The sequence below is a fragment of the Streptomyces sp. NPDC033845 genome (genome assembly GCF_055576225.1).
This window is the reverse complement of the sequence record NZ_JBVIRI010000005.1, coordinates 1-43,083: the sequence shown is the minus strand read 5'-3', so window position 1 is coordinate 43,083 and position 43,083 is coordinate 1. Positions and strand designations below refer to the sequence as shown.

34 protein-coding genes are annotated in these 43,083 nt (G+C 73.2%); 18 read left to right on the top strand and 16 right to left on the bottom strand.

Going from position 1 to position 43,083, the window contains the following annotated elements; all coding sequences use genetic code 11:
* Positions 1–49: 49 nt before the first annotated feature.
* Entirely contained in the window at positions 50–415 is a 366-nt protein-coding gene (locus ACZ50K_RS12515; protein WP_468901289.1) for a VOC family protein, read from the bottom strand.
* Between the two features lie 97 nt (positions 416–512).
* Between ACZ50K_RS12515 and ACZ50K_RS12510 the strand changes: the two genes are divergently transcribed.
* The gene (locus ACZ50K_RS12510; protein ID WP_468901287.1) at positions 513–1,046 is read left to right on the top strand and encodes a CGNR zinc finger domain-containing protein; all 534 of its coding nucleotides are present in this window, start codon (positions 513–515) and stop codon (positions 1,044–1,046) included.
* Here ACZ50K_RS12510 and ACZ50K_RS12505 read toward each other — a convergent pair.
* Together ACZ50K_RS12505 and ACZ50K_RS12500 are read right to left on the bottom strand one after the other, a co-directional pair.
* Complete coding sequence (locus tag ACZ50K_RS12505) at positions 1,022–1,741, bottom strand: hypothetical protein (protein ID WP_468901284.1); 720 nt, start codon at positions 1,739–1,741, stop codon at positions 1,022–1,024. The two genes, ACZ50K_RS12510 and ACZ50K_RS12505, sit on opposite strands and share 25 nt — an antisense overlap.
* Positions 1,738–3,087: a UDP-glucose dehydrogenase family protein gene (locus ACZ50K_RS12500; protein ID WP_468901282.1), complete on the bottom strand. Its 1,350-nt coding sequence runs from the start codon at positions 3,085–3,087 to the stop codon at positions 1,738–1,740. The genes ACZ50K_RS12505 and ACZ50K_RS12500 overlap by 4 nt, the downstream gene beginning before the upstream one ends.
* Positions 3,088–3,241: 154 nt before the next feature.
* Between ACZ50K_RS12500 and ACZ50K_RS12495 the strand changes: the two genes are divergently transcribed.
* On the top strand, positions 3,242–4,399 hold the full coding sequence (locus tag ACZ50K_RS12495; RefSeq protein ID WP_468902375.1) for an acyl-CoA dehydrogenase family protein: 1,158 nt from the start codon (positions 3,242–3,244) through the stop codon (positions 4,397–4,399).
* A 154-nt stretch (positions 4,400–4,553) separates the two neighbouring features.
* Entirely contained in the window at positions 4,554–5,636 is a 1,083-nt protein-coding gene (gene manB, locus ACZ50K_RS12490) for a mannose-1-phosphate guanylyltransferase (RefSeq protein WP_468901279.1), read from the top strand.
* Between the two features lie 51 nt (positions 5,637–5,687).
* On the opposite strand, the gene ACZ50K_RS12485 is transcribed toward manB, so the two are convergent.
* Positions 5,688–7,001: an LCP family protein gene (locus tag ACZ50K_RS12485; protein ID WP_468901276.1), complete on the bottom strand. Its 1,314-nt coding sequence runs from the start codon at positions 6,999–7,001 to the stop codon at positions 5,688–5,690.
* 106 nt (positions 7,002–7,107) lie between these two features.
* Here ACZ50K_RS12485 and ACZ50K_RS12480 point away from each other — a divergent pair, with 106 nt between their 5' ends.
* The gene (locus ACZ50K_RS12480) at positions 7,108–7,638 is read left to right on the top strand and encodes an acyl-CoA thioesterase (RefSeq protein WP_468901273.1); all 531 of its coding nucleotides are present in this window, start codon (positions 7,108–7,110) and stop codon (positions 7,636–7,638) included.
* 25 nt (positions 7,639–7,663) lie between these two features.
* Here ACZ50K_RS12480 and ACZ50K_RS12475 read toward each other — a convergent pair whose 3' ends face one another.
* From ACZ50K_RS12475 to ACZ50K_RS12455, 5 genes are all read right to left on the bottom strand, one after another.
* Positions 7,664–9,142 carry an LCP family protein gene (locus ACZ50K_RS12475; RefSeq protein ID WP_468901270.1) on the bottom strand — a complete coding sequence of 493 codons (1,479 nt, stop codon included), beginning with the start codon at positions 9,140–9,142 and terminating at the stop codon, positions 7,664–7,666.
* A 210-nt stretch (positions 9,143–9,352) separates the two neighbouring features.
* Positions 9,353–11,041: an LCP family glycopolymer transferase gene (locus tag ACZ50K_RS12470; protein WP_468901267.1), complete on the bottom strand. Its 1,689-nt coding sequence runs from the start codon at positions 11,039–11,041 to the stop codon at positions 9,353–9,355.
* Positions 11,042–11,226: 185 nt separating this feature from the next.
* The gene (locus ACZ50K_RS12465; RefSeq protein ID WP_468901264.1) at positions 11,227–12,963 is read right to left on the bottom strand and encodes an LCP family protein; all 1,737 of its coding nucleotides are present in this window, start codon (positions 12,961–12,963) and stop codon (positions 11,227–11,229) included.
* Between the two features lie 172 nt (positions 12,964–13,135).
* A complete protein-coding gene (locus tag ACZ50K_RS12460; RefSeq protein WP_468901261.1) occupies positions 13,136–14,209 on the bottom strand; it encodes an LCP family protein in 1,074 nt (357 codons plus the stop codon).
* 1,220 nt (positions 14,210–15,429) lie between these two features.
* Complete coding sequence (locus ACZ50K_RS12455) at positions 15,430–16,182, bottom strand: TIGR03089 family protein (RefSeq protein ID WP_468901258.1); 753 nt, start codon at positions 16,180–16,182, stop codon at positions 15,430–15,432.
* A 141-nt stretch (positions 16,183–16,323) separates the two neighbouring features.
* Here ACZ50K_RS12455 and ACZ50K_RS12450 point away from each other — a divergent pair, with 141 nt between their 5' ends.
* Together ACZ50K_RS12450 and ACZ50K_RS12445 are read left to right on the top strand one after the other, a co-directional pair.
* Entirely contained in the window at positions 16,324–17,712 is a 1,389-nt protein-coding gene (locus ACZ50K_RS12450; protein WP_468901256.1) for a peptidoglycan recognition protein family protein, read from the top strand.
* A 335-nt stretch (positions 17,713–18,047) separates the two neighbouring features.
* Positions 18,048–19,199: a DNA-3-methyladenine glycosylase family protein gene (locus ACZ50K_RS12445; protein ID WP_468901254.1), complete on the top strand. Its 1,152-nt coding sequence runs from the start codon at positions 18,048–18,050 to the stop codon at positions 19,197–19,199.
* 114 nt (positions 19,200–19,313) lie between these two features.
* Here ACZ50K_RS12445 and ACZ50K_RS12440 read toward each other — a convergent pair whose 3' ends face one another.
* The 3 genes from ACZ50K_RS12440 to ACZ50K_RS12430 are packed head-to-tail and all read right to left on the bottom strand — an operon-like array spanning position 19,314 to position 22,133.
* Positions 19,314–20,651 (bottom strand): coenzyme F420-0:L-glutamate ligase, encoded by a 1,338-nt coding sequence (locus ACZ50K_RS12440; RefSeq protein ID WP_468901252.1) that lies wholly within the window; start codon positions 20,649–20,651, stop codon positions 19,314–19,316.
* On the bottom strand, positions 20,648–21,601 hold the full coding sequence (cofD, locus tag ACZ50K_RS12435) for a 2-phospho-L-lactate transferase (protein ID WP_468901250.1): 954 nt from the start codon (positions 21,599–21,601) through the stop codon (positions 20,648–20,650). Before cofD ends, ACZ50K_RS12440 begins: the two co-directional genes overlap by 4 nt.
* Before the next feature lie 13 nt (positions 21,602–21,614).
* Positions 21,615–22,133: a cysteine dioxygenase gene (locus ACZ50K_RS12430; RefSeq protein ID WP_468901248.1), complete on the bottom strand. Its 519-nt coding sequence runs from the start codon at positions 22,131–22,133 to the stop codon at positions 21,615–21,617.
* Between the two features lie 606 nt (positions 22,134–22,739).
* Here ACZ50K_RS12430 and ACZ50K_RS12425 point away from each other — a divergent pair.
* The 3 genes from ACZ50K_RS12425 (at position 22,740) to ACZ50K_RS12415 (ending at position 28,416) form a co-directional block, all read left to right on the top strand.
* Positions 22,740–23,003: a WhiB family transcriptional regulator gene (locus tag ACZ50K_RS12425; RefSeq protein ID WP_003983763.1), complete on the top strand. Its 264-nt coding sequence runs from the start codon at positions 22,740–22,742 to the stop codon at positions 23,001–23,003.
* Between the two features lie 161 nt (positions 23,004–23,164).
* Entirely contained in the window at positions 23,165–26,920 is a 3,756-nt protein-coding gene (locus ACZ50K_RS12420; protein WP_468901246.1) for a glycosyltransferase, read from the top strand.
* The gene (locus tag ACZ50K_RS12415; protein WP_468901244.1) at positions 26,917–28,416 is read left to right on the top strand and encodes a DUF5719 family protein; all 1,500 of its coding nucleotides are present in this window, start codon (positions 26,917–26,919) and stop codon (positions 28,414–28,416) included. The genes ACZ50K_RS12420 and ACZ50K_RS12415 overlap by 4 nt, the downstream gene beginning before the upstream one ends.
* Before the next feature lie 36 nt (positions 28,417–28,452).
* Here the strand turns inward: ACZ50K_RS12415 and ACZ50K_RS12410 are convergent, their stop codons facing one another.
* A complete protein-coding gene (locus ACZ50K_RS12410) occupies positions 28,453–28,944 on the bottom strand; it encodes a metallopeptidase family protein (protein WP_468902372.1) in 492 nt (163 codons plus the stop codon).
* A 144-nt stretch (positions 28,945–29,088) separates the two neighbouring features.
* Between ACZ50K_RS12410 and ACZ50K_RS12405 the strand changes: the two genes are divergently transcribed.
* From ACZ50K_RS12405 to ACZ50K_RS12380, 6 genes are all read left to right on the top strand, one after another.
* Positions 29,089–29,508 (top strand): DUF3499 domain-containing protein, encoded by a 420-nt coding sequence (locus ACZ50K_RS12405; protein WP_468902370.1) that lies wholly within the window; start codon positions 29,089–29,091, stop codon positions 29,506–29,508.
* Positions 29,509–29,611: 103 nt separating this feature from the next.
* Positions 29,612–30,982 carry a phosphomannomutase/phosphoglucomutase gene (locus tag ACZ50K_RS12400; RefSeq protein WP_468901242.1) on the top strand — a complete coding sequence of 457 codons (1,371 nt, stop codon included), beginning with the start codon at positions 29,612–29,614 and terminating at the stop codon, positions 30,980–30,982.
* Positions 30,983–31,739: 757 nt separating this feature from the next.
* A complete protein-coding gene (locus ACZ50K_RS12395) occupies positions 31,740–31,922 on the top strand; it encodes a Trm112 family protein (protein ID WP_468901239.1) in 183 nt (60 codons plus the stop codon).
* Between the two features lie 382 nt (positions 31,923–32,304).
* On the top strand, positions 32,305–33,438 hold the full coding sequence (locus tag ACZ50K_RS12390) for an SIS domain-containing protein (RefSeq protein ID WP_468901237.1): 1,134 nt from the start codon (positions 32,305–32,307) through the stop codon (positions 33,436–33,438).
* A gap of 73 nt (positions 33,439–33,511) precedes the next feature.
* Positions 33,512–34,669 (top strand): mannose-6-phosphate isomerase, class I, encoded by a 1,158-nt coding sequence (gene manA, locus ACZ50K_RS12385; protein ID WP_468901235.1) that lies wholly within the window; start codon positions 33,512–33,514, stop codon positions 34,667–34,669.
* A gap of 86 nt (positions 34,670–34,755) precedes the next feature.
* Entirely contained in the window at positions 34,756–35,700 is a 945-nt protein-coding gene (locus ACZ50K_RS12380) for a cation diffusion facilitator family transporter (protein ID WP_468901233.1), read from the top strand.
* 72 nt (positions 35,701–35,772) lie between these two features.
* On the opposite strand, the gene ACZ50K_RS12375 is transcribed toward ACZ50K_RS12380, so the two are convergent.
* On the bottom strand, positions 35,773–37,839 hold the full coding sequence (locus ACZ50K_RS12375) for a fructose-specific PTS transporter subunit EIIC (protein WP_468901231.1): 2,067 nt from the start codon (positions 37,837–37,839) through the stop codon (positions 35,773–35,775).
* Between the two features lie 367 nt (positions 37,840–38,206).
* Here ACZ50K_RS12375 and ahcY point away from each other — a divergent pair, with 367 nt between their 5' ends.
* Entirely contained in the window at positions 38,207–39,643 is a 1,437-nt protein-coding gene (gene ahcY / locus ACZ50K_RS12370; protein WP_468901229.1) for an adenosylhomocysteinase, read from the top strand.
* Between the two features lie 101 nt (positions 39,644–39,744).
* On the top strand, positions 39,745–40,395 hold the full coding sequence (locus tag ACZ50K_RS12365; RefSeq protein ID WP_468902367.1) for a hypothetical protein: 651 nt from the start codon (positions 39,745–39,747) through the stop codon (positions 40,393–40,395).
* 12 nt (positions 40,396–40,407) lie between these two features.
* Here the strand turns inward: ACZ50K_RS12365 and ACZ50K_RS12360 are convergent, their stop codons facing one another.
* Positions 40,408–41,472 carry an RDD family protein gene (locus ACZ50K_RS12360; RefSeq protein WP_468901226.1) on the bottom strand — a complete coding sequence of 355 codons (1,065 nt, stop codon included), beginning with the start codon at positions 41,470–41,472 and terminating at the stop codon, positions 40,408–40,410.
* Positions 41,473–41,615: 143 nt separating this feature from the next.
* Between ACZ50K_RS12360 and ACZ50K_RS12355 the strand changes: the two genes are divergently transcribed.
* A complete protein-coding gene (locus ACZ50K_RS12355; protein ID WP_468901223.1) occupies positions 41,616–42,623 on the top strand; it encodes a stage II sporulation protein M in 1,008 nt (335 codons plus the stop codon).
* 183 nt (positions 42,624–42,806) lie between these two features.
* Here the strand turns inward: ACZ50K_RS12355 and ACZ50K_RS12350 are convergent.
* Positions 42,807–43,083 (bottom strand): hypothetical protein (locus ACZ50K_RS12350; RefSeq protein ID WP_468901220.1); only part of this gene is annotated, 277 nt, incomplete at its 5' end.

Here is a 43,083-nt window from a genome sequence, read left to right as displayed (position 1 = left end):
ACTCCGTCCGTCGGCCTCCCGGGCTTCGGGGCGTCGTGCCCGTGCCGGGTCAGCAGGCGCAGAGGCAGACCGGGTGGCCGGCCGGGTCGGCGTAGACCCGCCAGGTGCGGGCCGGGTCGGCGGTGTCCAGCGCCTTGGCGCCCAGCGCGAGGATCTGTTCCTCGGCCGCGTCCAGGTCGGTCACCGTCAGGTCCAGGTGGAACTGCTGGGAGGCCTCGGCGGAGGGCCATCGGGGCGCCACGTGCCCCGGGGCCCGCTGGAAGGCGAGGGTGCCGCCCCCGGGGACCTGGAGGTCCACCCAGGAGCCGTCCTCGTCCGAGGCGGGGCTGCCGCCCAGCAGGCCGGCGTAGAAGGTGGCGAGGGCGAGCGGGTCGGGACAGTCGAGGACGACGGCGCCGATCTTGGCGAGAGCCATGGCACTACTCCTTCGTGGTTACCGGTAGGCAGCTCCTTCCGGTAACCGCCACCCTACGCGTTACCGCTTCCCGAAGCCAAGGGGTAACGTCGCCGGTATGAGCGGTGAACGCGCACCGGCCCCCGGGGGTCTCGCGCTGGTGGAGGACCTCGTCAACACGCTGAGCGTGGACACCGGGGACGACCGGCTGGCGGCGGCCTTCGGGCTGTCCGGCCCGGCCCTCGCCGAGGCGGCCGAACTCCGTGAGGCGCTGCGCGCCGCGCTGCTGGCGCACGCCGGCCACGAGGTGCCGGCCGGCGCCCTGGACACCCTGAACCGGCTGCTCGCCGCCGCCCCCCTGACCGTACGGATCGACCCCGACGGCAGTGCCGCGCTGACGGCCGCGGACGGTGACGGCGACGGTGATGGCGACGGGACGGGGTCCGGTGCCGGGCTGACCGCGCGGATCGCCGCGGCCGTCGCCGAGGGGATGGCCGCCGGCACCTGGTCCCGGCTCAAGGCCTGCCAGGCCGAGGACTGCCGGTGGGCCTACTACGACCGCAGCCCGGCCGCCCGCGGCCGCTGGTGCGTGATGTCCGTCTGCGGGGCCCGGGCCAAGATGCGCACCTACCGCGCGGCGGCCCGCGGCTGAGCGGTGGGCGCCGAGGGCGCCCGCAGCAGCCGCCGGTGGAACTCCGCCATGACCGCCTCCGGCACGTCCCCCTGGTAGCGGGTGATGACGCCGCCGGACCGGACGTAGGTGACCAGCCCGCCCGGTCCGGCGAGCGGCCCGGGCGGCGGGGGAGTCGTCTCGGGCTCCAGCCGCCCGGCCGGCGGCCCGAGCACCCGGTAGCCGAAGGACTCGTCCCCGACCCGGGCCCACCGGTCCGCCGGGCGGGTCCCGTAGCGGGAGTAGAGGTCGGCGAAGTAGGAGACGTAGTGCGCGCAGGGGGCCACCGAGGCCCTGAGTTCGTCCATGACGGCGGCCGCGTCCTCGGGGCGGTAGCTGAAGGAGACGACCTGGTGGTCGGGGACGTCCCCGGGGACCGGGATCATCGCCACCGAGGTGGTCGCCACCGGCTGCCGGCCCTCGGCCCACAGCGCGCCGGACACCTTCTCGCAGATGCCCGGGTACTCCGGGGCCAGCGGCCGGTGTTCGGTGAACTGGAGCCGGTAGCCGGGTATGTCCTTGCCGCGCGGCAGCACCGACATCAGCTGCGCCATCGTGGCCGGGCCGGAAGGACCCTTGCCGCCGCGCAGCAGCTGGTAGCCGCCCGCGACGGCCGCGATCAGCAGCAGCGCGCAGACCAGGACCGCCGTCCGGGCCCTCCCCCCGCTCCGGCTCACGCGCGCGGACGGCCCATCGCCCGGTACGTCCAGCCGGCGGCCCGCCAGCGGTCCGCGTCCAGCGCGTTGCGGCCGTCCAGGACCAGCCGGTCGGCGACCTCCTCGCCCAGGACCGCCGGGTCCAGCTCGCGGAACTCGCGCCACTCGGTCAGGTGCAGCACGACCTCGGCGCCCCGCACCGCCTCCCGCGCGGACGGCGCGTACGCCAGGGTCGGGAACACCTGCCGGGCGTTGTCCATGCCCTTGGGGTCGTAGACGGTGACCTGGCCGCCCTGGAGGTGGATCTGGCCGGCCACGTTCAGCGCCGGGGAGTCGCGGACGTCGTCCGAGTCGGGCTTGAACGTCGCGCCCAGCACCGCCACCCGCTTGCCGAGGAAGGAGCCGCCCACCGCGTCCCGGGCCAGCTCCACCATGTGCCCGCGGCGCCGCATGTTGATCGAGTCGACCTCGCGGAGGAAGGTCAGCGCCTGGTCGGCGCCCAGCTCCCCGGCCCGGGCCATGAAGGCCCTGATGTCCTTGGGCAGGCAGCCGCCGCCGAACCCGATGCCGGCCCGCAGGAACTTCGAGCCGATCCGCTCGTCGTGCCCGATGGCCTCGGCCAGCTTCACCACGTCGCCGCCCGCGGCCTCGCAGACCTCGGCCATGGCGTTGATGAAGGAGATCTTGGTGGCCAGGAAGGAGTTCGCGGCCGTCTTGACCAGCTCGGCGGTCGGGAAGTCGGTGACCACCAGCGGGGACCCGCCGGCGATCGGCGTCGCGTACACCTCGCGCAGCACCTTCTCGGCGCTGCCGCCCCGGCCGGGGTCCACGCCGATCACGATCCGGTCCGGGTGCAGGGTGTCCTGCACCGCGAAGCCCTCCCGCAGGAACTCCGGGTTCCAGGCCAGCTCCACGTCCGCGCCGGCCGGGGCCAGCTGGGCGAGCCGGGCGGCCAGCCGGTCCGCGGAGCCCACCGGCACGGTGGACTTGCCCACCACCAGCACCGGCCGGTCCAGGTGCGGGGCCAGCGACTCCACCGCCGCGTCCACATAGGACATGTCGCAGGCGTACTCGCCGTGCTTCTGCGGGGTGTTCACGCACACGAAGTGCACGTCCCCGAAGGCGCCGACCTCGGCCCAGTCCATGGTGAACCGCAGCCGGCCGGAGGATCCGGGCAGCCCGGCCACATGACGGGCCAGGAGCTCCTCGAGACCCGGCTCGTACATCGGGACCCGGCCGGCCGACAGCATCCCGATCTTCTCCGGGACCACGTCCAGCCCCAGCACCTCGAAGCCCAGCTCGGCCATGGCCGCGGCGTGCGTCGCGCCGAGGTAGCCGGTGCCGATCACGGTGATCCTGGGGGCCATGGGGTACTCCATAGGGGTGGCGGTGCGGTGTGCGGCCACCGAGCATAGTCGGGCGGGTTGTCGGCAAGCTCACGCGTGCGGCCCGTATCCCTGGCGGGGGCCCGGGCCCTAGGCTTGGGTTACTTAACGGTAGTTAGCATGGGGAGTGAGCGCTTTGGCCGGATCCGACTTCGACCTCTACCGCCCTGCCGAGGAGCACGACATGCTCCGCGACTCGGTTCGCGCGCTGTGCGAGGCGAAGATCGCCCCGTTCGCGGCGGCAGTCGACGAAGAGGCGCGGTTCCCGCAGGAGGCCCTGGACGCCCTGGTCGCGGGCGACCTGCACGCCGTCCACGTCCCGGAGTCCTACGGCGGCGCGGGCGCCGACGCCCTCGCCACCGTGATCGTCATCGAGGAGGTCGCCCGCGTCTGCGCCTCCTCCTCCCTGATCCCGGCCGTGAACAAGCTGGGCTCGCTCCCGGTGGTCCTCTCCGGATCAGAGGAGCTGAAGAAGAAGTACCTGGGCCCGCTCGCCGCCGGCGCCGGCATGTTCTCCTACTGCCTCTCCGAGCCCGACGCGGGCTCCGACGCGGCCGGCATGAAGACCCGCGCGGTCCGCGACGGGGACTTCTGGGTGCTCAACGGCGTCAAGCGCTGGATCACCAACGCCGGGGTCTCCGAGTACTACACGGTGATGGCCGTCACCGACCCGGAGAAGCGCTCCAAGGGCATCTCCGCCTTCGTGGTCGAGAAGTCCGACGAGGGCGTCTCCTTCGGCGCCCCGGAGAAGAAGCTCGGCATCAAGGGCTCCCCGACCCGCGAGGTCTACCTCGACAACGTCCGGATCCCCGCCGACCGCATGATCGGCGCCGAGGGCACCGGCTTCGCCACCGCGATGAAGACCCTGGACCACACCCGCATCACCATCGCCGCCCAGGCCCTCGGCATCGCCCAGGGCGCCCTCGACTACGCCAAGGGCTACGTCAAGGAGCGCAAGCAGTTCGGCAAGCCCATCGCCGACTTCCAGGGCGTCCAGTTCATGCTCGCCGACATGGCCATGAAGCTGGAGGCCGCCCGCCAGCTCACCTACGCGGCCGCCGCCAAGTCCGAGCGGGTCGACTCCGACCTCACCTTCTTCGGCGCCGCCGCCAAGTGCTTCGCCTCCGACGTGGCCATGGAGGTCACCACGGACGCCGTCCAGCTCCTCGGCGGCTACGGCTACACCCGCGACTACCCGGTCGAGCGCATGATGCGCGACGCCAAGATCACCCAGATCTACGAGGGCACGAACCAGGTCCAGCGCATCGTCATGGCGCGCAACCTGCCCGCGTAGGCGGCCGACGGCAGCGGATCCGTGGGCACCCCCGGTCACGACGGGGGTGCCCACCGGCACGTTCCGGGGCCGGGGCGCGGGAGCGCCCGGGCTTCGAACATAAACTGGCGGCGATCGGACGACCTTCGTCGGTCAGGCCAGCTTGGGGAGAGAGATGAAGGAAGCGATCCTGCTCGTCGGCGGGCAGGGGACGCGGCTGCGCCCGGTCACGGTGAACACGCCCAAGCCGATGGTGCCCGCCGCCGGGGTTCCCTTCCTCGCCCACCAGATAGCCCGGGCCGCGGACGCCGGCGTCGAACACCTCGTGATGGCCACCTGCTACCTGGCCGAGGTCTTCGAACCGTACTTCGGGGACGGCTCCGCCTTCGGGGTGCACCTCGAATACGTGGTCGAGGACGAACCGCTCGGCACCGGCGGAGCCATCCGCAACGCCGCCCAGCGCCTCAAGGGCGGCCCCGAGGACCCGGTCCTCGTCTTCAACGGGGACATCCTCACCGGCCTGGACATCCGCGGCCTGGTCGACTCCCACCAGAGCGCCGGCGCCGACGTCTCCCTGCACCTGGTGCGGGTGGCCGACCCCCGCGCCTTCGGCCTCGTACCGACCGGACCCGACGGCCGGGTGCTGGACTTCACCGAGAAGCCGCAGACCGCCGAGGAGATCATCACCGACCAGATCAACGCCGGCTGCTACGTCTTCCGCCGCTCCGTCATCGACGCCATCCCGGCCGGCCGGCCCGTCTCCGTGGAACGCGAGACCTTCCCCGGCCTGCTCGCCGCCGGCGCCCATCTGCACGGCAAGGTGGAGGACACCTACTGGCTGGACCTCGGCAAGCCCGAGGCCTTCGTCAAGGCCTCCGCCGACCTGGTCCGCGGAGTGGTCCACTCCCCGGCCGTGCCCGGACCGCGCGGGGAGTCCCTGCTGCTCCCCGGGGCACGGGTGGCCGAGGGCGCCCGGGTGCTCGGCGGCAGCGTGGTCGGGGCCGGGGCCCGGATCGAGGCGGGCGCGGTGGTCCGCGGCTCCATCGTGCTCGACGGCGCGACCGTCGGCCCGGACGCGGAGCTCGACGCCGCCCTGATCGGCTCCGGGGCCAGCATCGGACCGCGGACCGTGGTCGACCACGCGGTGGTCGGGGACGGCGCGCGGGTCGGTGCCGACAACGAACTGCGCGCCGGGGCCCGGGTGTGGTGCGCGGCCGTCCTCCCGGACGGCGCGCTCCGCTTCTCCTCCGACCGCTGACCGGCGGGCCGGCCGCGGTCGGAAGGGAACGGCTCCGCCGACCGCGCCGGCCTACTTGGCCGGGGCGGTCACCTTCTCGCCGTTCTGGATCTCCTTCACCAGCTGCTGCACCTTCGCCTTGTCCCAGACCAGGTTGCCGCCGCGGCTGCCGGAGACCGGCATGTTCATCGAGGTGCCGCCGCCCCCGCTGACGCCCTTCATCGCGAAGAACATCTCGCCCAGGTCGAACAGCGACATGTCCTTGTCCACGATCACCGTGTCCAGGCCCGCGCCCATCACCGGGTAGATCTTGAACGGGTTGATGATGGTGGTCGGGGTGGCCGCCTGGTTCGCCAGCGCCGACAGGAACTTCTGCTGGTTCTTGGTGCGGGCCAGGTCGGACTCGGCGAAGGCGTACCGGGTCCGGACGAAGGCCAGGGACTGCTCGCCGTTCAGGGTCTGCTTGCCGGCCTTGAAGTCGGCGCCCGAGTTCTTGTCCTTGAAGCCCTTCTCGATGTCCAGCTCCACCCCGCCGAGCGCGTCCACGACGTTCGCGAACCCGGCGAAGCCGATCTCCGCGTAGTGGTCGATGCGCAGCCCGGTGTTGAACTCCACCGTGCGGACCAGCAGCTGAGGGCCGTCCAGCGAATAGGCGGCGTTCAGCTTGTTCCGGCCCTTGGCGGGGATCTCCCTGCCGGACTCGGAGCCCACGAACTTGGGGATCTGCACGTCCGAGTCACGGGGCAGCGAGATCATCGAGTTCCCGCCGGAGCAGGCCGCGAGGATCATCATCGAGTCGGTCCGCTTGCCGTCGGCCGAGCCGGTGTGGAGACGCTTCTTGTCCTCCTTGGACATGCCCTCCCGGCTGTCCGAGCCCACGATCAGGTAGGTGGTGCAGTCGTCGTCCTCCGGGCGGTCGATGACCTTGGAGAGGTCCACCTCGCGGCGCACCTTGGAGTCCGCCCAGAAGTAGGTGCCGACGGTGGTCACCACCAGCGCCGAGACCAGCACGATCGAACCGATCTTGATGCGCTTGCGCCAGTCCGGGGCCGGGGCGCCGGGCCGGCGGCGCGGGGCCCCCGGGCCGCCGGGTCCACCGGGGCCGGCCGGACCGCCCGGGGCGCCGCCCGCGGGGTTCCCGTAGACCTGTCCGGTGTTGTAGCCGCTGTCGTAGCCGGCGAAGGTGTCGTGGTTGCCGCCCTGCTGCGGCGGGACGCCGGGGGCCGGCGGGGCTGCGGGACGCGGCGGCTGCTGGGGCTGCGGGCGCTGCCGCTGCACGTGGGGCATCCGGCGGGCGCCTTCGGGCTGCGCCTGGGCGCTGCCGTATCCGTACCGCTCGTCGCGGCCGCCGCCGCGACCGTCGTTCCCGCTGGGCCAGTCATTCATGCGGACAAGAATGCCTGGCCCGGCGTGTCGCCCGACAGACCGGGGGCCCCTTCGTACCGGTGCTGTTGCACAGCTGATGCATCCGCCGCCGACTTATGGTTGCCGTATGACAGAAATACCGGCGGGCAAGCCCACCTCCGCCTCGCGGACCACCCTGAGCCACATCATGACCGGCAACGACACCAACCTCCTCGGCACGGTGCACGGCGGGGTCATCATGAAGCTGGTGGACGACGCGGCGGGCGCGGTCGCCGGCCGCCACTCGGGCGGCCCGGCCGTCACCGCCTCCATGGACGAGATGGCCTTCCTGGAGCCCGTCCGGGTCGGCGACCTGGTCCATGTGAAGGCCCAGTGCAACTGGACCGGCCGCTCCTCGATGGAGATCGGGGTCCGGGTGCTCGCCGAACGCTGGAACGAGTCCACCCCGGCCACCCAGGTCGGCAGCGCCTATCTGGTCTTCACCGCCGTGGACGCCGACGGCAAGCCCCGGACGGTGCCCCCGGTGCTGCCGGAGACCGAGCGGGACCGGCGCCGCTACCAGGAGGCCCAGATCCGCCGCACCCACCGGCTGGCCCGCCGCCGCGCGATCATGGAGCTCCGGGAGCAGCGCCTCACCCAGGGCCTCGACGAGGACTGACCGGCACCGCCCGGCGGGCCGGCCCTCAGTCCCCGCAGACCACCTGGTCGCCGGTGACCACCCCGGGCCCGGAGGCCTGGTACGGATCCTCGGCGCGCACCGGCACCACCTTGCGGAAGTCCGCGCCCGCGGTGACCAGCAGGGTGCGGCCCTGGCCCCGTACGGCCCGCAGCTCGCAGCCGGGCAGGGCCGTGGCCAGGGTGCGGGCGGAGCGGTCCCAGCGCGGGTCGTAGGCCACCACGGTCCGCTTGACGTCCCGGCCCGCCCCGTTCCCGGGGGTTCCGGTGGTGTTGAACCCGGTGGCCCGCAGGGCCGCGTCCAGCCGGCTGCCCAGCCCGTCGGTCCGGGTCCCGTTCTCCACCTGCACCCGGATCTGCTGCGGGGCCACGTCCACCGCCACCGCCGCCGGCCGGCCGCCGCCGGCCCCGCCGCGGCGCGGCTGGGCGAGCGGCCGGTCGTCCCGCAGGGCCTCGAAGAGCTTGGCCGCCTTGGCCTCGTCCCACTTCACCGTCGAGCCGATCCCCTTGACCTTGAAGGCGGGGTCGCCCACCGGCACCGAGGCGAACTCCGAGGAGGAGGGGCTGAAGTCCCGCATCGCCTGCCCCAGGGCGATCATCTGCTCCGCCCCGAACCCCTTGTCGGCCCGCACCGAGCCCAGCAGGGTGGAGCTGACCTGCTTGAACTTCACCGGGTTGAGCAGCACCCCGCCGGTGGTGGCCTGCTTGATCAGGGCGGCCACGAACTTCTGCTGCCGCTGCATCCGCCCCAGGTCGGAGGCCCCGTCCACATACCGCGACCGGACGTACTGGAGGGCCTGCCCGCCGCTCAGCCGGTGGGTGCCTGGCATCAGCTCCAGACCGGTGTGCGAGTCCCGCATGGTCTTGGCGGTGCAGATCTCCACCCCGCCCATCGCGTCCACCGTCTTCATGAAGCTGGTGAAGTCGACCTCCAGATAGTGGTCGATCTTGACCCGGGTCATCTGCTCCACGGTCCGGACGGTCAGCTGGGGGCCGCCCTCCGCGTACGCCGCGTTGAGCTTCACCGGGTGCGGCTGATGGGCCTTGCCGGTCACCGGGTCGCGGTGCGCGGGCAGCTCCGCGTAGCTGTCCCGGGGCAGGCTCACCACGCTGGCCCGCTCCCGGTCCGCAGAGATGTGCACCAGCATGATCGTGTCGGTGCAGTGGCAGGGCGCCCCGCCGAGCCGGTACTCCCGGCGCTCCTCCGCGCTGATCCGGTCTCGGCCGTCGGTGCCGACCAGCAGCAGGTTCATCCCGTGCCCGGCCCGCGGCCGGTTCTTCATGTCCTTGAAGGGGTCCACCCGGTCGATCCCGGTGTCCAGCCCGGTCATCACCGCGTGCCCGACGGCCCCGGAGCCCAGCACCGCCACCGACAGCACCCCCGCCAGCCGCAGCCCCCAGCGCGGCCGGTGCGCCGGCCGGGCCCGCCGCGCACCGGCGGGCGGCGGGGGAGGACGGCGGGACGGGCGGTGCGGCGGTCGGGGCACGGGGGACACCTCCGCGGTGCGCGGGCGGGCAGGGCGGCGGGCAGCAGATTCCTCGGAACAGTAGGCCCATACGATCAGCTGCGGCCGGGACGCCCGTCCCGGCACGCGACGGATTCCCCCGTACGCGGTAACGCGCCCGCCCGGGCCGCCCGCCGACCCTACCGCCGTGACCACCGCCCGCCGGCCCCGGTGCGGGGCCGGCGGAAGGTGCTACCAGGTGAAGCCCGGCTGGATCGCCATGCACGCCGAGTCGTCGTCGCCGTTGAGGGCACGCGCCGAGTCCGGGGCCTTGGTGGGGGCCGGCGGGGGAGCGGCGACCGCGTCCCCGCTCCGCCAGTCCTTGCCGACGAACAGGGTGATCCCGGAGACCTCGGTGGAGCGCTGCACGGCGGTCGGCGGGAGTCCGAGGGCGGTGGCCACGGCGAGCGCGTCCCCCGCCTGGTCCAGTCCGGCGTAGCGGATCAGCGTGGTGTCCTCGCCGGCGGTCTGGCTGTCCGCCATCGCCTTGGTGAAGCCCTTGGCCGCCAGCAGCTCGGCCACCTGCCGGGCCCGGTTCTTCACCCGGACCCCGGGCTCGGACTTGCCGCTGGTCGCGTTGCGGACCATGACCGGGATCTTCCCCGGGGCGGCGGCCGGATCGGCCGACGGGGTGCCGGGCGTGCTCGGTGACGGGCCGGGCGCGGGGGACCCGGTGGAGGTCTCGGAGGGGGCCTGGCTGGGCTGCTTGGGGGCCCCGCCGTCCAGCGCGATGTCCTCGCGGACCATCCGGAACAGCTCCTCGGCCTCGACCGGCTTGGGCTCCACCCGGTTCCTGTCCAGCGGGCTGTAGATCCACGGCATGGTGGTCATGGTGATCCGGCCGGTGGGGACCTTCTTCAGCTCCATGCTCAGGTCGTACAGCTTGTCGATCTTGTTGAGGCCGGTGTCCACGACCATCGCGTCGATCGCCGCCTGGGCCAGGCTGTTCAGCTTCACCGGGTTGCTGAGCTTGGCGTTCTTGCGGAACTCACGGGCCAGCGAGTTCATGTACATGTGCTGGGCGTGGGTCCGGCCGATGTCGGTGCCGTCCTCGAACCCGTACCGGGTGCGCAGCCACTGGAGGGCCTGCTCGCCCTGGATCCTGGTGGTGCCCTTGGCCAGCCGCAGACCGGAGCCCTTGCCCTGGCTGTCGCGGGAGAACACGTTCTCCCGGACGCAGACCGGGACCCCGCCGATGGCGTCCGCCATGGACACCACACCCTTGAAGTCGATCATCATGAAGTGATCGATGGGGATCTTGGTGAGTTCCTGCCAGGCGGCGACCGTGCAGCCCGGCCCGCCCCGGCTGAGCGAGGTGTTGGTCTGCACGATGCCCCGGCTGGCCTGGTGGACCGTGCCGTCGGGCTCGGTGCACTTGGGCATCTTCAGCAGGGTGTCGCGCGGCATCGAGACCACCGACATGTTGCTGCGGTCCGCGGACAGGTGCAGCAGCATCTGCACATCGGCCAGCGGCGGTCCGTCGAAGCTGGCCGTCGATCCGCCCAGGGCCTTGTTCTCGTCGCCGTCGCGGGCGTCGGAGCCGATCAGCAGGATGTTCAGCGGGGTCTGCCCGAAGGCGTTCGGCCGGGAGCCGGCCAGCTTGTTGTCCCCGAGGTCCAGCACGTCCGTCTTGATGCTGCCGTTGAGGTGGCGGTAGTACAGGTAGCCCGCACCCGCCGTGCCGAGTATGAGCAGCGCCAGCACCGAGGACACCCAGCGCAGCACCCGGCGGCGCGGCCGCCGGCCGGGCCCGCCCGGATTCCGCCCGGACCCGCCGCGGCGGCGGGACCGGGGCCGGGGTATCGCGGCGGAATCGCCGTCGCCCTCTCCGACGGCCGCCGGAGAGGGCGCACCCTCCCCGCGCACATTGCCGTGCCTCACGCGATACCCCCCGTGGAATGGTCCCCCGGCGCGTCGGGCGCCGGGGGTCTTGCCGGTCCCGCGCCGATGCGGTGGACCGTGGCGGTCCGCTGACGGACCTGGGACCTGGTGGAGCTGGTGGAACGTGACGTGACGCGGGGCGCGCGGTCCGGCGGCCCCGTCCGGGCCGCCGCGCCCCGCGGCCGCTATTTGACGCAGACGGGCTTGTCCGCCTCGACCCGCTGCACGTCCTTCGGCGCCTCCTGAGGAGCCGTGAGGGGGATGCCCGCCTCCTTGAAGTCCTCGCCGAGCGTGAGCTTCATCGGGGTCTTGGCCGCGGCGTCCGCCGTGCCCGCCTTCAGCGCGCTGGCCGGCAGCCCCATCATGTCGGCCAGGGCCCGTGCCTGGTCGGCCTGGTTGGGGGCGTACTCCAGGGTGGTCTTCTTCAGCTTCTCCGGGGCGTTGCCCTGGTTGCTCGCCAGGGTGACGCCCTTGCTGTTCTGCAGCCAGCCCAGGGTGGTGGAGGCCGAGCCGCGCGGGCCGCCGCCGTTGTAGACGTCCACGCGTACGGCGGACGCCTCGGCGCGCGCGCCCTCCAGCTGCGCTTCCTGGGCGTCCTTGGCCGCGTCCTTGGCGGCCTTCTTCTGCGCCTCGACCTCGGTGAGCGAGACGTCCTCGCGGACCATCGACAGCAGCGGGTCCGCCCGCCGGGGGTCGACCACCACGGTCGCCCGGATCTTCTCGGCGGGGTTGTCCACCACCGGAAGGGTGGTGAAGGTGACGTTCTTCGGGTTGACGCCCTTCAACTCGGACGCGAGTTTGGTGAGTTTGGCGATGGAGCCTATTCCGGAGTCCACGCTGAGCGCCTTGGTGGCCGCCTCCGCCAGGGAGAAGAACTTCTGCGGGCTGGACAGGGTGTCCTTGGACTTCATCTCGCGCATCATCGACGCCAGGAACTGCTGCTGGGTCTTGATCCGGTCCAGGTCGCTCTTGTTGCCGAAGGCCTGCCGGGTCCGGACGAAGGCCAGCGCCTCCTCGCCCTCCAGCCGGTGCTCGCCGGCCGCCAGCTTCAGTTTCGACTTCTTGTCGTTCACCGGTTTGCCCAGGCAGACCGGGACCCCGCCGACCGCCGAACTCAGCGCCTTGACGGCGTTGAAGTCGGCCATCATGAAGTGGTCGACCTCCACCCCGGTGACCTCCTTCACCGTGCGCATGGTGCAGCCCGGGTCGCGGCCCGCCTGCCCCAGGCTGGTGTTGAAGCGGACCTGCCGCTCACCGGGGATGGTCTTGACCGAGCCGTCCGACTGCTTGGTCGGGCAGTCCGGGATGTCGGTGATCAGGTCGCGGGGGATGGACAGCGCGGTGGCGTTCGTCCGGTCCTTGGAGACGTGGAACAGGATCGTGGTGTCGGCGTGACCCTCGCTGTTCTTGTCCCCGTAGCCGGAGTTGCCGGAACCGGTGCGTTTGTCGGTGCCGATCACCAGGATGTTGATGGGCTGGTCCTTCTTGAAACCACCGGTCCCCGCGCCCGCGGTGTCGATGACGTCGAGGTTGCCGTCCAGGTGCCGGTAGTACAGGTAGCCCGCCACGGAGCCGCCGACCAGCAGGAAGGCCATCGTGCCGCCGATGATGACCAGGGTCTTCTTGCGCCCGCCGGCCTTGCCGGAGCCGCCGCCCTTGCCGCGTTTGCGGCTGCCCCGCCGGCCGCCGCCGGGCGGCTGGCCGCCGCGCCGCGGTCCCGGCACCGCCGGGGTGGGACCGGCGGGAGTGCCGCCGGGAGCCGAGGGGGCTCTGCGGGGCGCGCCCACGGACGGCTGCCGCTGCTGCTCCTGCTGCGGTGCGGAACGGTCCAGTCGCAGTTCGTAGTTGCCGGTGCGGGGGTTGAGGACCCACTGGTCTGCGGGATCGATTTCGTCCGCCCGCCCACGGCCTTGTGCATCCACGGTCGCTCGAATCCTCCGTCGGTGGCACCGGATCGCTCACACTATCCGCCCAGTTCAGCCTCAAACCATGCTGGTGACAAATTCCACTCCCCTTATAACTGGGCAATCCGGCCAACCCACTCGGTTCGGGCGACGCCTTTGGGGATTGCTTTACCGGCGGGTTACCGACCGGTCACCCACAGGAGGCCGTTCCGGCCGTGGTTCCGGTGAACGTGGGGACGGGCGAGGGGGTCGGCCCGGTTCCCGGTGTCCCCGCCCGGGCCCCGCCGCCCGTCTTCGGCTCGGGCGGGGTGAGGGTCAGCGGCCGGTCCTCCCTCAACTGCCGGAACAGCCGGGCCGCATCGGGTTCCACCAGTTGATCCCGATTGGGATCAGGAGCATACGATTCCCTAGGAACCGTCAGGAACTGCACCTTTTCCGTAGGTATGTCCCGCAGGTTCCGGGTCAACTCGTAGAGCCCGCGCAGCGAGGCCAGCCCCGGATCCGTGGTCACCGAGGAAGTCGCCGCGTCCAGCAGCGGATAGAGCCGGGCCGGATTCAGCAGCACCCCGCTGCTCTGCACCTTCTTCACCAGCGAGCCCAGGAACTGCTGCTGCCGGGTGATCCGGTCCGTATCGCTGCCGTTGCCCAGGCTCTGCCGGGCCCGGACGAACCCCAGCGCCTGCTCCCCGCGCAGGATCTGCCGCCCGGCGGGCAGCTTCAGCCGGGCCTCGGTGTCGTCCACCGGCTCCTTCAGACAGACCTCCACCCCGCCGACGGCGTCCACCATCTCCTTGAACCCCCGGAAGTCCACCACCATGTGGTGGTCCACCCGGATCCCGGTCAGCTTCTCCAGGGTCCGCACGGTGCAGGCGGTCCCGCCCCACTCGTACGCCCAGTTGAACTGCGCGAACTGCGCCGTGGTCCGGGACCCGTCCGGCTTCGCACAGCTGGGGATCTCCACCATCAGGTCCCGGGGCACCGACACCGCCGTCGCGCTCCGCCGGTCCGCCGACAGGTGCAGCAGGATCGTGGTGTCCGACCGCTGGGTGCCCTTGTCCTGCCCGTACCGGGCGTTGTCCGCGCCGGAGCGGGTGTCCGAGCCGATCAGCAGGATGTTCTGCGAGCCCCCGGAGGTCTGCGCGGGCCGCTCCCGCTCGTACCGCTCCAGCTCGGCGGCGGCCGAGGTGTCCTCGGTGATGTTCCCGTCGAGCTTCTCGTACAGCCACCAGCCGGTCGCCGTCCCCAGCAGCACCAGCAGGGCCATACCCAGACCGGCCCGTCGCAGCAGCCGGCGCCGACGCGAGCGCGAAGGCCCTGATCCGCCTCCGGCCCCGCCGGTCCCGCCGGGTATGCCCGCGCTGTCGGTCACTCGGCCCGCCCTCCACCGCGTCGCCGCGGCCGTACGGAGCAGTACGGCCCGAGGGAATCCCCCTCCGCCCGATGATGACCCCACCCCACCTCCACGGCCCGGGGTCAGCCCCCAAACTGAGCCATCCGAGTGACAAACCCCCCGCCCCCCACATCACACCCCCGAGTGACACCACCACCGGCCGCCCGCCTCCCCGACCGTTCCGCCCCCCGCCCACTGCCAAGCCGCTGTCCGGCCCGCTGTCCGGCCCGCTGTCCGGCCCGCTGTCCGGCCCGCGCGCCGGGCCGCCGGCCGGCTCACTGGACGCGCCGCCTGGCCGTGCCACCGGCCGTGCCGCCGAACGGGCCCCCGGCCCGGTTCGCCGAACGGTTCCCCCGACGGGTCGCCGGACGGTCGCCAGCAGGGCCCTCGGCCCGCTGTGCCGGCCAGACCTCCGGCCGGGCCCGCAGAGCCGTGGCACCGGCCAGTCCCCGCCGGTTCACCGGCACGGGTTCACCGGGCGGGAAGCGGGGGAGGGTCATCGGCCCGCCTACCGGCCGGGCCTCCCGCCGGGCCGTCGAACTGTCCGCCGGCCAGGCCGCCTGCGGGGCCGCCGCAAGGCCCACAGGGCGGATGGCGGGCCAGGTCGCCGCCGACTGCCGATGCGGGTTTACCGGGCGGGCGCCGCCGGATGTGTCAACCGAGGAGCGATCCGCGGGTTCACTGGCCCGGGCCTCCGGCCGGGCCCGCAGAGCGGTCCATCGGCCAGGCTGCCTGCCGGGTCGTCGAGCGGTTTGCCGGACGTCCCACCGGGAGGGCCATCGGTCGGGTCACCGGACCGGCTGGCTGCCGGGTCGCCCGGAGAATCACCGGCGGCTCGCCTGCCGGTCAGATCGGCTTACGGCGTGCCGAACGGGCCATCGGCCCGGTTCGCCGGGGTGGCCGCCGGCAGGGCGATTGGCCCGGTTGCCGGACGGGTCGCCTGCGGGGCCGCCGCATTGCCCGGCGGGTGGGCCGCCCGGCGGGTGGCCGGGGGAGGGCCGTCGGCCGGTGTCCCCCGGCGGGGGGCGCCGGCCGGGCCCCCGCCGCCGCGCCGGCCGGGCCCCCGCCGCCGCGCCGGCAAGGCCCGCGCCGGGTCACCGCACCGTGTGGGTGACCCGTTCGTCCGCGACCCGCTGGGCCAGCCCCGCCTCGGACAGCTGGTCCAGGTTCCGGCAGAGGACCACCGAGCCGCCGGAGGCCAGTGGCGCCAGCAGACCCGCCGACAGTCCCTCCCAGTCGTCGTACGAGAGTCCCGACAGGACCCGGGAGCCCGGGCCGAGCCCGCGCTGTTCCGCGTCCTGGCGGGCCCGCGCGACCAGCTCCTCGTACGACAGTTCGGCGCCCGCCATCGACAGTCCGGCCGCCCCGGGATCCACCGGGACGAAGGGGGCGAAGCGGTCGCCCTGCCCGGGGACTTCCACCGCGTAGTCGAGGAACCCGGCCGGCGGCTGCGGGAAGCGGCCGCCCAGCGGCCGGAGCGCCAGCGCCACCCGCTCCCCGGAACAGGCGCCGGCCCGTTCCAGCGTGTCCGGCCCGCTCACCACGAGATCGGCGGCGGCCGGGTCCCCGCCCGGCTCCACCACCACGCCCACGGAGGCGGCGGCGACCACCCACACCGCGGTCTGCCAGTGCGCGGGCAGCAGCAGCGACAGGCGTGCACCGGGCTCGGCGGCCAGGTCGCCCTGGAGCAGATTGGCGGTCTTGGCCACCCAATTGGCGAAGGTGGCGACGGACAATTCCACGCGCTCGCCCGTGGCGTCGTCGTAGAAGGTGACGAGCGGGCGGCCCGGGTCCGCGGCCAGCGCGGATCGCAGCAGGTCGGCAGGGGTGCGGTCAGTGGCGTTCACCCGGCACAGGGTACGCGGGCACCCTCCCCCGTACGGCGGCTCCCGGCGTCCCCCGTACGGGGGACCGGCCCCGGCGCGGCGCGCCGACGCCCCGTCAGTTTCCGCTGGCAGCGGGCGCGGACCGAGCCCACGATCTCTCACATGCGTGGATTCCTTGCTTCCTCGATCGGCGTCGCGACCGCGGCCGCACTGGCCCTCCCGCTCGCGCTGCCCACCCCCGCCCTGGCCGAGTCCGTCCCCGTCACCCCCGCCGGCTCCACCCAGTCACTGCCGCTGGTCCCGCTCGGACCGGCGCACAGCCGGGCCACCGGAGTCCCCGGCATGAGCACCGCCCCCCGGGTACCCGAGGAGCGCGGCCTGCGCGCCCGCGAGGTGAAGACCTTCTCGCTGGTCGGCGTGGTCTGGGACGACGCCCGCACCGAACTCTTCGGCACCGTCCAGGTCCGTACCCGGTCCGCCGCCACCGCGCGATGGTCCGACTGGCAGGACGTCGAGACCCACAACCTCGAACACGCCGCCGACCCGGACGCCGCCGAACGCGGCTCGGGCCGGGTGCGGGGGAGCACCGCCCCGCTGTGGGTCGGCGAGTCCGACGGGGTCGAGGTCCGCGTGCAGGCCGAACCGGGCGCCGGTGCCGACCGCGCCGCGGGCTCCCCCTTCCCGTCCGGGCTCCGTCTCGAACTCGTCGACCCGGGCCAGGAGGTCCGTCCGCCCACCGACGACAAGAACGGCTCGGTCGGCGCCGATGACAAGGGGCAGCAGGCCGCGGTCCCCGGGATGACCATGGACATGGCGGAGACCTCCATGGCCAACGTCCCGCTGGCCCCGCTGGGCGCGAACGAGATCACCGAACTCAGCAAGGCGGACGCCACCGCCGACGCGGTGTTCGCGAGCGGCGCGGTGGAGGCGGCCGCACGCCCGTACATCGGCCCCCGGCCGAAGATCGTCACCCGCAAGGGCTGGGGCGCCGACGAGAAGCTCCGCGAACCGGGTTTCGTCTACACCGGTTCGGTGAAGGCGGCCTTCGTCCACCACAGCGCCTCCGGCAACAACTACGCCTGCAAGGACGCCCCCGCGGTACTGCGCAGCCTCTACCGCTACCACGTGGTCAGCAGCGGCTGGCGGGACTTCGGCTACAACTTCGCCGTCGACAAGTGCGGCACGGTGTACGAGGGCCGGGCGGGCGGGGTCGCGAAGGCGGTCCTCGGCGCGCACACCATGGGCTTCAACACCAACAGCATGGGCATCGCGGTCCTCGGCTCCTTCGGCGCCACGAACCCGCCGGCCGCGGCGGTCAACGCGGTCGCGAAGCTCACCGCGTGGAAGCTCGGCCTGTACAACGCCAACCCGCGCGGGAAGACCACGCTCACCTCGGGCGGCGGCAACAAGTTCCCCAAGGGCCGGAACGTCTCGATGAACGTCATCTCGGGCCACCGCGACGGCTTCGCCACGGAATGCCCCGGCAAACGCCTCTACAACCAACTCCCCCCCACCCGAACCTCCTCAGCCAAACTCCAGGGCCGCCCCTGACCCCACCCCACCCGGCCCCCGCCCCCACCAAGGGGAGGCGGGGGCCAACCCATACCCTCCCGGACGGGCCCGGCCCATCGGGACCACAGCCGCGGGGCCCCGGCCCCGCACCCCGGAGCACGCCCAGTGCCGGTCCGGGCGAGGCTCCGCGAGGACCGCGCGCAGGGCGGGTCGGCGCGCTGGGTCTCGCCCCAGGCCTGCGGGCGGCGCTGGTCCGGGGTCCGGGGCTTTGCCCCGGTTTCGGGAAGGGGCGGGGTGGGGGAGGGCTCCGCGCAGCGGATCGGGTGAGCGTCCGTACCCCGCAGAGCCCGGCTCGGCCCGGTTACGCTCGACAGGTGGCCGGCCGCTTCGATCCCTTGACCCGCACCACCGCCCGGGGCGGTCGCATCGACCTGCCTCCGACCCCCCCGACCCCCCCGACCCCCCGCCCCCCGGCCCCCGCCGACGCGGAGCCCCCGAGTGCACCGGCCGCCCCGGCCCGTGGCCGGGGCGGGGCGCGGGCCGCGGGCACTGGCGCGGGTGCCCGGCAGCGCCGTTGGGTGCCGCCCGGGCCGCTGGATCTGGGGCTCACACTGGGTCCGCTCCGCCGCGGTCCGGCGGACCCGACGTTCCGGGTCGCGCCGGACGGCGCGGTATGGCGTACCTCCCGCACCCCCGTCGGCCCCGCCACCCTCCGCGTCGCCGTGGACCGTGGCGCGGCCGAGGTGATGGCCGAGGCCTGGGGCCCCGGTGCCGACTGGCTGCTCGACGCCCTCCCGGCACTGCTCGGCGCCGAGGACGACCCGTCGGCCTTCGTCCCCCGCCACCGCCTGGTGCTGGCCGGTCAGCGCCGCAGCCCCGGCCTCCGGCTCACCCGTACCGGCCTGGTGCTGGAGTCCCTGGTCCCCGTCGTACTGGAGCAGAAGGTCACGGTCGAGGAGGCCTACCGCGCCTGGCGCCGTCTGGTCCGCCAGTACGGCGAACCGGCCCCCGGCCCGATTCCCGGCCCGGCCCCAGGCCCGGCCCCCGCCCGCGCCGCCTCGCCGGCGCCGCGTTCCGAGCCGCTGTACGTGGTGCCCGACGCCCGCACCTGGTCCCGTATCCCGTCCTGGGACTGGCACCGGGCCGGGGTGGACGACCGGCGCGCGTCCACCGTCATCCGGGCCGCCCGGGTGGCCCCGCGGCTGGAGGAGGCGGCCGGTATGCCGCTCGCGGAGGCGTGCCGGCGCCTCGAAGCGGTGCCCGGGATCGGTCCCTGGACGGCCGCCGAGACCCTTCAGCGCAGCAACGGCGATCCGGACGCCCTGACCACCGGGGACCTGCACCTGCCCGGCATCATCGGGTTCGCGCTGGCCGGCGACCCGGCCGCCGACGACGCGGCGATGCTGGAACTCCTGGCCCCCTACGCGGGCCAGCGCCACCGTGCGGCCCGGCTGATCCTGCTCACCGGCCGCACCCCGCCCCGCCGCGCCCCGAGAATGCGCCGCACCGACATCGCCACCTGGTAACCGCCCGCCCCGGGCGGGCCCCGGCGTCAGCCGCGGGCCCGTGGCCCCGCCCCGGAGCGGATCCGCACCAAGCCCGGCGCAGGCCACCCGGCCCCCGCCCCGCCCCGCGCCCGGCTATCGCACCTCGATGAACTCCGCCGCCGTCCGCGCGGCCCGTTCGCGTGGTGGTTCGGCCGCGTGGCCGACCGCGATGGCGCCCATCGGGTCCCAGTCGGCCGGCAGGGCGAGCGCCTCGCGCACGACCTCGCGGCAGAACATCGTGGACGAGACCCAGGCCGAGCCGAGCCGTTCCCCGGACAGCGCCACCAGGAAGTTCTGCACCCCGGCACCGGCCGCCACCACGAACATCTCGCGTTCGGCGGCGTCCCGCCGCGGGTCCCCGTAGTGGTGCGCCCCGTCGGCCACCAGGCAGGGCACCACCAGGTAGGGGGCCTTGCGCAGGACGTCCCCGCGCCGGACCCGTTTGGCGATGGACTCCTCGCTCCGGCCGTCCCGCCGCAGGTCGGCGATCCAGGCCTCCCGCATGGCGTCCAGCAGCCGGGTCCGGGATTCCGCGGATTCCAGCAGTACGAACCGCCAGGGGGTGGTGTGGTGCGGGGCCGGAGCGGTGATCGCGGCGGCCACGGCCCGGCGGACCGCGCCGGGGTCGACGGGCTCGTCGGTGAAGGCCCGTACGGTCCGGCGCCCGGTCACCGCCTCCCGTACGGCCTCGGAGGTGCCGAGCCGGAACATGTCGTCGGCCGGGTCGCGGACCAGTTCGCGGGCGGTGCCGCCGCCGAGCAGGTGGGGCAGGCCGCGGACCACGGCCACCGGGTAGCCGCCGGCCTTCCCCTTGACCAGGTCCCCGGCGGCGGCGAGTTCGTCGGCGGTGGCGACCACGGTGGCGCTGAGCGGGTTGCCGTGGGCGTCGGTGCCGCCCCGGAGGTCGTCGAGGACCCGGACTCCGGCGGCGCCGATGGCGACGTCGGTGAGTCCGGCGCGCCAGGGGCGTCCGAAGGTGTCCGTGACGACGACGCCGACGTCCACCGACAGGACGGCCCGCAGTCCTTCGCGCAGGGCCGCGGCCGAGGCGTCGGGGTCCTCGGGCAGCAGCAGGACGGTTCCGGCGGCGGTGTTGGAGGCGTCGACCCCGGCGGCGGCCATCACCAGCCCCTGCCGGTTCTCGACGATCCGCAGGGTGCCGCGCCGGGCGACCACCCGGACGGTCTCGGCGTCTATCGCGGCCTCCCGGGAGCCGGCCGCGAGGATCCGGCCCTCCGCCTTGGAGACGATCTTGGAGGTGACCAGCAGGACGTCGCCGTCGCGCAGTTCGGGGGCGGCGGCGGCGATCAGTTTGACCAGGTCGTCGCCGGGGCGGACCTCGCCGATCCCGGCGACGGCCCACACCTCGTACGCCGGCCCCCGGCCCCCGGCGCCCGCCGTACCACCCGTACCACCCGTCCCGGCCGTCACCGCCGGGCCTCCGCCAGGTCCAGCGCGGCCCGGGCCATGGCCGCGGTGGCGGCGGTGTCGGTCATCATCAGGGGGACGGCCCGGCAGGCGATCCCGGCGGCCTCGACGCCGGCGACGGCGTCCGCGTCGGTGGTGTCGACCAGCCAGCCGTCGAGCAGCTCGGGCCCGTAGTGGGCGGCCACCGCGGTCGCGGTGGACTCGACGCCGACGGCGGCGAGCACCTTGTCGGCCATCCCGCGGACGGGCGCTCCGCCGACGATCGGGGAGAGGCCGACCACGGGGGCCGCGGCCGCGGCGACGGCCTCCCGGATGCCGGGGACGGCCAGGATGGTGCCGACCGAGACCACCGGGTTGGACGGCGGCAGCAGGATGACGTCGGCGGCCGCGATCGCCTCCAGCACCCCGGGTGCCGGCTTGGCCAGTTCGGCGCCGACCGGCACGACGGCCTCGGCGTCCACGGAGGCCCGCAGCCGGACCCAGTACTCCTGGAAGTGGATCACCCGGCGTTCGCCTTCGAGGGTGACGGCGACATGGGTCTCGACCCGGTCGTCGGTCATCGGGATCAGGCGTACGCCGGGCTGCCAGCGGTCGCAGAGGGCCTCGGTGACGGCGCTCAGCGGATAGCCGGCGGAGATCATCTGGGTGCGGACGATATGGGTGGCGAAATCGCGGTCGCCGAGGCCGAACCATCCGGGTCCGACCCCGTAGGCCGCGAGTTCCTCCTTGACCTTGAAGGACTCGTCGGTGCGGCCCCAGCCCTGGTCCTCGTTGACGCCACCGCCGAGGGTGTACATGACGGTGTCCAGGTCGGGACAGACCTTGAGTCCGAACAGGTGGATGTCGTCACCGGTGTTGCCGATGACCGTGATGTCCGCGTCGGGGACGGCGGACTTCAGTCCGCGGAGGAAGCGGGCGCCACCGATGCCGCCGGCCAGAACAACAATGCGCATGCAGCGCAGTCTGTCAGGCCGTTCCGACGGGCACGGACTCCAGGTCGGTGGACCGCCGGTCGGCGGGGGAGCAATGGTGCATCGGCATCTCGGTCAGGCCGGGGAAGTAGACGTGCAGGCTGACGGCTCCGTCGAGGGAGTCGTTGAGGACCTCGTGGTCGTAGCCGGGGGCGAAGACGCGCTGGCTGCCGGGGGCGAGCTCGCGGGTGCCGCGGTCGCTGTGCTCGGTGAGGGTGCCGTCGAGGACGGTGAGGACGCCGGAGGAGGGGCCGTGGTGGTGGCGGCCGCTGCCCTGGCCGGGGACCCAGCTGAGCAGCCAGACCTCGTAGCCGGGGCCGGTGCGCAGCCGGTGGTACCAGCGGGTGGTGGCGTCGTATTCGACGAGGTGTTCCCAGGCGGCGCGGTCGGCGGCGATCTCGCGGGCCAGGCCGGCGAACTCGGCGACGGTGGCGGGGTGTTCCCGGGCGGGCTGCAGGAGGTGGGGGACTTCAAGGATGTCGCCGGCGATCTGCAGGTCGCTGTTGCTGTTCATCGTGGGGGTCCTCGACGGATGTCAGTGGCGCCGGGGGCGCGCGGTGCTGGCGGTTGTTGTGGGGATCAACAGCTGCAACAGCGACAGCGACCCTGGGCAGCACGCAGGAACCCACGAGTGGGGGTCCGGGTGGCGGCTGCGGTCACTGACATGGGCACAAGGAGACCGTCTCGGCGGCAGGATTGTCAACTCAATGTCCGGATTGCGAGAAAAGATTCACCTCATCCGGTTGCTGCGCCCGGAGAAAGGTTTGTGCAGCCCGGACCAGGGGAGGTGCGCAACCACCCCGTCCGTAAACGCATCCGTCACGGTCTGGCCGGAATGTGATCTACGCCGCTTCTGCGGCCGGATCCGAACCACACCGGAGAGTGACACGGTCGATTACGGGTGGGGAACCCGTGTCGGGGCCATGCGTGTGGCATCTGTCACGATTTTTGGCGATATGAACACTTTCTGCATACGCTTGGTTCCGCAGAGTGAATAAGGGGCCCAATAGCAGATCTCGGCTTGACTGCCCCGGACCACCCACTTGTAATTTCACTCGTGTCGTTTCGGTCGGATTCGGACGACAACCACGGGGACGCACAGACAGAGCGAGGGGCGCACATGACCGAGCTGTTTCAGGAACTGCTGGTCGAGGAGGCGGACGAAGAGCTCGGGTGGCAGGAGCGCGCTCTGTGCGCCCAGACCGACCCCGAGTCCTTCTTTCCCGAGAAGGGCGGCTCCACCCGGGAGGCCAAAAAGGTCTGCCTGGCGTGTGAAGTCCGCTCCGAATGTCTTGAATACGCCCTCGCCAACGACGAGCGATTCGGCATCTGGGGCGGACTGTCCGAGCGTGAACGCCGCCGTCTGAAAAAGGCCGCGGTCTGAACACCACCCACAACCACATATCGAACCGAGCCAACGGTCCGCCTCCTGCACCTTCCCCGCTGGAGGCGGACCGGTGCGTTTCAAGGGCTAGTGTGGGGCGCTGTCCAGCCGCCTCCGAGGGCACACCACCCCCGGACCCCCGCCGGAGGGCCCGTACCGCGATGTCCTTGCACAGCCACCAGGCAGCCGCAGCCACCGTTGCCCCGGAGTTCCCCCGGCACGTCGTCACCGCGGTCCTGGTCGCCCACGACGGCGCCCGCTGGCTGCCGCAGGCCCTCGCCGGACTCCTCGGCCAGGAACGCCCCGTCCAGAACTGGGTCGCCGCCGACACCGGCAGCGCCGACGAATCCGCCCGCCTCCTCGGCGAGGCCCTCGGCGACGACCGGGTACTCCATCTGGCCCGCCGCACCTCCTTCGGCGCCGCCGTCGACGAGGCCGTCCGCGGCACTGCCACCCTCACCCCCGAGGACCTGCCCTACCTCAAGCGCCCCAGCGGCTGGGACCCCGTCAGCCGCACCTGGCGCGACGACGCCTACGACCTCCCCGAACTGCCCCACGGAGAGCCCGTCCAGTGGCTCTGGCTGCTGCACGACGACTGCGCCCCCGAACCCGACGCCCTCACCGAACTCCTCCGGGTCGCCGAGGAGAACCCCGAAGCCGGCGTCATCGGCCCCAAACTCCGCGGCTGGTACGACAGGAAGCAGCTCCTCGAAGCCGGCGTCACCATCGCCCACAGCGGCCGCCGCTGGACCGGCCTGGACCGCCGCGAACAGGACCAGGGCCAGCACGACCAGGTCCGCGCCGTCCTCTCCGTCTCCACCGCCGGCATGCTCATCCGCCGCGAGGTCTACGAGGCCCTCGGCGGCTTCGACCGCCGGCTCCCCCTGATGCGCGACGACGTCGACCTCTGCTGGCGCGCCCAGAAGGCCGGCCACCCCGTCCTCGTCGCCCCCGACGCCGTCCTCCGGCACGCCGAGGCGGCCGCCCGCGAACGCCGCACCGTGGACTGCGCCGGCCGCGGCACCACCAGCCCGCACCGCGTCGACAAGGCCGGCGCCGTCTACACCATCCTGGTCAACTCCCCGGCCCCGCTGCTCCCCTGGGTGCTGCTCCGACTGGTCCTCGGCACCCTGCTCCGCACCCTCGGCTATCTCGTCGGCAAGGCCCCCGGCCAGGCCGTGGACGAGATCACCGGACTGCTCCGCACCCTGCTCCGCCCCGGCGCCCTCCTCAGCGCCCGCAAACGCCGCGGCACCCCCGCCGGCACCGCGGTCCCCGCCAAGGAACTCCGCCCGCTGTTCCCGCCGCCCGGAGCCACCCTCCGCGCCACCGTCGAACAGCTCGCCGGACACATCGGCGCCGACCGCGACACCGACCCGGCCGCCGGCCGGCACGGCGGCCTGGAATCCGGACCCGGCGGCGACGACGCCGACTACCTCCACATCGAACAGTTCGCCCGGCTCAAGCGGATCGCCCGCAACCCGGCCCCCGTGCTGTTCGCCCTGCTCCTGCTGGTCTCCGTCCTCGCCTGCCGCGCCCTGCTCGGCGGCGGCACCCTGACCGGCGGCGCCCTGCTGCCCGCCCCCGACGGAGCGGGCGCCCTCTGGCACGCCTACACCGACGGCTGGCACCCCGTCGGCACCGGCTCCACCACCGGCGCACCCCCCTACCTGGCCCTCCTCGGCGCCCTCTCCGCCCTGCTGTTCGGCTCCACCCAGGCCGCCCTGACCCTGCTCCTGGTCTGCTCCGTCCCGCTCGCCGGACTCACCGCCTACTTCGCCTCCCGCCCCCTGGTCGAGTCCCGGCTGCTGCGCGCCTGGGCCGCCGTCGCCTACGCCTTCCTGCCCGCCGTCACCGGCGCCCTGGCCGGCGGCCGCCTCGGCACCGCCCTCCTCGCCGTCCTGCTGCCCCTGATCGCCCGGTCCGCCGTCACCGCGTACGGATTCGGCGCCGACCACGGCGACCCCGACAGCCCCGACCGCCCCGACCGCCCCGAAACCGGGGCCACCGGGGCCACCGGCGCCACCGGCGGCCGCCGGGCCGTCTGGACGTACACCCTGCTGCTCACCCTGGCCACCGCCTTCACCCCGGTGCTCTGGCCGCTCTCCGCAGCCCTCGGCGCCGCCGCGCTGGTGGCCCGCCGGGCCGACTGGAAGACGTACGCCCCCCGCTACGCCGCCACCCTCCTCACCCCGCTGCTGGTCCTCGCCCCCTGGTCGCTGACCCTGCTCACGCACCCCGGCCGCTTCCTCCGCGAAGCCGGGCTCCCCTACGGCAGCGGCGCCGCCACCGCCCTCGACCTCCTCGGCATCAGCCCCGGCGGCCCCAGGACCGCGGGCGGACTGCTCCTCCTCGGCATCGTCCTCGCCGCCCTCGCCGCCCTGCTGCGCACCGAACGCGCCTTCGCGGTCCGCGTCGCCTGGGCCGCCGCCCTGGCCGGCCTGCTGCTCGCCGTGCTCACCAACCGCACCGGCTGGGCCGGCCCCGCCACCCTGGTCTACGGACTGGCCCTGCTGGCCGCCGCCGCGGTCGGCGCGGACGGCGCCAAGGACCGGCTCGCCGCCCACGGCTTCGGCTGGCGCCAGCCGCTCGCCGGACTCATCGCCCTGGCCGCCGCCGCCGGCCCGCTGCTCGGCGCGGCCGGCTGGATGCTCGGCGGCGCCCACGGACCGCTGGAGCGGCGCGACCCCGTCCAGGTCCCCGCCTTCGTCGCCGAGGAGAGCGGCACCCGCGACCAGCCCCGCACCCTGGTGCTCGGCGGCAGCTCGCCCGCCACCGTCTCCTACACCCTGGTCCGCGGCTCCGGCGGCCGCCTCGGCGACGCCGAACTCGCCGCCGGGGCGGGCAGCGACGACCGCCTCGACAAGGTGGTCTCCAGCCTGGTCGCCGGCTCCGGCGCCGACCAGACCGACCAGCTCGGCTCCTTCGCCATCCGCTACGTCCTGGTCCGCGACGGCGCCCCCGACCAGATGCGCCAGGTCCTCGACGCCACCCCGGGCCTGAGCCGCCTCAGCCAGCTCGACGGCAGCGCCCTCTGGCGGGTCGACCGCCAGGTCGCCCGCGCCGTCATCCTCTCCGGGAAGCCCGGCGAGGCCCCCGTCCCGGTCGCCTCCGGCCCGGTCGAGATCCACAGCACCATCCCGGCCGGCCCGGCCGGCCGCACCCTGCGGATCGCCGACCGCGCCGCCCCCGGCTGGACCGCCACCCTCGACGGCGAACCCCTCACCCCCAAGACCCTCGACGGCTGGGCCCAGGGCTTCGAACTCCCCGCCGACGGCGGCCGCCTGGACCTGGTCCACGAGGACTCCCTGGCCCGCACCGGCTGGCTGTGGGCCCAGGCCCTGCTGGCCGTGCTGCTGCTGGTGATGGCCCTGCCCGGCCGCCGCAGGCAGCTGGACGACGACCTCCCCGAGGAGGAGGCCCCCGGCGCCGCCCCGTCCGGCCCCGGCGAAGCGGGCGAGGGCCGCCGGGCCCGCCGGCTGCGGGCCGGCGCCGAAGCCGCCCCGGACCCCGCCGCCCCGCCGGCCGACCAGGCCGACCCGTACGCCGCGATCCCCGCCCAGGCCGCCCCCGCCGACGACGCCTACGCGTACGACTACGCGGAACCCGCCCAGGGATACGCCCACCAGGGCCACCCCCAGCAGCAGCCGCAGGCCTGGGGCCACCCGGACGGCCCGTACCCGGACCAGTACGGCCAGAGCGGCGGCTACGGCCACCAGCAGCCGCACGACCAACAGCCGTACGACCAGCAGTCCTACGGCGGGCCCGGACAGCCCTACGCCCAGGAGGCCTACGGCCAGGAACCGTACGGGCAGCAGCCCTACGCCCGGCCGGAACCCCACGAGCAGGAGTACGACGCCTACGGGCAGCCGACCGGCTACCGGCAGCCGCGTCCCGACGGGAGCACCCAGCAGTGAAGCGCGCACCCCTGACCCTGGCGGCCGTGACCGCCGTGCTGGCCGCCGTCACCGGCGCCGCCGCCCTCACCGCCCCGGCCGCCGCCGGATCCGGCGGCGCGCAGCCGGCCGCCGCCCGGCAGCCCGTCGAACGGACCACCCTGGTCTGCCCGGCCCCGTCCTCCTCGGACGTCGCCGAAACCGTCTACACCTCGATCACCCCCGGCTCCCCGGGCACCGCCAAGCCCGCCCCCGGCGCCGAACCCGGAACCGCCCGACTGGCCGGCACCGCCAAGACCGGGAAGCCGCTGCTGGAGCCCAAGGAACCCGGCAAGCCCGTCGGCACCACCGCCTCCGGCGCCGAGGTCCCCGCCCTGACCGGCACCGCCGACGGCACCCTGGCCCCCGGCTGGACCGCCCAGCAGACCACCACCGTCCCGGCCGGCCGGGCCCGCGGCCTCCTCGGAGTCGCCTGCACCGCCCCCGGCACCGACTTCTGGTTCCCCGGCGCCTCCACCGCCAAGGGACGGCAGGACTACGTCCACCTCACCAACGCCGACGACACCCCGGCCGTGGTCGACATCGAACTCTTCGGACCCGAAGGACCGCTGAAGACCGAGCCGGGCGCCGGCGAGAACATCAAGATCGGCCCCAACGCCTCGGTACCGGTCCTGCTGAACACCCTGAGCGGCCCGCAGGGCACCGACGTCACCGTGCACGTCACCACCCGGGCGGGCCGCGTCGGAGCCTCCGTCCAGGCCCTGGAGGAAGGGGTCGGAGCCGACTGGCTGCCCGCCTCGGCCGGCCCGGCCACCTCCCTGGTGCTGCCCGGCATCCCCGCCGACGCCACCTCCGTACGGCTGGTCGCCCACGCACCCGGCGAGGAGGACGCCGACCTCCTGATCCGGCTCTCCGGACCCGGCGGCTCCCTCACCCCGGCCGGCAGCGAGGCCATCCACCTCAAGCCCGGGATGACCGGCACCCTGGACCTGAAGAACGTCACCCGGGGCGAACCCGGCGCCCTGCTCCTCACCCCCGCCGACCCGAAGAAGGCCGTCCCCGTGGTCGCATCCCTGCGGGTGGTCCGCGGCACCGGAGCCAAGCAGGAACTGGGCTTCCTCCCCGCCTCCGCCCCGGTCGGGGCCCGCGCCACCAACGCCGACAACCGCACCGGCGCCGGCGCCACCACCCTCTCCCTGACCGCCCCGGAGGGCGACGCCAAGGTCCGCGTCACCGCCTCGCCCGGCACCGAGGGCGGCGAACCGGCCGTCAAGGAGTACACCGTCAAGGCCGGCACCACCCTGGCCGTGTCCCCGCCCCCGGCCCCCGGCGGCACCGCCAAGGGCGGCTACGCGCTGACCGTGGAAACCCTCTCCGGCGGCCCCGTCCACGCCACCCGGATGCTGTCCCTCCCCCAGGACGGCATCCCCTTCTTCACCGTCCAGCCGCTCTCCGACGACCGCAGCACGGTCCCGGTCCCCCGAGCCGTCCAGGACCTCCGGATCCTCTCCGACTGAGACGCGGCCGGCCGGGTCCGGCCGGCCGGGAGGGTCCTACTCCTGCCCGTACCGCGGATCCACCGTCTCCGGCGACAGCCCCAGCAGCTCCGCCACCTGCTCCACCACGACCTCGTGCACCAGCAGCGCCCGCTCGTCCCGGCTCTTCGTACGGATCTCCACCGGCCGCCGGTACACCAGGATCCGGGCCGGCCGCCCGTCCCCGGCCTCCGCCATCCCGCCCAGCGGCACGGCCTCGTCGTTCCAGCCGGTGTCGGCGCCGCCCGGCGCCCCCGGCACCTCGGCGACCACGAACTCCACCTCGGCCAGCTGCGGCCAGTGCCGCTCCAGCCGCTCCACCGAGTCCCGCACCAGGTCCCCGAACAGTTCCGCCCGGCTCGCCGACAGCGGCACCTGGGGCGGCGCCACCGGCCCCCGCATCCCCCGGCCGTGCCGGTCGCGGCGACGGGACCGTGGCTCCTGGGTACCGGAGGAACCGGAGGAACCGGGCGGACTGGGCGGGCCGGGCGGCGGCAGAGGGCTGTCCATCACCCACGCAGGGTAGCCCTCGACGGCCGTCTCGGCCGGGCCTCCACCACCCCCACGGGATGTCGCACCCCGAACGTTCCGCACCCGATCCCGCCCGAACCGGCCCGACCCTGACCGGGATCGGGCCACGACACGGGGGGTGAGCTGAGGGAGAGTCGTCGCGGCCCGGTCAAGAGTGCGGTACCGTCCAACGTCGTGAGCCTTGTACGTCGCTGTTCGCGCACCGCGTGCGGCCGCCCTGCCGTCGCCACACTGACGTACGTCTACGCCGACTCGACCGCAGTCCTCGGCCCGCTCGCCACCTACGCCGAACCCCACTGCTACGACCTGTGCGCCGAGCACTCGGAGCGCCTGACCGCCCCGCGCGGCTGGGACGTCGTACGCCTCTCCGACGGGTCCGCCCCCTCCCGCCCCAGCGGGGACGACCTCGAAGCCCTCGCGAACGCCGTCCGCGAGGCCGCCCGCCCGCAGGACCGCGACCGTGACCGAGACCCCGGCACCGGACCCAACGCCAACGAGACACGCCGGGGCCATCTCAGGGTGCTGCGCTCCCCGGACTCCTGACTCCTGACCGGCACCCGTTCCTGACGCATTCGCGCCGCTGAACCCCCACCCCGCGCACGGTAGGTTGGCACCACCGCACAGGGGACCTCAGGAGGGGCAGGCAGTGGCTGCTGATCTTTCGAACATCGTCAAGGCCTACGACGTGCGCGGGGTCGTCCCCGACGACTGGGACGAAGCCCTCGCCGAACTGTTCGGCGCGGCCTTCACCGAGGTCACCGACGCCACCGCCATCGTCATCGGCCACGACATGCGCCCCTCCTCACCCGGCCTGTCCGCCGCGTTCGCGCGCGGCGCCGCCGCCCGCGGAGTCGACGTCACCCTCATCGGACTCTGCTCCACCGACCAGCTGTACTACGCCTCCGGCGCCCTCGGCCTGCCCGGCGCCATGTTCACCGCCTCGCACAACCCGGCCCGCTACAACGGCATCAAGATGTGCCGGGCCGGCGCCGCCCCGGTCGGCCAGGACACCGGCCTCGCCGAGATCCGCGCCCTGGTCGAGAAGTGGTCCGCATCCGGCGCCCCCGAAGCACCGGCCGGCACCACCCCCGGCACCGTCACCGAACGCGACACCCTCGCCGACTACGCCGCCCACCTCCGGGGCCTGGTCGACCTCACCGGCATCCGCCCCCTCAAGGTGGTCGTGGACGCCGGCAACGGCATGGGCGGCCACACCGTCCCCACCGTCCTGGCCGACCTCCCGCTCACCGTCACCCCGATGTACTTCGAACTCGACGGCACCTTCCCCAACCACGAGGCCAACCCCCTCGACCCGGCCAACATCGTGGACCTCCAGGCCCGGGTGCTCGCCGAAGGCGCCGACCTCGGCATCGCCTTCGACGGGGACGCCGACCGCTGCTTCATCGTCGACGAGCGCGGCCGGGGCGTCTCCCCGTCCGCGATCACCGCCCTGGTCGCGGCCCGCGAACTGGCCCGCAACGGCGGCAGCGGCACCGTCATCCACAACCTGATCACCTCCTGGTCCGTCCCCGAGGTCGTCCGCGAACACGGCGGCACCCCGGTCCGCACCCGGGTCGGCCACTCCTTCATCAAGGAGGAGATGGCGAAGACCGGCGCCATCTTCGGCGGCGAGCACTCGGCGCACTACTACTTCAAGGACTTCTGGAACGCCGACACCGGCATGCTGGCCGCCCTCCACGTCCTGGCCGCCCTCGGCGCCCAGCCCGGCCCGCTCTCCGAACTCCTCTCCTCCTACGACCGCTACGCCGGCTCCGGCGAGATCAACTCCACCGTCGCCGACCAGCCGGCCCGCCTGGCCGCCATCCGCGAGGCCTACACCGGCCGCGAGGGCATCACCATCGACGACCTCGACGGCCTCACCGTCACCGCCGCCGACTGGTGGTTCAACGTCCGAGCCTCCAACACCGAACCCCTCCTCCGCCTCAACGTGGAAGCGAAGGACGAACCCACCCTCACCCGGATCCGCACCGAAGCCCTCGCCCTGATCCGCGCCTGACCACACCACGGCCCCGGGGGACCCGGGCCGCGCCTGCGCCGAGCGGCGCCGGGCCGGTCCGGCGGGTACGGCCCCGGGCCGCGACCGTCCGGTCCCGGAGGTACGTACCGGGCGCCGCAGGCGCCGGCTGCCCCGCGCCCGGCCCGGGCCTGCGGGTACGGGACCGGGGCAACGCGGACAGTGCCCGGCCCCGCACCAAACGGCTCGCGCCGCCGCCCCTGCACGGTCCGGGCGGCGCCCCGCCCCGCGGGTCCGGGGCCAAACACGGCCTCGGGCGGCCCGAGCGACGCGGGGACGGCCGCCCAGGGCCGGAGGCGCGGCCCGCGCCCGGCTCGCGGCTACGGGGCCTGAGGCCCGTCCCCTGACTCGGCGGCACGCGGCGAAGCCGCCGTACCGGGGGCACCCCGTACCGGGCCCGCACCTTGCGGGCACCTGGCTCGGGCCCGTCCCCTGACTCGGAGGCGCGGGGCGAAGCCGCCGTGCTGCGGCGCCAAGCCGCCACGGGGTGGCGCGTGCGCCCCTGGCCCCGGGCGGCCCGGGCCGTGCCCACCCCCATGGACACGGGGGCTCCGCCCCGAAGCCCGTGGCCCGAGCTGCGGGTACGGGGTCCGGGGCGGAGCCCCGGTTTCGGGAAGGGGCGGGTGGGGGAGACGGCCCCGCGCAGCGGATCGCCCCGGCCAGGCCGCACCCCCCGCCCCCCAGCGGTACGCTGACCTGGCCCAACCGCATACCCAAGCAACCCCCGAAGGGAACACCCATGCCGCTCGAAGCCGGCCTCCTGGAGATCCTCGCCTGCCCCGCCTGCCACGCTCCCCTCACGGACGAGACCAAGGCCGAGACGCCCGAGCTGATCTGCACCGGCACGGACTGCGGCCTGGCCTACCCGGTCCGTGACGGCATCCCGGTCCTCCTGGTGGACGAGGCCCGCCGCCCGTCCTGACCCCCACCGGGGACCCGGACCCAAAGCACCAGCCCACCCGAGCCCCCGGCCGCAAGCCAGGACCGAGCCCGGCCAAGCCCAGGCCCGACCCGCCCAGGACAGCCCGGTCCCAAGCCGCCAACCCACCCGGCAGCCCAAGCCGAAGCCCGGCCGCAAGGCCAGGCCAAAGCCCGGCCGCAAGGCCAGGCCGAAGTCCAACAGTCGGGCCCGGCCGCCATGCCAGCCCACCCGGCAGGCAGGCAAGCAAGGCCAAGCCAGGCCCGGCAGGCCAGCCCGGCCGCCAGGCCAAGGCCCGGTCGCCAGCCCCGGCCGGCCAGGCCGAGCCCAAGGTCAAGCCCCCGCCCGGCAGGGCGAAGGCACACCCCGACCCCCGGAGGCCCGCATGCTCGACGAGTCGCTCCTCGACGCACCCGAAGACCTCGCCCGCGCCGACCGCCGCGGCCTCCTGCGCGGCGCCGCCGAGGCCGGGGCCCGGGTCCGTACGGCCTCCCGGCACGCCACCGAGGCGGGACTGGCCGAGCTCCGCCCCGACGGCCGCCCCCGCGCGGTGCTGATCGCCGGCCCCGGCACCGCCGCGACCGGCGTCGCCGATCTGGTCGGCGCCCTCGTCGCCGCCTCCGCCCCCGTCACCCGGCTGCACCCCACCGGTGTGGCGCACGCCCCCGGTGCCCTCCGCTGGATCCTGCCGGGCTGGTCCGGCCCGGTGGACCTGCTGCTCCTGGCCACCAGCGACGGCTCCGAGCCGGGCCTCGCCCAGCTCGCCGGCGAGGCCTACCGCCGCGGCTGCACCGTCGTCGCCGTCGCCCCGCCCGCCTCCCCCCTCGCCGAGGCCGTCGCCGGCGTGCACGGCCTCCTGGTACCGATGGCCAAGGCCCCGTACCAGGAGTACGACGAGAGCGCCGCGGCCGGCCCCGGCGCCCTCTGGGCGCTGCTCACCCCACTGCTGCTGCTCCTCGACCGGGTCGGCCTGATCTCCGCCGCCCCGGCCACCCTGGAACTGGTCGCGGACCGCCTCGACCGCACCGCGGAACGCTGCGGCCCGAACATCGCCACCTACAGCAACCCGGCGAAGACCCTGGCCGCCGAACTCGCCGACTCGCTGCCGCTGATCTGGACCGAAGGCCATGGCGCGGGCCCGGCCGGCCGCCGCTTCGCCGCCACCCTCGCCGAGCTCGCCGGCCGCCCCGCGCTGGCCGCGGAACTCCCCGAGGCGCTGCCCCGGCACGGGGTGCTGCTCTCCGGGGCCTTCGCCGGCGGAGCTGACCCCGAGGACTTCTTCCGCGACCGGGTCGACGAGCAGCAGGCGCTGCGCGCCCGGGTCGTCCTGCTGCGCGACCGGCCGGCCGGCGGCCTCACCGCCGCCCCGGCCGCCCGCGAGCTCGCCCTCAGCCACGACACGGCGATCAGCGAACTCGAACCGGAGGAGGGCACCGAGCTGGAACAGCTCGCCGAAATCCTCGCCGTCACGGACTTCGCCACCGCCTATCTCGCGCTGGCGTCCGCGGGCCGCACCTGACGGCGTAGGCACCGCACCACCGTGCACCCGCCCGCACCGCCCACCACACCAGGAAGCACCAGGAGCACCACCGATGGACCGCCTGACGAACACCGTCCGCCCCTACGCCTGGGGATCCACCACCCTGATCCCCGGACTGCTGGGCACCGCGCCCACCGGCGAACCGCAGGCCGAGATGTGGATGGGCGCCCACCCCGGGGCCCCGTCCCGGCTGGACCGCGGCGCGGGTGAGACCGCGCTCTCGGAGGTGATCGCGGCCGACCCGGAGGGCGAGCTGGGCGCCGCCACCGTCGCCAAGTTCGGTCCCCGGCTGCCGTTCCTGCTGAAGGTCCTGGCGGCGGGCGCCCCGCTCTCCCTCCAGGTGCACCCCGATCTGGACCAGGCCCGCGAGGGCTACGCGGACGAGGAGGCCCGCGGCGTCCCGGTCGACGCGCCGCACCGCAACTACAAGGACGCCAACCACAAGCCCGAACTGATCTGCGCGCTCACCCCGTTCGACGGGCTGTGCGGGTTCCGGCCGCCGCTGGAGACCGCCGAGCTGCTGTCCGGTCTGGGCGTGGACTCCGTCAAGCCGTACGTGGACCTGCTGCGGGCCCACCCGGAGGAGGCGGCCCTGCGCGAGGTGCTGACCGCCGTGCTGACCGCGGACCGCGAGCTGATGGCGGACACCGTCGCCGAGGTCACGGCCGCCGCCGCACGCCTCGGCGGCCCCTACGCCCCGTACGCCGAACTCGCCGACCACTACCCCGGCGACCCCGGGGTGATCGCGGCGATGCTGCTCAACCATGTGCGACTGCAGCCCGGCGAGGCCATGTTCCTGGGCGCCGGCGTCCCGCACGCCTACCTCAGCGGCATGGGAGTGGAGTTGATGGCCAACTCGGACAACGTGCTGCGCTGCGGGCTCACCCCCAAGCACGTGGACGTCCCCGAACTCCTGCGGATCGTGCACTTCAAGCCCTCCGGCCCGGCACTGCTCCGTCCCGAGGGCGATGCCGAGGAGGTCTACGAGACCCCCATCGACGAGTTCCGGCTGTCCCGTTTCGACCTGGCTCCGGCCGGGGCCCCGGTGGCGGTGCCCTCGGCGACCCCGCAGATCCTGCTCTGCACGGCGGGCGCGCCGCGGGTCGGCGAACTGACTCTGGCTCCCGGCGAGTCGGTGTTCGTCCCGGCGGGTGAGCGGACCGAGCTGACGGGTAGCGGCACTGTCTTCCGGGCCACCGTGGTCGCCTGACGTACCGTCCCCACCGAAGGCTGCAACAATGTGCGGCCGTGCCCAGTGGCAGTCACTGGCCGTGCAAGGAAGGGACATCCGCATTCATGAGCGCGTCGGGCGGTACCAGGGCGATCGTTGCGGCACTCGCCGCGAACCTCGCCATCGCGGTGGCCAAGTTCGTGGCCTTCGTCTTCAGTGGGTCCTCCTCGATGCTCGCGGAAAGCGTCCACTCGCTGGCCGACTCGGGGAACCAGGGCCTGCTGCTGCTCGGCGGCAAGAAGGCCAAGCGTGAGGCGACCCCGCAACACCCCTTCGGATACGGGCGCGAGCGGTACATCTACGCCTTCCTGGTCTCCATCGTGCTCTTCTCCGTCGGTGGCATGTTCGCCATCTACGAGGGCTTCGAGAAGATCAAGGACCCGCACGAGATCGAGGCCTGGTACTGGCCGGTCGGCGTCCTCGTCTTCGCGATCATCGCCGAGTCCTTCTCCTTCCGTACGGCCATCAAGGAGTCCAACGAGATCCGCGGCGGGCTGACCTGGACCCAGTTCGTCCGGCGCGCCAAGGCGCCCGAGCTGCCGGTGGTGCTGCTGGAGGACCTGGGCGCGCTGGTCGGTCTGGTGCTCGCGCTGGGCGGTGTCGGTATCGCCCTGCTCACCGGGAACGGTGTCTGGGACGGCATCGGCACCCTCTGCATCGGTGTCCTGCTGATCGTCATCGCCATCGTGCTGGCCGCGGAGACCAAGTCCCTGCTGCTCGGTGAGGCGGCCGGCACCGAGGACATCGACAAGATCAAGACGGCTCTGGTCGACGGGGACTCCGTCACCCGCCTGATCCACATGCGGACCCTGCACCTCGGCCCGGAGGAACTCCTGGTCGCCGCCAAGATCGCGGTACGGACCGACGAGACGGCCACCCAGGTCGCGGAGGCCATCAACGCCGCCGAGTCCCGGATCCGCGAGGCGGTCCCGATCGCCCGGGTGATCTACCTGGAGCCGGACATCTACCAGGAGCGGCCGGCCGCCCCGGCCGCGCCCGCGGCCGAATAACGCCGGACACCTATGCCGAGGGCCTCCGGGAGCAACTGCTCCCGGAGGCCCTCGGCGTCTGTGCTCCCGTGACTACCGGATCTCGCTCAGCACGTCCAGGACGGCCGTCTCGTCGGGGGCGGACTGGAGCCGGTCCCGGAAGTCGGAGTCCATCAGCTTGCGGGACAGCAGCGCGAGGATGCGCAGGTGCTCGTCGCCGGCCGCGGCCTCCGGCACGGAGATCATGAACACCAGCCGGGCCTTGGTGCCGTCCAGCGAACCCCACTCGATACCGGCGTCGGACCGGGCGAAGCCCACCGTCGGGCGGCTGACCGCGTCGGTCTTGGCGTGCGGGATGGCGATGGACTCGCCGAGACCGGTGGTGCCCTGCGCCTCCCGGGCCAGGGCGACCCGGACCAGCTCGTCCACGTCACGGACGTTGCCGGTGCCGGCGAGCATCTCCGCCATCTCGCGGATGGCGGCCTCCTTCTCGGTGGAGGCGAGCTCGGTCTTGACCGTCCGGGCGGTCAGATAGCCGGAGAGCACCTCGGGCCCGGCTCCGGGCGCCGCCGGAGCGGTACCGGTGGTCCGGGCGGCCGCACCGGCACCCATGGGCACGGCCGGGGCCGGGGCCGCGGCCGAGGCACCGGCCGCACCGGCCATCGCCGGTTCGGGTGACAGCGCACCGGCACCGGCCGGGACGGCCGTCCGTCCGCCCTTGCGCTCCTTGAGCTCGATCAGCGCGTTGGTGGTGACCGCGGTCACCACGGTGCCCGCGGCGATGGCGATCAGGAACCAGACCACACCGTCGATGGCGCCCAGCGCGGCGACGATCGGACCGCCGTGCGGGACGTGGTCGCCCACTCCGGCCACACCGGCGATCGCACCGGCCACCGCACCACCCAGCATGTTGGACGGGATGACGATCGCGGGCCGGGCGGCCGCGAAGGGGATCGCACCCTCCGAGATGCCGAACATGCCCATGAACAGGGCCGCCATTCCGGTCTCCCGCTCCGGATCGGTGTACAGCTTCCGGCGCAGCAGCGTGGCCAGGCCCTGGCCGAGCGGCATCACCGGGATGGCCGCCGCGCACATGCCCATGACGGCGTAGTTGCCGGAGGCGATGAGCCCGGTACCGAAGAGGAAGGCGGTCTTGTTGACCGGTCCGCCCATGTCGAAGGCGATCATCAGGCCGAGGATCGCGCCGAGCAGGATCGCACTGGTGCCGGTCATCCCGGAGAGCCAGTTGGTGAGGCTCTCGAAGACCCAGGAGATGGGTTTCCCGATGACGTAGATGAAGAACAGTCCGAGTGCCGTCGTCGCCACGATCGGGATCACGATGATCGGCATGATCGGCTGGACGACCTTGGGGACCTTGACCTTCTTGATCCACAGGACCAGATAGCCGGCCAGGAAGCCGGTCACGATCGCGCCGATGAATCCCGCCCCGGACTTGGAGTCGTAGAGGGCGCCGGTGTTCGCGATGAAGCCGCCGATCATGCCGGGCACCAGGGCGGGCCGGTCACCGATGGCGTAGGCGATGTATCCGGACAGGATCGGGATCATCAGGGTGAAACCGATGACACCGATCTGGAAGAGGTGGTCCCAGAAGGTGCCAGGGGTGACCACGTACCCCTTGTCCGTGGCGTGACCGCCCAGCGCCAGCGCGATGGCGATCAGCAGACCGCCCACCACCACGAAGGGGATCATGTACGAGACGCCGTTCATCAGCGCCTTGTACGCCAGGCTCCGCTCCTTGCCGCCGGCCGCACCGCCGCCGCCCGAAGCGGCCGCACCCTCCTGTACGGGGGCGTCGGTGACCTGCCGGATCAGCTCCTCGGGCCGGTGGATGCCGTCGGCCACGCCGGTGGAGAGCACCCGCTTGCCGGCGAACCGCTCCCGGTCCACTTCCTTGTCGGCCGCGATGATCACACCGTCGGCCTCTCTGACATCGTTGTCAGAGAGCACGTTCTCGGCCCCGATCGAGCCCTGCGTCTCCACCTTGATGGTGACGCCGAGCTTCGCGGCCGCCTGCTGGAGCTTCTCCGCGGCCATATAGGTGTGCGCGATCCCCGTGGGGCACGCCGTCACCGCGACGAGCTTCAGGTTCTGCTGCCCGCTTGCGCCCCCGCTTCCAGGGGGCCCGGCCGGACTGGTCACTGAAATCTCCTCACGTGATGGGTGCTGAGCCCTGCTCGGATCGCGCGAATACTCGATCCAACGGCATCGTGCCCCATGTAAGCGCGTGATCAAAAGTCCAAAAGACCCGAAAACGGCCCGCCGGAGGACCCGGAGCCGCGACCTGACAAGTTCCCCGGCCGACTGGGGATGGCTGGGCCGATCGGTGTAGATTCGATGACAGTGTCAGACGTCGCTTGCTGATGGCGGTCGGGCGGTCCAGCGGACCGGCCGAGAGGAGAGAGGGCCTCCGACGGACTGTGCTCGGTGCGCCCACCCCGGGAACCCTCCGGAAGCGGTGCACGGCTCAGCCGTACCCACCCCTCTCTCACCATGAGGAGCAGCACGCATGGACTTCAAGGTCGCCGATCTCTCCCTCGCCGCGTTCGGCCGCAAGGAGATCACCCTGGCCGAGCACGAGATGCCCGGCCTGATGTCGATCCGCCGCGAGTACGCCGAGGCCCAGCCGCTCGCCGGCGCCCGGATCACCGGCTCCCTGCACATGACGATCCAGACCGCGGTCCTGATCGAGACCCTGGTCGCCCTCGGCGCCGACGTCCGCTGGGCCTCCTGCAACATCTTCTCCACTCAGGACCACGCGGCCGCCGCCATCGCCGTCGGCCCGAACGGCACTCCGGAGAACCCCCAGGGCGTCCCCGTCTTCGCCTGGAAGGGCGAGACGCTGGAGGAGTACTGGTGGTGCACGGAGCAGGCGCTGACCTGGCCGAACACCCCCACCGGCGGCCCGAACATGATCCTCGACGACGGTGGCGACGCCACCCTCCTCGTCCACAAGGGCGTCGAGTTCGAGAAGGCCGGCGCGGCCCCGGACCCCTCCACCGCGGACTCCGAGGAGTACGCCCACATCCTCACCCTGCTCAACCGCACCCTCGGTGAGGCCCCGCAGAAGTGGACCCAGCTCGCCTCGGAGATCCGCGGCGTCACCGAGGAGACCACCACCGGCGTCCACCGCCTCTACGAGATGATGGCCGAAGGCACCCTGCTCTTCCCCGCCATCAACGTGAACGACGCCGTCACCAAGTCGAAGTTCGACAACAAGTACGGCTGCCGCCACTCCCTCATCGACGGCATCAACCGCGCCACCGACGTCCTCATCGGCGGCAAGACCGCCGTGGTCTTCGGCTACGGCGACGTCGGCAAGGGCTGCGCCGAGTCCCTCCGCGGCCAGGGCGCCCGCGTCATCGTCACCGAGATCGACCCCATCTGCGCCCTCCAGGCCGCGATGGACGGCTACCAGGTCGCCACCCTCGACGACGTCGTGGAGACCGCCGACATCTTCATCACCACCACCGGCAACAAGGACATCATCATGGCCGCCGACATGGCCAAGATGAAGCACCAGGCCATCGTGGGCAACATCGGCCACTTCGACAACGAGATCGACATGGCCGGCCTGGCGAAGGTCGACGGCATCGTCAAGGACGAGGTCAAGCCGCAGGTCCACACCTGGACCTTCCCCGACGGCAAGGTCCTGATCCTCCTCTCCGAGGGCCGTCTGCTGAACCTCGGCAACGCGACCGGACACCCCTCCTTCGTGATGTCGAACTCCTTCGCGGACCAGACCCTGGCCCAGATCGAACTCTTCACCAAGCCGGAGGAGTACCCGACCGAGGTCTACGTGCTCCCCAAGCACCTCGACGAGAAGGTCGCCCGCCTCCACCTCGACGCCCTCGGCGTCAAGCTCACCACCCTCCGCCCCGAGCAGGCCGCCTACATCGGCGTCAAGGTCGAGGGCCCGTACAAGCCGGACCACTACCGCTACTGATCCCCGGCGATCGGCAGCACCAGCGCTCCAGGCAGGCCCCCGGCACCCCAGCCGGGGGCCTGCCCCGTGCCAAGACGCCCCCTCCTAGAAACGTGCGCCCCATGCCCCGCGGCCGCTACTCGCTCCACGACACGCACGACCACACCCCGCTCGGCGAGGAGCACTTCCACTGTGCCCCCGGCCCCTCCGGCTGGCGCTACGTCTCCCAACGCACCACCCCCGACGGCGAACACGCCGGCTCCGTCGATCTCGCCATCGACCAGCTCGGCCGCCCCATCCGCCTCGAACTCAACGCCGCGAGCTGGCAGGTCCGGGGCGCCGCCATCGACGGGGTCACCTGGGTCCGCACCGACCCCACCGGCACCGAGGCCACCGAGGGCAATGTCCGCGCCCCCGCCTTCACCGGCACCTCCCCGGCCTTCCTGGTCGCCACCGCCCGGCTGCTCCGCCTCACCCCGGGAGCACCCGCCACCCGAGTCCGCCTGGTGCACCTCACCGACCCGGTCCTCGCCCCCCGCACCGTCGACCAGGCCTGGGCCCTGCTGGGCACCCAGAACCACGACACCGACAGCGGCCCGCTGACCGTGGACGAATACCAGGTGTCCGCCCTGGACACCGGCGAGGTCCACACCGTCCACATCGCGGGAGACGTGGTCCTCTCGGCCCCCGGCATCGAACTCGAACACCTGGAGACCCCACCCTCGGTCTTCACGGACGACCACGGGGACGAGTCCCCCGAAGCCGACTTCTAGCGAAGCCGACCTCTAGGCAGGCGGCGCGAACCCGCCCCCTTGCGCCGGCGGCGCGGCCGGCGCGGACTGCCCAGGTGAAGCGGAAGGCGCGGGCGATGCGGACGGCGCGGGCGACGCAGGCGCGACGGGTATCGCGGACGGCACGGGCCGCACGGCAACCGGGCCGACCCCAACGGCGGGTATCGCCCCCGAAGGCGGCTGTATCGGATACCCAGGAACCGGATACCCCTGACCCGGCTGCGCCTGACCCGGCTGCGCCTGACCCGGATACCCCTGACCCGGATACCCCTGACCCGGATACCCCTGGCCGGGCTGCCCCTGGCCCGGCCACGCTCCGAAGGCCCGCGCCGCATCCCGGGACTGCCGCTCGTGCACCACGGCCGCCAGGAAGGCCGCAGCCGGAATCCCGGCCGGCGGCTGCGCACCCGTACGCGCCACCACATCGTCCGCCAGCCGCACCGCCATCTGCTCGCTCACCCGCGGATCCAGCTGTCCCATCCGGGTCAGATACTGGCGGATGGCCAGCCACAGCCCGTCCGGCACACCCGACAGGTCCAGAGCACCGAACCGCCCGGCCAGCCAGGGCGGCGGAGGCGGCACCGGCAGCACCCGGGACCCGGGAACCCGCTCCCGCACCACCAGGGTCCCGGCGAACACGTCACCGAGCCGCCGACCGCGCTCCGAGGCGAGCGACGCGATCGTCGCCACCACACCGAAGGTCCCGATCAGCTCGATCGCTCCCATGGCACCCCGCACCAGCGCGTGCCGGAACCGGATCGGCCCTCCGTCGTCCCGCACCACCCGCAGCCCACAGGCCAGCTTTCCCAGCGACCTGCCGTGCGACAGCGTCTCCACGGCTATCGGCACACCGACCAGGATCAACACGAAACTCGCCACCGCGATGGCCGCCTGGGCCGCTTCGTCCAGCGACGCCGTCCCCATCGCCAGCCCGATCGCCAGCACCAGATACCCGGCCACGTAGACGACCAGGTCAAGGAAGATCGCCAGAGCCCGGCTCGGCAGCCTGGCGGGCTGCAACCCCAGGACGACCGCGTCCCCCGTCACCAGATCGCTCACCGGTACCCCACCCTTCTCCCACACTCCCGGCCGCCGACATCACGACCGATCTGACCTGCCCGTTGTCCATCAAGTCTGCCAAGCTGGCGGCGGACGAAGTAGGGCCTGTGGAAAACCACCCGGGGCAGGGGAGCGGCAAGCGGATGGATCTCGACGTCTTCGTGAGCGCGCACCGTGCGGAATGGGACCGCCTGGAGCAGCTGCTCCGCCGCGGTCGCAGACTGACCGGTGCGGAGGCGGACGAGCTCGTCACCCTCTATCAGCGCACTGCCACCCACCTCTCGCTGATCCAGTCCAGCGCCCCCGACCCGATGCTCACCGGCCGGCTCACCCAGCTGGTCGCCCGGGCCCGGGCCGCCGTGACCGGGGCCCGCCGCTCCTCCTGGCGCGACGCCGCCCGCTTCTTCACCGCCGGTTTCCCGGCCGCGGTCTACCGCAGCCGCCGCTGGTGGATACCCACCGCCCTGCTGTCCGTGGCCCTGGGTGTGCTGATCGGCTGGTGGATCTCCGCACACCCCGAGGTCCAGGCCTCGATCGCGGCCCCCGAGGCGCTGAAGGCGATGACCGAGCCGGGAGGGGAGTACGAGACCTACTACTCCAGCCATCCGGCCGCCTCCTTCGCCGCCCAGGTCTGGACGAACAACGCCCAGGCGGCCGCCCTGTGCCTGATCCTCGGAGCCTTCCTGGGAATCCCGGTGCTGTGGATCCTGTTCCTGAACATGGCGAACCTCGGAGTCGGTCTCGGCCTGATGGCCTCCGCCGGCCGCCTCGACGTGTTCCTCGGCCTGGTCCTCCCGCACGGCCTGCTCGAACTGACCGCAGTGTTCGTGGCCGCCGGCACCGGGCTCCGGCTCGGCTGGACCGTCATCGACCCCGGCCCCCGCACCCGCCGCGAAGCCCTCGCCGAACAAGGCCGGGCGGCCCTCGGCATGGCCGTGGGACTGGCCCTCGTCCTGTTCGTCTCCGGACTGATCGAAGGCTTCGTCACCCCCTCCGGTTTGCCCACCTGGGCCCGCATCGGCATCGGGATCGCCGCCGAGGCCGCCTTCCTGCTCTACGTCTACGCACTGGGCGGCAGGGCGGCCAGGGCAGGCGAGACCGGTGATGTCGAAGCCGCCGACCGGAGCGCCCGGCTGCCCACGGCGGCCTGATGTGCGTCGCACCCCGTTCAGCTGCTAGTCTCCTCGTCGGCCCACAAAGACTGTTGACACAGTCCGAGTGGGGAGGTAGATTCGAACGGTTGCCTCGGACTGGACAGTCCGACTGCAGCGGTCTAGCATCTCTCTCGCTCCCGAGTTGGAATTGAATTCCACCGGTGGAGCACATCCTCCGAATCAAGTCGGATATCGAAGCCGGGAAAACCGGGTGAGATTCTCTGATAGAGTCGGAATCGCCGGAAAGGGAAACGCGAAAGCGAGAACCTGGAAAGCACCGAGGAAATCGGGTCCGAAAGGATCTGATAGAGTCGGAAACGCAAGAACGAAGGAAGCGCCCGGAGGAAAGCCCGCGAGGGTCGGTACAAAGGAAGCGTCCGCACCTTGAGAACTCAACAGCGTGCCAAAAATCAACGCCAGAAGTTGATACCCCGTCCACCTCGGTGGATGAGGTTCC

Coding starts and splice junctions, on each gene's coding strand:
- ACZ50K_RS12460 (WP_468901261.1), bottom strand. CDS start 14,209: ATGGCCCTGCTGGTGCTGCTGGGGACGGCGACCGGCTGGTGGCTGTAC.
- cofD (WP_468901250.1), bottom strand. CDS start 21,601: ATGCGCATTGTTGTTCTGGCCGGCGGCATCGGTGGCGCCCGCTTCCTC.
- ACZ50K_RS12365 (WP_468902367.1), top strand. CDS start 39,745: ATGCCCCGCGGCCGCTACTCGCTCCACGACACGCACGACCACACCCCG.
- ACZ50K_RS12355 (WP_468901223.1), top strand. CDS start 41,616: ATGGATCTCGACGTCTTCGTGAGCGCGCACCGTGCGGAATGGGACCGC.
- ACZ50K_RS12395 (WP_468901239.1), top strand. CDS start 31,740: ATGCCGCTCGAAGCCGGCCTCCTGGAGATCCTCGCCTGCCCCGCCTGC.
- ACZ50K_RS12480 (WP_468901273.1), top strand. CDS start 7,108: ATGACAGAAATACCGGCGGGCAAGCCCACCTCCGCCTCGCGGACCACC.
- ACZ50K_RS12425 (WP_003983763.1), top strand. CDS start 22,740: ATGACCGAGCTGTTTCAGGAACTGCTGGTCGAGGAGGCGGACGAAGAG.
- ACZ50K_RS12515 (WP_468901289.1), bottom strand. CDS start 415: ATGGCTCTCGCCAAGATCGGCGCCGTCGTCCTCGACTGTCCCGACCCG.
- ACZ50K_RS12410 (WP_468902372.1), bottom strand. CDS start 28,944: ATGGACAGCCCTCTGCCGCCGCCCGGCCCGCCCAGTCCGCCCGGTTCC.
- manA (WP_468901235.1), top strand. CDS start 33,512: ATGGACCGCCTGACGAACACCGTCCGCCCCTACGCCTGGGGATCCACC.
- ACZ50K_RS12500 (WP_468901282.1), bottom strand. CDS start 3,087: ATGGCCCCCAGGATCACCGTGATCGGCACCGGCTACCTCGGCGCGACG.
- ACZ50K_RS12380 (WP_468901233.1), top strand. CDS start 34,756: ATGAGCGCGTCGGGCGGTACCAGGGCGATCGTTGCGGCACTCGCCGCG.
- ahcY (WP_468901229.1), top strand. CDS start 38,207: ATGGACTTCAAGGTCGCCGATCTCTCCCTCGCCGCGTTCGGCCGCAAG.
- ACZ50K_RS12450 (WP_468901256.1), top strand. CDS start 16,324: ATGCGTGGATTCCTTGCTTCCTCGATCGGCGTCGCGACCGCGGCCGCA.
- ACZ50K_RS12485 (WP_468901276.1), bottom strand. CDS start 7,001: ATGAATGACTGGCCCAGCGGGAACGACGGTCGCGGCGGCGGCCGCGAC.
- ACZ50K_RS12390 (WP_468901237.1), top strand. CDS start 32,305: ATGCTCGACGAGTCGCTCCTCGACGCACCCGAAGACCTCGCCCGCGCC.
- manB (WP_468901279.1), top strand. CDS start 4,554: ATGAAGGAAGCGATCCTGCTCGTCGGCGGGCAGGGGACGCGGCTGCGC.
- ACZ50K_RS12510 (WP_468901287.1), top strand. CDS start 513: ATGAGCGGTGAACGCGCACCGGCCCCCGGGGGTCTCGCGCTGGTGGAG.
- ACZ50K_RS12430 (WP_468901248.1), bottom strand. CDS start 22,133: ATGAACAGCAACAGCGACCTGCAGATCGCCGGCGACATCCTTGAAGTC.
- ACZ50K_RS12420 (WP_468901246.1), top strand. CDS start 23,165: ATGTCCTTGCACAGCCACCAGGCAGCCGCAGCCACCGTTGCCCCGGAG.